This is a genomic window from Variovorax brevis (assembly GCF_030317105.1).
GTDB lineage: Bacteria > Pseudomonadota > Gammaproteobacteria > Burkholderiales > Burkholderiaceae_C > Variovorax > Variovorax brevis.
Window position 1 is genome coordinate 54848 of record NZ_JASZYG010000009.1, and the last position, 57671, is coordinate 112518.

A 57671-nucleotide genomic window follows, 5' to 3' on the forward strand; every position below is an offset into this window, starting at 1 on the left:
CATCGCGCGCTCGGAGCCGAAGAGCTGCGCCTGGCCGATGCCGGGCACGCGCTGCAGTTCAGGCACCACGTTGCGCGCGGCGTAGTCGCCCAGCGCGATGGTGTCGATGGCCGGGTTGTCCGAAGACAGCATCGTGAACAGCAGGAAGTTGCTGCGCGACTTGTCCACGCGCACGCCCTGCTGCGTCACCGCCGCGGGCAGGCGCGGCGAGGCGCGCGACAGGCGGTTCTGCACGTCCACCTGCGCCAGGTCGGGGTTGGTGCCGGTCTGGAAGGTGATCGTGATGGTGCCGGTGCCGTCAGCTTGCGCGACCGATTCCATGTAGATCAGGCCCGGCGAGCCGTTCATTTCCCGCTCGATGACGGACAGCACGCTGTCCTCCAGCGTCTGGGCGGAAGCACCAGGGTAGGCGGCGGTAACGACGATGGCGGGCGGCGCCACCGGCGGGTATTGCGAGATCGGCAACTGGGTGATCGCCACGCTGCCCATCACGATGATGAACAGCGCGATCACCCACGCAAAGATCGGGCGCTCGATAAAAAACTTGGCCATGCGGGCTCGCTCCTTACTTCGCGGCCGAGGCGGAGTTCGCCGGCGCGGAAGCAGCGGGAGCGGGGGCCTTGGCGTCGGCGCCAGCGGCCGGTGCGGCGTCCTTGGCCGGAGCCGCGGCACCACCAGCGGCTGGAGACGCAGCGGCACCAGCGGCAGGCGCAGCGGCAACCGGCGCCGGCTTCCACGGCACCGCCTTCACCGGTGTGCCGGGCGGCATCATCTGCAGCTTCTGGAAGCCGTCGACCATCACCTGTTCGCCGGCCTTCAGGCCGTCGAGCACCACCCACTGGTTGTTCTGCGCGGCGCTGATCTTCACGTTGCGCTGGGTGATCTTGCCTTCGGCATCGACCACCGACACGGTGTCGCCCTGCTGCGTGCGCGTGACGGCCTGCTGCGGAACGGTGATGGCGTTCTGGACCTGCGCCTGCTCCACCTTCACCCGCACATACAAGCCGGGCAACAGGTCACCCTTGGGGTTGGGAATTTCGGCGCGCAGCATCACCTGGCCGCTGGTCGGATCGACGCTCAGGTCGGTGAACAGCAGCTTGCCGGGCAGCGGATATTCCGAGCCGTCTTCGAGCTGCAGGCGAACGCTGGCGGCGCCCGAGCCGTCGGCCTGCTTGAACTGGCCGCCCTGCATGGCGCGGCGCAGCTTGAGCACGTCGGTGGCCGACTGCGTGAAGTTCACATACAGCGGGTTGATCTGCTGGATGACGGCCAATTCCGTGGCGTCGTTGCCTTGGCCGACCAGCGCGCCTTCGGTGACCAGCGCGCGGCCGATGCGGCCCGAGATGGGCGCCGTCACGTTGGCGTAGCCGAGGTTGATCTTCGCGGTGGCCACGGCCGCGCGACCCACGGCCACGTCGGCTTCGCCCGCCTTGGCGGAAGCGACAGCCGTCACGTATTCCTGCTTGCTCACGGCGTTGGCTTCGACCAACGGCTTGTAGCGATCGGCCAACGCCTTGGCCTGCGCCGCATTGGCTTCGGCTCGCGCCAGGCTGGCGGCAGCGCTTTGCGCGGCGGCAGCGTAGGGGGCCGAATCGATCTTGAACAGCGGCTGCCCGGCCTTCACGTCACTGCCTTCGCGGAACAGCCGCTCTTGCAGGATGCCGGCCACGCGGGCGCGCACTTGCGAAACGCGCGATGCCTCCAGCCGGCCCGGCAACTCGACCAGCAGGCCGACGTTGGTCGGCGTGGCCACCACCACACCCACTTCAGGGGCCGGCGGCTTGCCGCCGCCACCGCCGCCAGCCGGGGCGCCACCGGGCGCCTCACTCTTGCCGCACGCGGCGATGGTCAGAAGGGCGACGACAGCTGCCGCAAGGCGCGGCGAAAACAATGGCGAACGAGAGACATGCAGGAAGGGCATGCGATTCCTTTTCTGGGAAAGAGGGGGTGCAAGCGCAAGGCTCGCCGTGCACGAAGGCACGCCGTTGACAAGGTCAGCGGCAAGGCGGATAGTTTACATACATTCATGCATGTATAGTCGCGGCTTTGCAATAAGGCAACGGAAAGCGCACAGGAGACAAACGGATGGTTCGTCGGACGAAGGAAGAGGCTCACGCCACGCGCGAGCGCCTGCTGGACGCGGCCGAATTGCTGTTTCAGGCGCAGGGTGTTTCGCAGACCTCGCTGCAACAGATTGCCCAGGCGGCAGACGCCACGCGCGGCGCGGTGTACTGGCATTTCAAGGACAAGGCCGACTTGTTCAACGCGATGATGGATCGCGTCACGCTGCCGATGGAAACGGCCAATCGCGCCGCGACCGATGCCGGCGAGGCGCCGCTGGCGGCCATCGAGCGCTCCATGACGAAGGCGCTTCAGCTGGTCGCCACCGATCCGCAGGTGAAGCGGGTGTTCGAGATCGCGACGCATAAGGTGGAGTACACGAACGACCTGGCGTCGGTGCGCCAGCGGCACCTGAATTCGCGCAATGAGTGCTTGATCGATTTCGAGAAGGCGCTGCGCGAGGCGGCGCATGAATGCGGCATCAAGCTTCCGATCCCGGCGACCACGGCGGCCAAGGGCATGCATGCGCTCATTGCCGGGCTGATCCAGGACTGGCTGCTGGACCCCACGGCGTTTGACCTGGTGACAGCGGGTCAGAGGGTGTTTCAGGTCTATCTGGCGGGGCTTGGATTCGACCGGCACGGTGCGCCTTTGGCGGCAGCAAGTCGCACGGATGGCGCGGTCGTTGTCTGATGGGCGATAATCGCAGGCTGACGCTGCATGGCGTCAGCCCCATCTCGCTGTATTTCAACGGATAGAATTCGGCCCTCCGAAGGCTGAGATCCAGGTTCGATTCCTGGCGGCGGGACCAATTCAAAGGCCGGAAGCTTCCACAAGCTTCCGGCCTTTTTCATTTTCCCTCTGTGAATGCCTAGCCGGTCGTGCGAGTGCGTGCGGGGAAGTGTGCATCAATCCGGGGGGCATGCGGGGGATTTCTGGGGCATGGTGCTCGGATTTGGGGGCACTTTTGGTGGACTATCGAGACGCCGCGCATCTCCATGCAGGAGTAGGCGCGATGCACAATGGCCGTCTCGACTTCCCGCGTGTCCGCGCTTGTATCTGTCGGCATAGCGCTCTTCCGGCGCCATCGCTGTGATCTGTCCCGGGCAACCGCGCAAGCACCTTTAGTGCCACCTTGGCTTGAGTACAGCGCACTGAAGCCAAATTCGGCTCGGTAGTCAACTTGATGTCCATCCCCTGGTTAGTCGAATCGGCTACACCCTGCACTGCCATGAGACGGCAGGGGGCCAAGAAGCGTGCCCCGATATCGGCTCGCAGCAAACTTGCCCATCCCAGCATGGTGCTCAAGAGCACGTTGAATGGGGCCCTGTCCTAGGGGTTTCATTTCTCGGCATGTTTGCGCGGGAGTGCCGCAGTTCTCTCGCTCAATCAAGGGTAGCTTGAGTTCCCAGGAGGCATTTCAAAAGGAATGTAAATCCGCCTGACAATCCTTGTCATGGAGTTTCATCCCGAGCACCTCTTCGACACCAATCAAGGCGAGAACGTTGTCTGGGACGCGCTGAAGAAGGCATTCCGCGACGCGCCAGGCAGCGCCTTCTACCGGTACGCCATCGTGGACGCCAACCGGTTCGCGCGCTATGAACCGGATGTGCTCCTCGCGCTGCACCTGCGATCACCTGCCATCCTTGAATGCAAGGGATGCCGGATCGAGCACATCGAGAGCATTGCGGGATCCGACTGGTCGATGCGCGAGGAATGGCACCGCCGCTCGGAGCATCCTGCGGTGCAAGCCCGTGACCAGTCCATCGAACTACGTCGGATGTTTCAGTCACGCGGCATCCAGGATGTGACGGTCCAATCGCTGGTGGCTCTTCCGTTTGTCTCAAAGAACGACTGGTCCGCCAGGGGATTCGATGTGCAGGCCAGCACTGCCGGCATTCTTTTTGCCGAGGATTTTGAAGACCCGCTTCGCCTGCGGAAGTTGATCGAGCAGTGGTTGGCAAAGCGTGCCATCGATGCCACGACCCACCGCCAGATGATGGAGGTTCTTGGGGGTCATCCCGTCGAAGTCGAAGTTGTTGTCCCGCTTCCGGTCCCCGAATCAGCAAGAGGTGAGATCAAAATCCTTCGCTACCGCGGCAGGCCACCGTCGGGCGAGGACATTCTGAAACTGGTGGGTGTCAATGCCGGGACCCCGTACACCTACCTTGTGGCCACGGCCGCGCTGGAGCGCGACCGCAGGCGTGAGGGGATCGGTGGCCAGCACCAACTCATGAAGGACCTGCGCAAGGACGCGCCCCATCCGGAAGAGATGCAACTTCTCTTCTGGAAATCCCTTCGCTACTTCATCGGGAGACCTGTCCTCCGGCGGTCTGAACAATTGCTGATGTTGCAGCGCGCCATTCGCGCGGTCGCCGGCCAGGACAAGCGCATGGCAGATCAACTGCACCACGACGTTTTTGCCTGGCGCGATGTTTTCGTGGAACTGGAAGAGGCGGGAGAAGCCGAAGCTGCGGAGATCATCAAGGACGAAACCAACTGGAGTCATCCATCCCTTCGAAAGGTCGCCGGTGCACTGCGGGCAGCCTACCAAAAAGAAAGTCAGGTCTCGGCCCCAGGGACATCTTCTTTTGAAGACGTGGCTGGTCGCTACCTCGAGAGCGGATATTTGCCAACGCCGGTTGTGATACTCGAGGGCTTCACTCGCCTGACGACACTGCAGCGCCGCTTCATTCAACACTGTGCGGGCAGGGCAGGGTGCCAACTGTGGGTGATTCAGCCATTTGATGAAGCGCAGGCGCGAGGATTTGCGGCGATCCACCGCACCTACGTGACCTTGGCATTGCAAACGACCATCGTTGACTGCGATTCCGACCCCGTATCGATCGAGCCCGCGTTGAATCATGTGCAACGTGGATTGTTCGCGTCCGAGGCTGAGCCCGCAGGCTTCGTCGGCGATGACTCTGTGCAACTGCGCGTCTTTCCGCATTCCAACGACGAGGTGTCCGCGTGTGTCGATGCGGTCCTGCGTGCTCTGGATGATCCGGTGGACCGACGTGCCGTTCATGAACTCGCGGTCGTTTGCGCCGATGCACCCGCGATGACGGACCTGTTGCGCGAGGAAGCCAGTCGCAGGGGCCGGGAAGAACTCTTCGCGTTGCCGCCCCGGCAACTCCTGTTGACGCCAGTGGGCCGGTTCGCCCTGACGCTGTATGAGGCCTGGGCCAATGCGGATCTGCACCTGGATCCCGAGCAGTTTGCAACCCTGCTTGCTTCGGGTTGGTTGGGCGGCCAGGCGCAACGCAGTGTGGAGCAATTCGAAGCGGTCGCGGCCCAGCAGTTCACGCATTGCCGCAGTCGCAGCGACTGGCTGGAGGCCTTCTCCCGCATTCGCGCGCAGCGCGCCACGGAAGAGCAGATCGGACAGGCCGCCACACGCTTGCCTGCTTCACGCCTCGACGAAAAGCAGTTGAAGCAATGGCAAGAGGTCATCCAGACAGTGCACCAACTGTGCAGTCGCCTCTTCAAGCCGGGAGAGCGACCGCTCGGCGCACACATCACCCAACTGCTGGACGAAATTGAACAACTCGACCCTCACAGTATCCTGGTCACCGAGCGCGAGGTGCTGGCCCGGATCCGAGAGGCGCTCGCCGAGTTGGTGGAGGCCCGCTCGGTCGGTGTGGATGCGCATGAGTTTGGCCAACTCCTGAGCGGAATGATCCATGAACGGCAGGAGGACGAAGATGGCGAGTTGGGAGGAGCGACGGGTCCGATGAACCAGGGCCGAGTCTGGGTGGTGGGACCTGAAGGTATTGACAACGTCACCCGTCACACGGTGTTCTTCCTGGGTGTCGACGATCGCCGGATGCCGGCACCCGGCGTACCGCCTTGGCCCCGCGTGCAGTGGTCCGCCGGGGAACACATCGAGCGTCAACGATACCGGTTCCTGGCAGTGGTCCGCGCAGCCCGTCACCGCCTCTGGCTGAGTTGTTCGAGGCACGACTGGGAGCGCGACTATCGACCTTCCCCCTATCTGGAGGAAGTCGCACGCTTGCTGGAAGGATCCGCGCATCTTGAGCAGGACGGGGCCGGCTCGCGGTCGTCGCCAGCCAACGCTCCAGAAGCGGCTTGCGCACCAAGGCCACCCGCAGTCGGCATTGTCCGAAGTGAGTACGAACTAGATGAATTGGCGGTCTACCGTCTCTGCCCGCATCGCTTCAAACTGGAGTCGCTGAATGACTGGGCACGTTGTTACGAGAGCGACTGGCAGCTGCAATGGAGTGCTCGAGGCGTCTGGCTGTCCATGATCCTCCATCAGGTCAGCGTCGATCCGACCGACCAGGAGGAATCGGACGTCGGGGAGAGACTTGAGTCTGCGCTGGCGCTGGTCAAGCCTATGGTTCAGGCGCGGTTTGCAGGCCTCTCCACGCTCGCCTGGATCACGATAGAGAACGATGTACGCAACAGTGTCCAGTACCTGCTGCAACCCGCCGGCCGTGATCAGTTGCCGTTGGGAAGTATTCTTCCGGGACTGGAAGGCTCCAAAGAGATTGCGATCGATGATCGGCGAAGTGTCACCGTCAGGACGCGGCCAGACTACAGACAGATGCGGGGGCGGTATTTGTGGTTGTTGGCCCAAACCAATCAATCCAGTTTGTGGCTCCAGCATGGCAAGAAAGACGTCGAACCCAGTGAAGGCACCGACGACGGAACTGAAGTATTCCGGCGCCTCTATGAGGCAGTGGACTGGTGGCGCACGTTGACCAACAAGGTGGCCAGTTCCCACATGCTCTCTGCCGTCGACAAGAACGAGTTGCTCGACACCATCTTGCGTGTTGAGGCCGGGCACTTTCCAAAGAACCCCGGAGAGCATTGCGAATACTGTCCCGTTCAGCGCGGGTGCATGGGCATGAAGTCATGAGTGCACAAGGCAGCACCCCTGACGTCTTGCCGTGGAGCGGAATTGGAGTCACCAGTGAGCAGCACGCCATCCTTGACCACCTGACCCATGAGCCTGTTACGGTGGTCAGTGCCGGTGCGGGTGCGGGCAAAACCTACACCACCGTCGCGGCGGTGACGGAACTCGTGGCAAGCGGCAAAGCCAATGCCGACGAGTTTGTCTTGATCACCTTCACCAACCAGGCTGCCAGCGAGATGCGTGAACGCCTGCAGAAGGAATGGCTGCGCCAGCGCGCCCGGTCGGGCGACCTGGCCACGCGTGAGAAGTGGATTGAACAGCGCGAGCGACTCAGCGCTTCCTTCGCAGGAACCATTCACGGCTTCTGCAAGCAACTGCTGGATCTCTACGGCTACGAAGGAGGGATCGCACGGGAGGCAACGGTCAGCGTTTCCAGTCGGCGCTTGGCGGACGCAGTCCGTGACGTGGCACTTCAGTACATCGAGTCGGGTGATCAAGACCCCGTGGGCGCACTGGTGAAGCAACGTGTCCTTGCAGAGTATGAATTGCGCAATCGCTTGACGACCATGGTGCAGGAGGCACGCAATCTCGGCATCCGGACGGGTGACTTGCTTGTTGCGACGCGTCGACAGGCCGACGACGACGGAAAGGCGCTGAGGGTGCGCTTCGCGCAATGCATGAACGACATCGAGTCGCGCTACGAGCATGCGTGCGAGGTCGACCAGAAACTCGACCCCGCGGCGCTACTGCTCAAGACTTCCGCGTTGCTGCACTCCGAAGACGGGCCTGCGGTCCTCGAGCGCATCGGGCGACGATTCCGCTATCTGTTCATTGACGAGTTCCAGGATACGAGCGCCACCCAGGTCGAGATTGCGTCGGCATTGGCGCGTGTGCTCAAGGTCGTGGTTGTGGGCGACCGCAAACAGGCCATCTATGCATTCACTGGTGCGAACCAAACGTTGCTGATGAAGTTTGCAAAGCAGCATGCCACGCACCCACTGCCGCTGCGACTGTCAGGGCGACCGAGCAAACCGCTGTTGGATGTACAGAACGCCTTGTTTCGCTCGATGAAGAGCAGGTTTCCGGATCTGGATGATCCGCTCCAGGCCAGTGACCGGAACGTCGTACCCGGCGACAAGTTGCCGCCGTGCGTGGTGCTCTACGCAGATCAGGGCGATGACCACGAAAAGTTAAATGCTGCCGCCCGGATACGAGGCCTCTTCAATGTCCCGGTGGACCGGAGTGACGGAGGAAGGAGCCCGGTAGAGCCTGGCGATATCGCCGTACTGGTTCGGAGCAACTACGAAGTCGGGGAATGGGTGGACGCGCTCCAAGCGCAAGGCGTCCTGGCGCGTGCAGACAGCGGCACGCCGATCCTGCGGCGGCCCGAAGTTGTGGCGACGTACCGCCTCCTACAGTTGCTCGTTCGCTATCCCGATGACGTGGCCTTGGTGGAAGCCCTCAACACACCCTATCTGCGCGAGGTCGACCTTTCACCTGAGATAGCCAGCCTGATGAGTTATGGCCGCCAACGAGGCAGACCGCTGACGGATGCATTCGAACGGAGATTCGGGGCGATTGCTACCAAGCTGATTGATATCCGCAACGCGTCGCTGACGGCAACGGTGCCCCAATTGCTGGGCCATATCGATGAGACCTTTGGCTTGAAGCGTTGGTACCGCGAGGCCGGAGTCGAAGACGCAGCGCTGGCGCTTGATCGACTTCGCGACTACGCCCGTAACCAGTTTGCCAATGATCAGGCCCTGACACTCAGGACCTTCGTCGAAATTCTGGGCCGCGACATTTCGGCCGGCAAAGAACTGCGAGAAGCCGCTGAACACGAAGTTCGGCGTCCCCCTTACGTGCGGGTGATGACCATTCACCGCGCGAAGGGACTCGAATTTCCAATCGTTGTCATCCCGAACCTGCAGGCAACACGTTCAAAAACCAGGCCACCCAAGTTCATGCTCGATGCGGAGCATGGCTTGGAGATCAATCTGTGGCCCGACGTCAACTCCGCATCCAGACGCTTTTTTGACCTCACTGCGGATGCAAAAAGAGCTTCGTTGAGTGAAGAGATGCGATTGTTCTACGTGGCCGTGACCAGGGCTCAACGCATGGTCTTGCTGCTGGGGCAGGATGCCCCATCAAATGAAGCAGGCAACGAAGGCAACAGCAAAAACCACAGTTGGCAAGACGAAGTCTCGGATGCGGAAGCGGCCATGAAGAGAAATGGGGCCAGGTTCGGGCGATTGCTTCCCTGAACCCGCTCACTCGTGGCTCGGGCCAATGCTGAAGTGTTCGCTCAGCGATCTCAGGATGCTGGCGGAACCGGTTCCCGAAGGCAGCAGCAAAGGCTTGCCGGCAGGGCGCTGCGCCTGAATGCAGTAGGTCGCCTGATGCTTGGCGCGACGCCACGCGAGCACCATGACGCTGCACTGCTTCGCCATGTGCTCGAGTGCCTCGGTTGCGACATGATCGTGGTTGAAGTTGATCACCACGCCCGGGAGCATTGCCGTGATGGCGCTGCGCAGTCGCGGGACGATGGAGACTTGCAAGGTATAGACGCCGACTGAGAGGCCTGCAAAGGAGCGGGGCGCCTGGCCACTGACTGACGTGACGGCGGCCAGTGGGACCAGTGGCACCCAGTCGAAGCCGAAGTCCTTTGACAGCAGTTCAAGGACCCGGTCCTGCACAGCCGACAGTCGGTGCTTGTGTCCAGTCGCGAATCCCAGCGTCGCAAAGTACAGTTTTTGCAGGGGGCCGTTCGGCGTGGCGGGTGCAGTGGCCAGTGTTTCGATGACGTCACAGACCCAGTCGAGAGCCGCCATCGAATTTACTTCACTCCAGACGGCGTGGACTGCTTCCGCTGCTTCATCGCAGGAAGCGCGGCCGGCCCCCAGGCGAACCAACACGCTGACCCATTCGGCAATCGCCGGGAGTTGGGAGACTTCAGGCGAGTCGAGTGCGACCAGCGTCAGCAATTGCAGTACGAGTCTGGACAATGCCGTCGGTTGCCCTTGCAGGTCGCACACGCTGTTGTAGATGGTCAGTAGGTGAGGCCGAAACCGCGCTGGTTCCTTTTGCAGTTGATCGACGAATACAGTGACCTGCGCGTCACTGGCCAACCAGGCTGCATGGTCCCATTCCTCTGCACCCTGCTGCGCAAGCGCTGCGGCACGTTCCTCCTCCGGGGCCTCGCTGCCAAGCAGCCAAGTCGCCCATCGCGTCCAGTTGACTGGCAATGACGCGCTGTCCGGGACCAAGTGCTTCAGAACCGAAAAGATGCGCTGATGCGCGGCGGTCATTCCGCTGACGAGTTCTGCGGGGTATGTTCGCAGTGCGCCGATGGCCAGACTCGCTGCTTCAATTGTGCCGATTTCAAATCCGCACCGCAGCAGACCCACCATGACCTCGGCTGAGGGCGCAAGGCCCGTTAGGCGCAGCAATTCGGCTTCGGGGGACTCCGCTGTGGCGGCAATCTCCGGAACAACTGCTGCTGCGGGCGGCAAGGATGGCGGCGCAGCGATCGCAGCGGGCTTCCTTCCGGTTGCCCACTGCCACAGCGCTTCGGCCCATTCCCGGTCGTCCGGTTGGCCCCTCAACGAATCGTAGAGGGGTTGGGCTACCGACTGGTCAAATCGGTCGGCGTCGTTGGCGCATTCGCGCAGCAGGAAGACCCGCAACGCGACGGACGACCGGAGGCCGCGACGGAATCGCAAGAGTCGCTCGTGGCGATGAAGGTGGCCACGATAAGCCTCAACCCAGTCCGATGGTGGCGCGTGAACCGGCAGGGGTGCCAGGTACACCGCGTAGAGTGACTCCACGACATCGCGCAACACCGGCGTGGGCAGTGGCGACTCCGCCAGCAGTGACATCAGCGAGACGTCATGGACGAGTGCCGATGGTTGACCCAGTGCCGCCCTCAGACGCACTTCAAGGAATCGTTCATTGGTCGTATTCAGCCGACCCGTGCAGCGCATTTCTTCCATGAACCGCCGGGCGCGGACTTCGTCGGAAGTCAGCAAAGCCTGCTCGAAATCCGAGCGCACCTTGCCGAAGGGGCGCACAGCAACGAACGAGCGTCCGGGGCGCCGACCCAGCAGGTCGGCGAGCAGGTCCAGGCTCTTCTGCACGATGTTGAGATTGGCATCTGCACGCTGCCAGAACCTGAAAATCCAGGGGCCAAAGGTGTCTACAAGAATCTGCTCGTGCGCGGCCCGGGGTTCGAAGTGCACGGTGGGGTCGAACTCGATCGCACCAGGACCCACGAAGCTTAAAATCTGCTCTGCCAGCGCTGCGCTGTCCTGGGGCGTGGATGCGCACCCATACCAGGTCAGTTGCCCCTCCGGATCCATTGCGGGCATCAGGATGCCCTTGCCCTGCCGTCCTTCAAGGATGAGGGCGAACCACGACTTGAGCGCCTGGGCCAGGGGAGAGCTTCCGCTGGCGATTTCATCCCACGCCAGTCCGTTGCTGGCGCTGAAGAATGCGGGCAACCAGGGCGCCTTGGCGACAAGGCCGTCTGAATTCATCCGTGACCTTCTTCCATTGGCAAATTGGCGTCGAATTGGGATCGAAGCCGATCCAGATCATCCGGTCGGGTCTCAAAGGTCACGACATCATCGATTTGTCGAACGCCCTGCATTCCCAACTCAAGTGCGCCCCGCACCAGACCGTGACGGGTGAGGATCCCGCTGCTGCTGATATAGGGTCTGGTCCCAACCAGGAGGTTTTCTTCGAGGCCGCTGTCGGCCGCGGCGGCCCGCAACTCCTTGAAGAACGCAGCATTGCTCTCGGTGTACGGCGCTGCAACGACGACCTGCGTCCCTTCCGCGGCCATGCGGGTGGCCAAGTCCATCAGGCGCACCTGACGTCGACCCCAGCCCGGATCGAACGCGTCAAAGGTGCCCGTCTGATTGTCCAGCAGGGGGACGTTGTCAACGGTTGGAGCGATGATCCATACCCTGTCGCTGCGCACCAGAAGTTCGGACACCATCATCCATTGCAGCAGTTCCGCCAGGTCCGAAGGACTGGTCCCGCTGTTGCTGAACAGCCGTCGCGAATGTGCCGGCCCAAGTTGTGTCATAGCGTGCTCTCCGCGATCTCGGCGTCGATCTCGATTCGATCGGCTTCCATCCGGATGGACCGCACCCGCGCATAGAGCATCAAGTAGTCCGACTCAATCGCCCGGGTGGCCAGAAAGGTACAAAACTCCGCAAGGACGGCGCGTTCGGACTGCGGTACTACTGCGGTGACCTGGCCGGTTTTCCCGAGCGCCTGTACGACGTCATCGCGCCACTGCGCGTGGGTGAGGGAAACGGTGTGCCTGGCTTCGGAGACTTGACTGGAAACAAGCCAGCGCTCAAGCACCGGCGGGCGGCGGAAGGGATTCCAGGCCTCAAGGTTGCTTGATCGTATGGAACTTCCCCGCGGCCACAGCAAGCTGGAGACAACGCTGTTGCGCCATGTCTGTGGATCGGCCGTCGCATCGCCGGGCATTTCGTTGAGGATCTGTTCCACTTCGGGTGACTCGGCCAGCATTGGCGCCACCACCCCCAGATCCAGTTCGATGCCGAGCGATTCCTCGAGGCGGTCCCACGCCGCCATGGCACCGGCGACAAAGGTGTCGGAGGTGGGCGTACTGCCTGGCCGCAGCAGTCGGTTTGCAATGGACGCCACAAAGGAGTGGCTGACGCCATACCCGTGTCGTGCGAGTTCATGGCGCACCCGTGCAAAGGCGGTGGTTGCCTCCTCGACGCCGTATGTGTCTCGGTACGTCGAGACGGCGTCTGCAAGTTCGGGCTCCGAGTAGTTTGCCAGCGCTGTTGAGACACGCCGCATGCGCGCATCAATCTGTTCCCATTCGCTGGTCTCCAGCGCCCGGTCCAGCAGGGCCGCGAAGCGGCGCGGATCGGCAGAAAAGCGGCCAATGAACTGTTCAACCACACCGGCGCCCCCCACAGTGGTTTCGGATATCCAGATTTCGTCGTCCGGTGTCGAGCCATGCTCAGGGGTACGTGGCCCGGGATCCGTGTCCATTACCAACTGCGATTCGTCAACCCCGGGGCACGAATCAACCACCGCCCGCGCAATCGCAGCGGCAAGCGTATCGCGGTAGACCTGCCGCAGCCATGGTGTCCATGCGTCATCGATCGGCTCCCAGAGCATCTGGGCATTCCTTTCCAGTTCCCGCCGCACGGCCAGGTCGGACATGGACCGAAGCAACTCATGACGAAGGCGCTCCTGCCGGCCAGATGGGTTCCCGTTCTGGGGAACGGTGTCTTGGAAGGTCCAGTCAAGCACCGCACGGATTTCACCGAGTTGCCCATCGTTCACCAGTCGCCCGGCGGCCTCGCGCAAACCAAACTGCTCGCGCTTTGCCACTGCGCACGCAGCGGTCAGAAAAACCTCACCAAGTCGAGTGCGCAAGAAACTGTTGTGCACATCGGAAAGCGCTTCACCTGTCGCCAGATTCGAGCGGTAGCGCTGCGTTCGAAGGGTTCGCCACAGCGATGTCGCAGCAGGGAGCCCGTCTTGCGGCAAGTAGCGCTCCGGGTACTGGATCCGAAAGCGGATGCCATCGACAAGCAAGCTGTAGCCCATCGCTGTAGGCGTTCCATTGCGAGCAAACTTGACCCGTAGGGTCGGTTCCCGGCCATCGCGAAACTGCAGACTGGCGACCGAGTCCAGCGCAAAGCGCCGCACTTCCAGCGGATTCAGGTTCTGGTGAGTGAACGCATCGATGGATGACACAAGGGCGCTTGCACCGCCGGCGCGTGGCAACGACAAAGGCAGGGCCGTCATCGGAGGGACGATCTGGGTATGCCAGTGCAGGTCGCCATTGGATGAATCGCTCAGCTGAACAGGGCGTTGCCGTGCAGCAAATGCGCGGGGAAGTTCGATCGGCACCGGGGTAACCCGGCCGTCGGCATCCTGCACCTCGAACTGCCCCAGCGGAGCAAACTGCCCGATGTCCGCCAGATCCAGGGTGGTCTCGTCCGTCACGTCCAGCGGGACGGGGATCCAGTGGGCCACGAATCGATGCACTGTTCCGAATCGCCGCGAGACCCGGCCCGGCGCGAACTGGCGCATGGCCTGCAGCATCGGCATCGGGTGGCGCTCGGGTTCGCCGTTGCGCGTTTGCGCCGGGGCCTCAATGGTGACCTCAGGCAGGCTCAACTCGTTAAAGAGGCTGGAAGGCACAAAATCAGGCAACGGGTTGTCCCTGACGATGTAGTCGGATTGAGGCCCGCGCAGCCCCGCCCATTGGGACGTTAGTCGGCGAAGTGCGGTGGGCAGCGCGGCAAGCAACAGGGGCCGCGGGTATCCCCACAACAGGGCCTGCAGATCGTCAGTGCCCACGTGAAGCGTGCTCACGATGTGCTGCTCCAGCGCGTCCGTCTGGGCAGGATCACGAAGCACACTGCCGATGGCCTCCACCAACTCGCTCTGAAGCTTTTGAAGTGGCGCAAAGGTCATCGGTCCACTGAGCGCTGTCCACACGCTGCCCGGGGTCTGCGTTCGCTGCCTCAGAAAATCGATGCTCGCGTAGACCGCTTGCATTCGCAGGACATTGCGATTGCGGACAGGCAACTGCCGGGCAGGTAGTTGTGGATCGAACAGTGCCTGGTAGTTTTGGTAGGCGATCCGGTCGCGGCCGTAGTCCGAAAGCACCACCACCGTCCATGGCCGGGTCGACCGCAGTCGTCCGGCACGCCCTTTTCGCTGAAGGTACTGTGCCGCGTCGCGAGGCGCTTTGTGCTGAAGCACAGCGCCCACACCCGGATCATTGAAGCCAACTTCCAGCGCGGCTGTCGCCACGATGACGTCGGCGCCGCGGTCCACACCTGCATCCTGCGAACTGGTTCGCCCAACGGCAAGTCGGTCCTTGAGCAGGTGCCCGATGTTGTGGGGCAGTTGCCAGTCCTGTCCGTAGTCGTACCGGCGCTGATTGGCCGGTTCGGGATTCCGGAGCACGGCCAACCCGCCTTCAGTCTTGGTGGTGTCCACATTCCCGAAGCTGTCGCGCCCTTCGGCGTCCAGCAGGTCGAAGTACAGACGGTTGGTCACGTCAATGTCATCGGTGAACAGGAAGGTGCGGCTTGCATAGACACCCTCGCTGCAGGCGCTCCCCCGTCGGTCCTGGAGTCTTGCCAGCAGCATTGCTGTCTGGATGGTGGTCGACAAGAGCGAGGTCCTGGAGGCCGGATCGCCCCGCAGTGCGATCATGTACTCCGCGCCTTCCTCCTCATATTCATCTTCGAAGGGGGAGACCTCGGCCACTTGGTGGTCTTGCAGGCCGATGAGTTCCTGAAAGAAGCGTGACGCATCCCGCAACGTGGCGGAAAGGCCCACCCAGGTCATCCGTGCTCCGGTGAGCGCATGCCAGCGCCGCAGGAGGTACGCGACTTGGGCGCCATGCGTTCCCGAGTACGTGTGCGCCTCATCCAGCAGCACGGCCCGGGGCGCGCGGCCCGGCATCACGCCCACGCCGAACAAATGGCGCGACCGTGAGTCGGACAACCGCCGGTTCAGCATCTCGGTCGTCGTAAAGAGGACATCCGGGGGTTCGCGCTCAATGCGCCGCCGGGTCAACCGGATCTCGTCTTCACGTACCACTGCATTGCATGTCGCGCACACCAGTCGCTCGCGCTTGGCCGATCGGTCCACATCGGTCCACGCCATGGCGGAATCGCAACCTTTCGGGCAGCGAACGTAGTCGCACAGATAACTTTCGCCGGATCGTTTCCACTTGGCCTGTTCCAGCGCTTCTCTGCTGCCGTCACGGGGTGCAGGCCCGAAATAGGCACCCACTGTCAACCTGCGGGCACTCCGCTTGCGTTGCACGGCATCGAGTCGACGGGCCTGCGCATAGACCTCGCCGAGTTGATCTTTGAGCAACTCGTTGCGCGGGTAGATCGCCACCGTCTTGACCCAGTGCGCGCCGTCGTTTGCTGCGACGAGCGAGCCGACGAACGAGAGCACGGGCAGGTAAAACGCAATCGTCTTGCCGCTGCCGGTCCCGGCGCACACCATCGTGGCGCGCTGGTCTGCCCGGCGCAGGCCATCCAGGATGCGCTGGGTCGCCCGAACCTGAAACCCCGCCAGTTGGATCGCCTCACCATCCCGGTCGGTCAGGGCCTCGATGCAGTTGCGGATCGCCTCCTGACCCGTGGCGAGCGCTGCGCTCCCTGTCAACTCCGACACTTCGCGGTTGCGTCGGGGGTAACGGCGCGGCCTGCGCGCAATTCGGAAATCGGCAACGAGTGTGGGTGCACCCTCCCAGTCGCCGCGCCCGGGCCGTCCTTTCTCCGGAAACACTTGGCGCAATCGCTGCAAGAGACGCACGCCCTCGGCCAGGCGTGAGCGATAGCTCCCCTGCGGTGTCTGATGAATGACGCGGGCATCGATCAGTGCCCGCACCACTTGCTCGGGCGAAGAAAACGCCGTGCCACCACTGTCCAGATAGGCGTCCAGACGTGGGTCGATCTGCGCGATGAGTTCATCCGGCGACAGCGCGCCGTCCACGAGTCCCCAGGACAGGAGACGAATCTCTGACGACTCGATCGCATCGAGTACCTTGAGCAGCAAGGGGTGCATCAACCGGGCCTTCTTCGCACAACGAACTCGTTGGTTCGATTCTCAGTCACCAGCCATTTCAAGACGTCGACGGAAACTATATCCAGCGAGGCGGGACCCTTTTCCATTTGCTCCAGGAATGCAGTGACGGCCGGAGGCGTGTTGCGCTTGAGACTGTCCAGCAGTTCGACGGCACGAGCGGCGTCGTCGTCGAACTTCTCGATAACCCCGGTCGTTGTCGGCACTTGGGTCTTGGCGCGGACGAGGTCCCTGCGCAACTTCTCGTAGTCATTGAGTACCGAAAGGTTGCGGGGATCGAACTTGAGTTCCGGATCCTCCTTCAGCGCCGCGGGTTCCTCGGTTGGCACTTTGGGCTCGCAGTACGCTGACCACGACGTCTGCGCGGACTTCTGGGTGGCTTGCAGATACTGCTCAACCAACTTTTGCAGTGCGGGCCAAGCTTTTTCTCGCGTCAGGGTGGTTTTGGTGGGCGTCTCCCTGAACTGCGTGATCAAGTCATCGGTCTTGCTGATCAGCGTCGGCGACGGCGGATCGATTGCGACCGCGATGCCGTGGTCAGACAACGCGCGACGTGTGGCAACCAGATCGCCAATACCCGCGACTCGCTTCGTGATCTGCCCGTCCCGCAAGTCGTCCAGTTGTTTGGACTCGTCGTAAGTCGACTGGGCTGCACCCAGCAAACCGAGGCGCCTCTGTAGTTCCCGGGTCTCCTGCAAGAGCGTCATGGCGCCTCTTTCAACACTGCAAGTCCCTGGGCCAGCGAGTCCAGTTCTTGCGCGATTGCTTCTATGGCCGTGGTCGTGTCGCTCGTACCGAACACCGTCTCCTGGGCACGCAATGCCTTGTCCAGGCCCTTAGTGAAAGCGTCGTAGTCCTTAGCGAATGCGACGACGGCTTTGAGATCGGACCAATTGATCCTTGCCAAAAGCTCAATGCTTCGAGTCGTGTCGGCTTCGACCTTCTGATCTGCCAGCGCCTTGCAGAGGCTCGTCAAGTCTTCCCAGTTGACGGCTCGCATCGCCGTGATTAGCGCAGTGAGCGAATGGAAATCGGGCACGGTGGACTTGCCGGGAACATCCACCGGCCACAAACGCTTGTGCGCATCATTGATTAGCGTTTGCGCCTCGTCGCACAGATTGACCGCACCCTTGCCTGACAATCCTGCGTTGGTCATCAGCGCGCGGCACTCCACCGGAAGTTTGACCGCCTCCTTGACGGGGATGGAAAGTCTGGTCCGCGTCAACTTCGGGAGCAGTTTGCGCAGCGGTTCCAGGATCTCGCTATCCCCTTCCAGCCGGGCAGTTATTGCGACTGCATCGTGTGATGGGCCTTGTATCGCCCGTTCAAAGCGGGATGCATCAACGCCGAAGGGCGTCTGGCCGGTTTCACCCTGGAAGATTCCGCAGGTGCGCAAGAACGCCTTCCGCAGTTCTTCGCGCTGGGTCCAGCAGTCGAGCCGCAATTCATCCCAGGGAGCCGAACCGGACACCACAGGTTGAACATCGGAGGTCGACAAGGCAGCAACCATCTTTTCTTGGAGTGAGGCCGTCGCCGGAACCACCATTCGCAAAGAAGCGCTCTTGACCGCCGCTTGCGCCAACACTTCCAGTTTCAGTTCCGCGGCCTTCAAGATCGCCGTTTCCAGCGCCTGTCCGTTGCGTTCCAGAAAACCCGCAACATGAACAAGATCGACAGCGGCGTCGGGGTAGTCGAGGCTGCCCTTCATATGGTGGAGTCGGATCAGTCCAAGCAACTCCCGGGCGAATTCACCATCCGGCATGGTGCCATTGGGACCAGCCACGCGAATCACGGGTCGTTCGATGCGGTGTTTACGATCGTGTCCGAGAGCCCGGACCACATCGATGCTCTGGACATCCACCATCTTCGCACTCAACGCCAACGCGTTGAAGTCGACATAAGCAACGAGATGGTCGCGGATGATCTTGCGCAAGTTGTTGGCATCCGGCTGGACGATGTTCCTATCTCCCACCCAGTTATCAAGCAACGGGCGCCACTTGTCCGTGATCGCCGCTGTCGGATTCACCTGTACAGGCGCTGGCACCGGCAATGGTGCCGGGGCAACGGGAGGTGTCAGGACCCCGGGGTGCTCGCCTGAGGCAGGTTCCCGCTTGTTGGAGGGAGGCGGAATTGGCGGCAATGCGCCGGCCCCCGGCATTCCTGCGTCGGGCAGCAACGGCAGGCCGAATGCGTTGTAGACGCCTTCGGGAATCCGACGCAACTCCGTCATGTCAGCGGGACTATTGCCCCAACACACGATCAGTCGCCTGTACTGTTCCTTCTGCGTGGTCGAAGTCACGCGCCTCAGTACGGTAGCGAGTTCGACGGACAGGGCGTCCTCGATGGCGACGCCCGCGGGAAACGTTCCCTTTTCGAAAAACTCGCGTGCAAGCAGCACATCGCGAACGATGCGCTGCAGCGCCCGCCGCGGATTGAAGCGCATGCGACCACTGTCCACGAGATGCTTCCTTGCAAGGAAGTGGATCGCACTGCGGGAGAGCGGGAACAAGGGGACCCCCTGCTTGGAGGCACCAAACTGGGTACGCCACTTGCTGCTCTCGTCGTCATCGGCATCCGGCTCGAAGTCGGTCCTGACGGACCCTTGCGCGGGCTCGTAGTTGTCCATCAATCGGACGCGACCGATGCGTGCCGCATTCAGGTAACGGCCGGTCAACTCAACAACGTTGTCGACAACCTTTTCTTCGTCCGGATCTTCTGTGACCACCACCCACTCAAACTCGCTTCGGGTGGCAATCGTGTCCCGCCCCACGAGGGTACCGTCGGTCATTGCCAGGATAGTGCGCATGGGGCACAGGGGCTTCGCCGCGTCGTTCACGCCCTGGATGGATAGTGCCAGCAGGCTCTCCTGAATGCCGGTCAACGCATAGAAGTCCTCGACGAGCAAGACGAGTTCGCGCTTCTTGCGGTAGAGGGCCTCTCGGATCTCACGCATGATGTCCTGCAGCGTCTTGCCGTGGGTCTGCTGCCCCAGTTTGAAAACCCCCGCCACGGCCGAATCGAGGACAGCGTTGAGCGTCGCCAGCGCGGCGCTGCGGCCGTCGCTTCGCTCCAATCGCGTCCGGTAGTAAGTTTGCGCGCCACGTGACGCCTCGGACAGTTGGACGGTGGTCGGCAGGATGAGGTCATCGATCTCGAACTGAGGAGCCCGGTCCGCGTCTTGTGCATCGTGTACACGCCCTCGCAGGGCGCGCTTGAGCAGGCGCGGATAAACAGTCTCCAGATAGTGTGGCGCAATCACCGGGTCCTGCAGGAAGTCGGCCAGTTGCTTGGCGTGGCCGACCAGCGACTGGCTCCCGAATCCCTCGATGCGAACATCGGTCTGAGCACTCCAGTGCTGTGCTTTGGCCCGCAGACTGAGTTGCAGCATTGTGCCGAAGAGCGCTGCCGCAGCTTCCGCGGGCAATGCGCTCTCCGCATTCGCCACTTCGGACAACAGGTCTGCATATTCCTTCTCATGAGCGACAGGTTGCAAGATGGCTTCCATCACCGTCCTTAGGCTTGCGCTCTTTGGAATCCGGATGACGTGAAATGCCTCTGCACGGGGGTGGTTCTTCAGCCGGATTTCCAGCCATCGAACCACGTGCGATTTGCCCGCCCCCGAAGGCCCAGTGATGGGCGCGAGGAGGTAGCCCTCCGGTTTCAACTGGTCGAGCACAAACGCCAGCAAGTCCGCCTCGGTGCATTCGACGCCCGTGTCGGTTCCGCCAAACGGACGTTTGAGCAGGCGGGTCGGTTGATGAACCGCGACAAGCACAGCATCGGGCAACGCTTCGGCTTCAGTTCCGATGCAGTTGCTGACCTCCTCCATCGTCGGCCAGTACTGGTTGAGCCCGGGGTATTTCATCACCGCCGCGATGGTGTTCATTGCTTCACCTCTTCGCGGATCACGTGCGTGAACTGCACCATCGACCGCTGGGATGTGCCATCGGGCCCTGGAATCTGAACGCCATCGCCTGCGTCGGCGCGCTGAACAAAGCTGATGCGATTGAGGTTTTCCAGTCTTCGCAACGCAATTCCCAAGGCTTGGGATACCCATCCATTTGGTGTGCCTGCCCAAACCTCGGGGCGCAATTCTTCCTCCACGGCGCGTCGATAGATGCCGCCATCGAGCACCGGGAGCACGTTCGCAAGATCTCGCAGAAAGTCGGCAGCAACGACCTCCTGGTTCAGTGGTAGAACCGAGTCAAGCACTCGGTTGATGGCCTGCGTTGGATCGAGCACGATTCCATGCGGCAGTGACCATGCAAAGCCCAGGAACTGGGCCCACGGCCCGAGTTGGTTCATCCGCACGTCGTTCTGAACAATCAGTCGAGCCGCGTCCTTAACCTGTTGGCTTTGCAGGGCAATCAGCGAGAGGGTCCTCATATCGGTGCGGTAAGGATCCAGTGCAAGCCACCAGGCCAGTCCCCTCACCAGATCCGAGGCGCCTCCTGTGCCCCAGAGATCTTCATTGTTCGTCGCACTAAACAAGATGCTAAGTACCGCACGACGTGCGGCTTCAGTGAGTGCCACATCGTCCTTTGCGCCTGCTGGGAGGAGCCCCGGCGCAATCGCAACGGTGCCGTCAACCTCTTCAAAGAGCCCGAGTTGGACCCATCGCGTCAGAGCGTCCGGAATCTTGGGATTCCCGCCGTCGCGACCCAGGCCCGCCGAGCAAAGATCAACAAGCACCTGCCGTTCGGTTGGGCCCAAGCGCGCAAGGGTCCGATACAGCACGGGCACCATGCTGTAGAGACCATCGGATGGATGATTCAAAATTCCCATGATGTCAACAGTTCAAGCAAGGCCTGAAGGGAAATGGTGGATCGACTGTCGGCGATCAACCGCTGTGGATTGAAAGGTTCGGTCGCGTTCATCGGCAGCACAATCCAGTCATACGGACGTGTGTCAGCCTGTGTGACGCGCAAGAAGGCCGCAGGATCCCAAGCACCTAGGACGGTCAGCCTGGGCGATTGGGCCAGCTCATCGTCAGAATCGTCAAGGTCACTCAGTACGAAGAAGCGATCGACGCTGCAGTTCTTTACCGCGTTCCAGGCACGAACACCCGGCCATTCCTCTTGACTAAGGTGGAGCTCCCTCATGCCAAAGTCAAACAAGCTGGCCGTCAGCTTGTCCAGGCGCACTTGGAGGGCGGAATCCTGTGGGTCACAGGTAATCAAGGCAGGGCCCGCAAAGCGCTCTCCGATGCGCGCCTTCCACAGATCCAGACCCGCAAAACCCGCTTCGACAAGTTGCATGACCAGAGGCCGGGAAAATGCCACACCGATGCCGGGACCTGCAAGTCCATCGGCGCGGCAGATGGGACAACCCGCACACGCAGCGGTCACAGCCACATGTTGGCCAGGGCGCGAGATGTCGTACATCTCCTGCAGTTCATGAGAAATCTCGGATTTGCCGCGCAGGACACGCTCAATCCGGGCCAACCCTGATTTTGCGGCGCCCATCGACTCGTCGCGCTTGGACTCTAAGTAGCCCGACCAGTACTCGGGATCCATATGGTGGCTCCGGATGATGCGGACAAGCACCGTGTCAAAGATCTTCTGGAGCGCCTCCTCGTCCAATTCAATCTTCTCATCCTCAGGCGAGGAGCGGGGCTTGTCGCTCGCAAGTGCAATGACCCCCGCCCGGGCCAGCAAGAGCAGCGTCCTCAGGTTCCATGCGCGGTTGTAGTCGCTGCGCTGGTGCAGGTTCGGCGCCACGGTGGAGAGATCGACTTGGTAGACGTCGTTGAACCCAGGTACAGCGGTTGCCTGGTTCAGCATTTGTCTCCAGCGGGGCAAGCCAAGTTCGGCCGATATCAACGTCGGAACTGCAATGCCCGACGCTGTGTTCAGGTCTTCCGTGGTGAATACGGCGATGGCCGCACTCGCATTGCCATCACGACCGCCACGCCCGACTTCCTGGTAGTAGCGGTCGAGTGATTCCGGAACACAGGCATGTATCACGCAGCGTACGTCGCGCTTGTCGATGCCCACGCCAAAGGCGGCCGTGGCCACCATGATGTCGAGATGTCCGTCGGCCCACTGGGTGATCAAGCGCTTGCGCAAGCGATTGCTGGTGTTTCCGTGAAAACTCGCGACGCGTTTGTACCGCTCGAGTTTCAACACCTTCTCCCACTCGATGGCTTCCTTCACCTCCGTGACGTAGAGGATCGCGGGGCGTGGTGCGTTGCGAAGTACCTGGAGCACTTTCTGCTTCTGGTCCCAAGGGGTCTCGGCATGGTGATACCAGTAGCGAGGTTCAGTACGCAGGTGCACCGAGGAAATGAGGTCGACCGGTTGCCCGTCCGTGAAGAGAGTCTCGATGGTGGTGAGGGCTTCGCCGGTAAGCGTCGCTGTCATCAACACCGTCTTGAAGCCATTCCCCGGGGCAGCTTCCAGGAGGGCCTTCCTGAAGGCTCCCAGTGACTGAAACTCCGGCCGGAAAGAGTCTCCCCACTGCGCCACAAGATGGGCCTCGTCGACCACCAGATACTTGAAGTAGCCCTTGCGGGCGGCGTCGTAGAGCGCGAAGCGCAACGTGCCGACGATCGATTCGGGTGAAGTGAAAAGAATGGGTTGCCTGCCCGAGCGCAGCGCCTGCTTGATCTGTTGCTTTGTCGCCTTGTCGGTGTCAGCGTGCCAAGCAAATTCCTGTGCAGATGACGCGGGATGTCGTCGTCGCCAGAGGATTTCGAACTGGCGTGCCTGGTCCATCGCCAGCGAAATCGTCGGTACGACCACGATGGTGCATGCACCTTCCCCCGCGATGAGTGGCGGCAGTTGAGCGACAAGGCTCTTGCCTGAACCGGTCGGCAGCGTGATGACCAGCGTGGACCGGGGGCGCGCAAGCAGCACCGCGTGCACCGCGGCGCGTTGACCTGCCGTGGTGTAGGCGTCGAAGCCCGACGCGAACTCCACCACTGGATCAATTCTTCGTGTGCTGGTGTACCGACTGGGCAGTTCGGCAAACACCTCACTGAAGAGGTCCTTGCTGGTGGTGTGTCCCAGCCATTCCGGACGCCATTCCAGCCCTTCAATGATCAAATGCCCCGGTTCTTGCCGCACCACACGCATGCCGTAGCGAGCGTAAGCGTCCGCGCGCGGCCATGCGGCGTCAAGTGGAACCCGCAGCACGGCCAAGCGGCCAATTCGCTCGGATTCGCGCATCAACGCATGGCGTAGCAGTGGCAGCAGGTCAGTGTCGAATGAGCGGGATTGCAGTATCTGGCCGATGCGGGCATACAGATCGAGCGATTGAGGGTCATGCTCGAACGTGTGTCCAGGCCATTCGGCCAGCGCGATCTGAAGTGACTCGAAGCTCATGCATTTAGCCCAATGGCTTCATGGCAAGAAAGACTGCGCTGATCGCGTCCAGCGTCAGTTTGGGCTGCTGCACACCTTCTAGCAATTGGGCATTCAGCAATTTCTCGAATGCAACGCGCCCGGTCTCCAGTTCCTTCTCATGGCCGCGCAGTGTGGCGAGTCGGCTCTCCAGTCGCACCAAGGTGGTCTCGTCCCGCAATTTCATCTGTGCGACGCACTCCTCGACGTGGTCCCGATGGAGGGCTCCTTGGAGCACTTGGTCGCGCGCGACGCCACCGGCCTTCGCTACGAGGTCGGGCCAGTCGCGCAGGATGTCCGTTGCCTGCCCTTCGCGCAATCGACGCCAAGCCGTCGCACCGATGTCTACATCCCGCGGGTATTCGCCCTGTGCAATTCGAAGATCCAGCCACTTGTCGATGAAGTCCTGTTCAACCGGTTGCAATGAACGGTCGAGCCAGACGCTGTGGTGACGTGGCGCGAGTGCAAGGTCCATGCGCCGGCGCAGTGTGTTGCGTCGGCCGTCATGGGAAGAGTCACGGGGAAACAGTTCTAGCGCGGGGGCCAGGTCGGCCTCTACGACGAAATCCAACCGGAAAAAAACATCGAGCGCACCGGAGATCGGCCTGTAACGTGGGTGCGAACGCCAGATGGCCGCGACCCGCCCCCGGTCTTCCGTCATCGCCGCGTGCAGCAGCCCCTCGAACAGTGAATCCCCAACGCGCATCAGGTGTGTCGATCGATTGACACTGGTCTGGCGTCGGTAGGCGAAACGTTGGGTGGTGAGTCGACCTTGATTGCGACGTCCCATCTCCGTGTCGAGCGCGCCCGTGAAATCTGCCTGGAGGCGACTGCGGGTGATCAGTGTGGAATGGGTCTGCCAGTAGCGGACGACTTCATCGATGGTTGGCCGCCCGTCTTTCTCTACCAGTCGGTTGAACTGCAAGCCGTGCTGAAGCCAGGGTTCGACACAGCCACGGATCCGCTCCCAATCGGCATCCATGTCGAAGAGGTCGTCAAAGCCGTGCTCCTCCTCGTTGGTTTGCAGGGCTTCCAACTCGTCTTGCTCATCAATACGCTTCAATTCGCGGCGGATCTCACCGCTATCGCTCCCGAGGCGATCCTTGAGCGCAACGATAGCCTGAGCCCCGTCGGTAAAGAGGACCTGCTGAAGTCCATCCATCTGGGCATCGACCAGATACTGGAGCGAAGCGATCGACTGATCGCCGATACCGAAACCATCTGTGACGCAGTGGGCCCACGCCAATTCGGCTTTATTGTCGGCGCAGGCAAGCACCACGGTCTCGATGGGGTCGCCTGAGCCGAATCGATCGACACGGCCAATGCGCTGTTCGATGCGATTCGGGGAGAAGGGCAGGTCGAAATGCAGCACGACCTTCTTGCCCCCCTGAAGGTTGAGTCCTTCCTCAGCGCGCGCGTCACACACGAGGTATCTACAGTCAGGCTTACTCAGAAAGCGCGTCCATTCCGCAGGCGCGTCGTCGAACTCTTCATCATCCGCGGCGATGTTATGTCGCACCACGCGGCCACTATGGCGAAACTTCAAATGTTCAAAGCAGGCGTCAGCGGTTTCTTGCGAAGTACAGAAAATAACGACTTTGGATTCGACGTCCGTTCGCGCGAGCGCATCATCGAGCGCAAGTAGGCGTGCGGCTTGCGGGTTCCAGTGTTCCAACTGGGCTTGCAGTTGTCGAAGGCTGTCGGATTCAAGTTGTCTCTGGCGACTTGAATCACTGGTGTACGAGTCGACGAGGCTTCGGAGGGTTGCAGGCGTTTCCAACAGGGCCCGCATCCAGGCCAGGTAGACAGCGGCTTGATCCGGTGTTTCTGTCCCCGCAAATACCAGGCGCCATTGATCGATCAACTGGGCAACGACACCTGCGGTCGCGTCGTGGTACTCCACCGTCGTCGCCCCATTGCGTATGGGAGTGACGACGCCTTGGACGTTTTTTCGACGATTGCGAAGAATGCGTCGATGGAGTCGGTAGGTCTCGCTAAGATGTTCACGGATGGCTTGGACGGCTGCGACCAGATCGGGTTGTGCGGGATCGCTTGCCGCTCGCGCGATCGGAGTCAGATTTCCTACCAAGCGAGCCAGGTGCTCATCTTGCGGGAACAACTCGCAAAGGCGCTGACCGTCATCGGCCAGGAAGTCCATTGCATCCGGTTCGAAGCCCGCGATCAACTGGCCAAGTTCGTGGCGGTGCTGAATGCGCTGGCGAAACGCTTCCCGCTCCTCGGGCGGGTAGACATCGGGATCAATCAACTGCATCAATTCGAAGAAACTGTCCTCGTCAGCGATGGCGGGAGTCGCCGACAGCAAGAGCAATGCCTCCGCCCTGTGGCAGGCCACCCGGACCGCTTCGCGTTGATCGGCGTACTGTTCGCCCGGATCCGAATGGCGTCCGACGATGTGGTGCGCTTCGTCGACCACAATTAGGCGCGCACCCGACAATGCGGAATCCAGATCGTCAGTGCCGAGATGCACGACCTGGATGGAATCATCCAGATAGGGCGGTCCAACGTGAAATCGATGCGTCAACTCGTGCCGCCACTGGGAAACCAGGCCCTCTGGTACGACGACAGTGATTCGGTGACCCTGTGGGTCATCAATGACGTGCTGCCTGATGATGGCCCCGGCTTCGACCGTCTTTCCGAGTCCTACCTCGTCAGCCAGCAGGTAGCGCTGAACAGGGTCGGTCAGCACACGACGGACCACTGCCATCTGGTACGGTTCCAACTCCACTGCGCTCGACAGTAGTCCGTCGATGCCAGCGCCAAGCGCTCGTTGGTGAATCGCTTCCTGCAGGAACTGGCGGCGCGAATTCGAAGCCACGACCGGTTCGGTCGTTAGTTGCGCCAGGAAGGGGACGGGATCGGCGATGGGCTTACCCCACCGAATCATGATTTCGGTGACCGGGACCTCAACACTCTGTTTGGGGCCGATCCTAACTTCGACGCGATTGTCCAGGATTTCAACGATTCTTCCCGCCAGCCAGCGACCCTCATCGTCGCAGACGTACACACGTGCCTGGAGTTCGAGTCGTCGTGGTTGAAGCCCCCGAGTTGGCAGTTTGTGAAGGAGGCGACCACCTTCACCCGGGTGATCAAAAAACTCTACCGTTGATATCTGATTGCCCTGCTCTATCAGTCTGCCAAGTCCCAATTCCAGAGCGTCATTCGAGACAACAAAGGTCACAATTCGATCCCCGCGAGAACGATGGCGATCTCTCAGGGTTCACAGAGCAGGCGCCGTGCGAACCCTTGTCTCGTCGCCTAATCAGTTGACAATCAGAACAATTATGTGCGAACTGAGCACTGGTTTTTCAGCTGGTGAAAGTGTGGTTAGACGATTGTGTGACAACGTGCACACCGCCAGTGTCAATAAGGTCGATGGCGCGTCTTTTTTATGATGCCTCCGACTTCTTCAGCAGGTCTTGCGAGAGCGTCTGATGTCGCGTCGAATGCGCCTCGAGATGGCGCCCCGGCTCCTTCGTTCAGGGCCTGCCGAAAGATCGAATGGGCGCTTTGGATGCTGATACCCTCGCGACCGAGTAGTTCGTCCTCCAGTTGCATAGCGTCGGCCTTCGCAATTTCCTGAGCTAAGGCGCCTCTTCCTCTGCGGGTGCACATCGCTATGGCGTTCCTAGGTCCATGCGGTCTAACGCCCGGCCTAACTATCTCGGCTCCAAGTTAGGCATGCATGGCCAGCGGCCCATGCGTCTCGACGATTGTGGCGCTTGCTGGAGGCTCCGCCTTTCGCTCCTTGCGCAATACGCACTTGTCGCCGCTGGCCGGTCGCTCCACGGCGACCGCAACCAAATGCGGACAACTCGAGACCAAATGGGTGAAGATGAACTTGGAGAGGTTCTCCAGCGTCGCTGGTCCCAGGCCTTCGACATCGTCCAGAAACTGGTGATCCAGCATTTCGCGCACGGTTTCAATGTGGCGACGCACAATGCCCAAATCTTGGAGCATTCCTGACTTGGCATCCGGTACACCTATCAGGGTCACTTCGGCGTGGTAGGTATGGCCATGAATGCGTCTGCTACCTGCCGCGTCAATGTTTCGATTCAGCGTGTGGGCAGCTTCGAAGAAGAATTTCTGGCTCAGTTCGTAGATCATCGGATGCCAATCATCTTGTGGGTCTGAACGCTCAAGTTCCACTGAGGATTCTCCTGGCAGTAGGCAACCGCCGCGGCGGTGTTTGCCAATCGGTCAGGGCCATCCAAGGGCTGCAGGTACAGGTTGTCGAACTTGAGGCTCGCGAATCGAGCAGGATCAACCCCGGACTGGGGGTACACCAGTTTGAGCTCTTGCCCGCCGCTCACGGCGAGCGGGGCGTCCGCCTTGGGGCTGACGCAGAGCCAGTCGATGCCTTCAGGGGGAGTAAGCGTTCCATTGGTTTCGATGGCGATCGTGAATCCTCTGTCGTGCAAGGCTGAGACCAACTTGGCATCCACTTGCAGGAGGGGTTCGCCCCCAGTGAGTACGACGAAACGTCGCTCCCGCTTTGCGGAGGGCCATTGCGTCTCGATGGCGGCGGCTAGGCTCTCCGGCGAGCGGAACTTGCCGCCGCCGGTGCCGTTGGTGCCGACGAAGTCTGTGTCGCAGAAAGTGCAGACGGCGGTCGCGCGATCTTCCTCTCTTCCACTCCATAGATTGCACCCGGCGAAGCGACAGAATACGGCTGGGCGACCGGCATTGGCGCCTTCGCCTTGCAGTGTGTAGAAGATTTCCTTGACGCTGTAGGTCATGCGGCGGCCTTGTAGGCGGCAAAGCCCTTGCTGCGTAGTTCGCAGGCTGGGCAATCGCCGCAGCCGTAGCCCCAGTCGTACTGCTTGGAGCGATCGCCCTTGTAGCAGGTGTGGGTGTCCTGCTGAATCAGTTCCACCAGTGCTTCGCCGCCGAGATCTCTCGCCATCTCCCAAGTGGCGGCCTTGTCCAGCCACATGAGGGGGGTCTCGACGACCATGGGCGAATCCAGGCCGAGGCTCATGGCCACTTGAAGCGACTTCAGGGTGTTGTCGCGGCAGTCGGGGTAGCCGGAGTAGTCGGTCTCGCACATGCCACCGACCAACACCTCGAGACCGCGGCGGTAGGCAACGGTCGCGCCAAAGGTGAAAAAGAGAATGTTTCTTCCGGGCACGAACGTGTTGGGTAGACCACTCTTACTGAAAGCGATGGCCTTGTCTTGCGTCAGGGCAGTATCGCTGATCTGTCCGAGCACGGACAGGTCCAGCATGTGGTCATCACCGAGTTTGGGAGCCCAATGCGGGAAGCGCGAGCGCAGGCGCTCCAGAACCTTCTTGCGACACTCCAGCTCGACGACGTGGCGCTGCCCGTAGTCAAAACCGATGGTTTCAACGTGGTCGTAGCGCTCCAGCGCCCAGGCCAGGCAGGTGGTGGAGTCCTGGCCACCGGAGAAGAGGACAAGTGCTTTGGAGTTCATGGCTTTATCCGTTTGCAACAAGGCGGTTCTTGCGGAGGGCACGCTTGGTCAACCGCACGAGATGGTTGGACAAGACGTCGATATCCGCCGGGGTGTTCTGAATGCCGTTCCAGGGGCAGATGTCTTCACTGCTGAAGTTCCACTGCCCGCTGGTCCAGGCTGTATAGGGCTTAATGAGTTCCAGCGCCGCGGCGAACTGGTCGCGCCTGGTTGCACCTTCTGCGGAGTACAGCAACTCCATGACGAAGCCCATGGCGACGATGCCTGCGCCGTGCTTAAGGCGAGAGGTGCGCGGCGTCATGCCCGTCCATTCAGGGCCGAAGACCATGCGAATGGCTTCGAAGTACTCGTTTACGAGTTCGAAGGCCCGGTCTTCGTAGTCATCCAGGCGAATGAAGTCTCGAACGGCCCCGTCCGAGACCGAGTTCATGATCAACTTCTGCATGGCGGTGTCGCTGATTACGCCCCTGGGATTGGTGTGCTGCCGAATCTCGCCGTACAGGGCCGAACCCCGCGTGAAGTTCAAGCGATCCACGATTCGGGCCGAGAACTTGCGCGCGGTGAACCGCTCGGGAAGGCCCTCCACGTTCGGCAGCAGTTCGTAGATCAGGGTCTTGGGAAGTGGCCGGGTGTTGTTGATCAGGACAAACTGCTGACGCAGTTCGTTGTAGTCCTTGCAGACCAGGACGGAGACGAATACTTGGAAACCCGGCTTATCGAGGCCGGAAAGGGCACTCAGTCGCTGCTGGCCGTCAACGACAAAGCCAGGCTTGGTCTTGGTGGCATCGATTTCAATATCGACGACACCGTTGCCGCGGTCTTTGGCCTTGATGCCATCGATGAACGCGATGATGACCGCATTGGGCAACAGGGCGTCTTCACGGGTGAAGTAGTCACGGATCTCCTTAATGTGAGAGGCAATTTGGTGCCGCTGGAAGCCTTTGAGTTGGCCATCATCCTGGCGGCCGACGCGTTCGATCTCAGAAAAGGCCAGGACTTCCTTTGGCGTGGCCGCGAAGGAAAACACGTCATGGCCGTCGGCTTGACGAGCGCGGATGGCGGTGAACTTGAATTTGCTCACTGGGCGTTCTCCATGGTGGCTTTGAGGTGCTTGTGATAGACGCCGAGGTTGTGAAAGCCACGGCGCTTGTTACGGTTGCTTGAGCGGAAAATGATGACTTCGACACCAACGTTGCGGCAGACGTCGCAACTGCAACGCTTCCATGGGGCGTCTTGCAGGGTGCGACCGACGAGTTCCCTCATCTTGGCGAGTTCGCGCTCGTGCTTGGCGGTGTCTTCGGACTCGCCTTCGACTAGGAAGCGGTGGTAGTCCATCACGGCGGTGAGGGTCTTGGCGGCGGTTTCTTCGCCTTTGTCGAAACTGCGCAGCGCCTTGAGTGCCTTTTGCTCGCGTCGCTGCAGATCTTCGGCGCTGAAGATGCCTCGCTTGATGCCTTGCACTAGGCGGAAGTTCTCAATGGCTTGCGGGATTCGGATGGCGGTGTAGTAGTCCAGGCCGGTTCCCGTAGGGGACCCCATGTAGTAGTTGGACTTGTTGTCCTTGAATGCGCGAATGAGCGGCGAGGTGGAATCGAAACTGGTGATGCCGTAGCCAGTGAACTCGTGGATCTGGTCGGCTTTGGCGAAGCCCAAAAGGTGGATCTTGGTTTCCGGCTTGATGGCATTACGCAAGGCGCGCAAGACCACGTGAATGGCGTCCACGCGAAGCGGGACCAGACCTCCAATGGCCAGATACTTGTAGCCCATCTCCTCCAGTTCCACGGCCGCCTCAGCCATGCTGGCGGGAGACCAACCCTGGACAGCGCCCATGGGTTCAAAGGGGTAGCCTTCTTCCTTGACGAGCTTTAAAAAGGCCTTGGCGTTGTCCAGGGTGATGCGGAAGCGCTTCTGTGTCGCATCGGGCATCATGGATTTCGGCGGGTTGCTGAGGTCACAGTCAAAGATGATGTGGTCTGGCGAGACGCCGTGGGTGAACCCTGCTTCGATGTAGAACTCCACCACTTCTTCTGGGGAGTAGGCGGGCTTTTCGTGTTCCACGTATGCGAAGGCGCCGCAATCGCCCATCAGCATGCAGTCCTTGAACTTGGGACCGTCATAGCGCAGGAACTTGCGCGCGCCGTCGCGCAACATGCGTTGCTCTTCCTTGGTGGAATAGCGCACCTTGGAGGAGGACACACCTTCGGCTTGGCGAATGGCGCTCATCGAGACCAGGAGCCCATCGTAGGGGGCCGGATTCATCATTTCATGGGCATAGACATCGCCCCAATACCGCTCGCGCTTCGGCGCGTTACGGTCATTGATAAAGTCGTACGCAGGGTCGACGTAGTCCTGCGTGTCGGAATACAAAAACTTCATTTCGTGGGGCTTGTGGTGTAGGCGCGCACCAGTGCGTCTTGCAACTTCTTGATATCGCGCGGGGTGCTCTGGATTTCATTCCAAGCAACGCCCAGGGTTTCCCAATGGCCTTTGGTCCAGCGGCAGGCCGGAGCGACGCGCTCCAACTCCTTCTTGACGGCCTCGTACGTGCCATCGGTGTCGGAGAAGCGAGCGTAGATGCGGTCCATGAGGACGCCCATGGCTTCGATGCCAGCCGAGTGCATGAGTCGGCTGTGGCGAGGGTCCTTGCCCCAGGCCTCCGGAAACGTGTTCTTGACCGCCATCCAGAAGTTCAAGAGCAGGCGGTACATCGAGCTTACGTCAGCTCCCTCGCGCGCGCTGGCCTTGTAGGGCGCCAGTGCACCTAGCGGGTTGTTCATGCTGTTGCGGATCATGGTGATGACTGCGGTATCGGTGACGATGGCCGCGACGTCGCTCCGATCCGAGGGGCGCTTGATCAGCTTGAAGAACGGTGACTCGGGGTCGCGGTTGAGGAGGTTGCAAATCTCCGACGGGACCTTGCGGGCGCTCAAATCCTTGGGCAGTTGGATGCCGCTAGTTTCGGGCAGCAGTTCATTGATCAGGCGCGAGGGCAGTGGACGTGCCTTGTTGACTAGGATGAACTGCTGTCGCTGCAAGTCCAGGCTGTCGGACACGAAGCCCACCACCGGAACGGCGACATTGCGGTTCGTGACCTGTGCTAGGGCCAGCGATCTTTGTTGGCCATCGACGATCCAGGCCACACGTTGGCCGGCTTCATTGATGGGGATGGTCAGCGTACCGGCCTGTGCCAAGCCCTCGTCGCCGGTAGGGCGCGTACCGCGTGATGCGGTGAAGCGGACCTGCGGCGACATAGCCAGAATGATGGCGTTCGGAAAGAGGACGTCGCCCTGGTTCAGGTAGTCGACGATGCCTCTCACATGGCTGCGGATCTCGGGACGCTGGAAGCCCTTCAAGACCTCGGATTCGTCTCGGTCCACGCGAGAGATGTCTGCCACGCGCACGATGTCAGCGCCTTTGATGAAGAAAGCGTAGACATCCAGCCCTTGCCCCTGTGTGGTGTGCAGTGCGCGGATGACGATCTCTTTTATAGCGGGAAGCTTGTTGGCTTTCATGACATCTCGGCTTTGACTTGGCGCCAGAGAACTCCGAAGCGCGCCTGTTCACAGGCGACCAAGGCGGTGTCTCGGAGATGTCGGTGCAGGCGCGACGAACTGCCGGCGTGGTGGCACCACTGGGCGCGGATGAGGTCCAGGATCTCTGCGTCCGTCTTACGGACGCGCTGGGGGATAGTGGGCTTTTGTAGGAGGTCCAGTGCTTGGCGTACCGCGGCCTGGGCGGGCGCACTGTCCAGGTAGTGGCCTTGGAGCTTTTCCACGAAGTGGCGCATGGCCCGCTGGGGGAAGTCGGAGCGAGTGCCGGCGTAGCCTTGCTGGCCTTCCAGGCGTTCGTCGTAGGGCAGGACGCAAGCTTGCAGGCGAGGCGGTACCGACTTGGCCCCGCTGGTAGACGTGAAGATGCACAGGCGAGAGAGCGCTTTGTCCGCAATCTGGGCCAGATCGCATTCCAGCATTTCGACGTAGGCCGATGGCAGAGCGATCAGGAAACGGGTCGCACTGGAGCGATTGACCAGTTGGCTCACGGGCGAGGGCGTGCCCTTGCGTGCGTTCAATTCTTGCCACCAGTCCGCCGTGCTGGAACCGGCCGCGGCGAGTGCAGGCGCGAGAGAGCCCGCTCCGCTAGCCACTGTCATGTCGTAGTTTGGGACAGGATCGTCCTTCGCGGCTAGGCCCAAGCCTGCAGAGATCATGTGCAGGGAGCCGCGAAGTTGGGCGGCGACGGCCTTGCTCTCTGCCATCGCGCGGCCCAAGTACAACTCTCCTGCCGTGGTCGTGGCTTGCGTGTTGGCGGTGGCAGACCACCAACGGTCGGCCACCTTGGCCGCGTCACCTTTCAGTTGCGCGGGTCGCAGGCGGGCGACCGGTTCGAGTGCTCGTTTGCGCGCAGTGCAGTTCGTGATGATTCCGAACTGTTCGATCATTTGTCGTGTGCCGAAAGTATTGAGATTCAGCAGTTATTGTAGATCCTAGATAGGGGTGTCTGCAGTTATTTCTGAAATCACACTGAAGCAAAAATGCAGTTATGTTTCGTCTGCCGGGGGTGCAAGTGTGCAATTGTGTCGTGGGATGCGCGCCTTCGGTGGGCAAATTGCGACGCCGATACGCTTTGGGCCGTCAGAATGCCTGCGCGCGCAACGCCGAATCTCACGGCGGCGCGTCGAGCAAGCGCCACAACTAGGCCGGAACGAACCCGTTCATGACGACTTTCGTTGAGGTCCGCCTCAAGCGAGCCTTGTTGTGGCTTAGCGCGGGCACGGTAGGGCTTGGCCAGGCCCTGCTCAGTTGTGAAAAGCGGGCCAAATCTTCGATCCCTTGTGGTTCGGACGCCGCGCCAGCGCGATCTGCACCCAAACCGGGTGCGCCCCTAATTTGGCGATAGTCGCGCTGATACCCACCCCCTACGCCGCGCCCAAGAGCTTCCGGCCTTTTTCGTTTCTCTTCCGAATATCCCAACAGCCGCGCGAGCGCGGACGCAGAGGCGTGCATCAAGTCGCGGCATGGGGCATCAACCCCGCGTCATCGCCATCTGAGCGCGGACGAACTCAATCGACGGCGGGCCATCTTCACTACGACCGGATGGACGTTTTTCGAATCGGCAAAGTGACTCTTTTGGTCAACTCGACGCAGGCCACTGCCGCGCGAAATCAAACGAGAGTTGGCGGTGATGCCGAATGGACAGCAGATAAACCGTCGCGCTGTCGTCCACGGCGGCGTACAGCAACAAATAGTCCCCGTGCAAGTACTCACGAAGAGCATCGAAAGCGCCAGTCGGCAGCGTGGCAAGTTGAGCCAAGGCCTCGGTTGATTGCGGTGGGTTGTCCAGGTAGCGCCGCCCGATTCGGGGAAAGCGTGCCAGGTTGGGGATGACCGTGGTGCGTAGTCCCGCCAGCAGGTCGTCAAAGGCGAAGGCAGCGTCTGCTTCGGTCAGGAACGCCTCGATGGAGTCGAGCCGCTGCAGGAAACTCGAGGTCAGCTCGACCCGGTAGACATCCTCAGCCACGCTTCTTGGTGGCCTTGGCGACCGTGGCCGCGGCGCCGCGACGTGCACTCGCGCTCGAGGCGCCGGCTCGGCGCTGTTGGAGCTGCGCGATGGCGGCGTCCGCTCCATAGGTGCGACCGGCAGCGATGTCCGCCAACCCGCGCTTCGCGTCATCGATCAGCAGCAAGTGAATACGTTCACGTTCCAGCCGGTGGTAGTAGTCGAGCCGATCGGCATCAATCAAAGCGACGAAGCTCTCGCCATTCTTGGTGATGATCTTTTCTGAGCCGGCCTTGGCCTGGTCAGCTAACTCGGAGAGATTGGCGCGCGCTTGCGTGAATGGCACGACGTCACTTGCAGAAAAGCCCATGGATGCTCCTTGGGGGAAAGATTACAGAATTCTGTGCAGTCTACCTCGCGAACACGAGATCGGCTAGAGCGGCCAGTGGAGAACGCCTGCGGTCGGCACTTGAAGCAGCAACTCGCCTTATCCGGGCCATGAGGCGCCCTGTCTTATGCCTTACGGACCACGCCCCTCGCCCCGCCCAGCGGGTCATTTCATGGCGGCCTATACCGGAAAGCCAATCGCATCGCGACACACTTAGGTTAACAATGTCACCGCATCCGGCTTACAACCAGATGCAATGCTGACTGTTGCCTACGGAGTGACGTCGTGCGACTCACCAAATTTTCGTTCCCGTTCGGCCTCCTCTGCGTCGCGAGCCTGCTCGCAGCGCCGTCGCTCACCTGCGCGCAAACAACGCCAACACCAGCAAACTCCACCAGCATCGTCGGCATCGTCGAAGGCAATGCCACCCTGATCCGCCAGACCACCCGCTACACCCTCGCCGAAGGCGTGGCGCTGAACGACCAGGACATCATCGAGACGGCTGCCGGCGCCTTCGCCCAGATCGAACTCCCCGGCGGCGTCCTTGTCGCCATCGGTGAATCCACACGCCTGATGTTGCGGCCCCGCATCGGCGCCAAGGGCCTGACGGCCCCGCCGCTCTACCTGCTCCAGGGCTGGCTCAAGACCAGCACCGCCGGCTCCTTCGGCTACGCCAGCCCCGGCTTCGAGATCGTCTCGCAAGCCGCCACCACCGTCGTCTCCACCCCCGGCGCCCCCTACGAGGTGTTCCTCGAAAGCGGCGCCGCCAAGCTCACCCAACGCGATGGCACCCCCGCGACCGCCGAACTGGCCAGCGGCGAATTCGCCCAGCGGCGCGAAGGCAGCCCGCAAACCGTCACGCGCCGCGCCCCGCCCGAGTTCCTGGCCAAGGTGCCACGCCAGTTCCGCGACCGCTTGCCCCCACGCGGCGAGCAGTTCGCCAAGCGAACCGTCCAGCCCAAAGCGATAGGCGAGATCGCCTACGCCGACGTCGCACCCTGGCTGCGCACCGAACCGGCGGTGCGTCTGCCGCTGCTGCCCCTGTGGCGAGCCCGCGCCGCAGCGGACCCCGCCTTCCGCGCAGGCGCCAAGGCCGATCTGGCCCAGCACCCCGAATGGGAACAAGACGCCGACCCCGAAGGCTACGCGCGTCGCCTCGCCGAAGAAGCCGAACGCCGCCGCGCACGCGAAGCCGCGCGCCAGGCCGCCATCCGGGCCAAGGCCGCTGCTGCTGCCGCGGCGGCCGCCGCAGCCGCGGAAGCCAAAGCCAACGCAGGCTCCACCGCTCCGCCGGAAAAACCATAGTGAACCCCCATCCGTCTTGCCGCAACCCAGTGATCTACGAACCCGCAGGACAGGAGACCCCACATGCGCCTACTTCTCAAGTTCAACCTGATCTTCCTGGTCATCTTCATCGCAGGTTTGCTCGGCGCCGGAAAGATCTCCTATGACCTGCTGCAAAGCAACGCCAAGCAGGAAATCCTCAACCACGCGCGCCTGACCATGGAAAAAGCCGTGGCCATTCGCGCCTACACCAACGACCAGATCCGCCCGCTGCTCGAAACGCAGATGAAGTACACCTTCCTGCCCCAGACGGTGCCGGCCTATTCCGCCACCGAAGTGTTGGCGACGCTGTCCAAGAGCTTCCCCGACTACACCTACAAGGAAGCGACCCTGAACCCGACCAACCCGCGCGATCGGGCGGTCGACTGGGAAGCCGACATCGTCAACCGCTTTCGCTCCCAGGCCGACCAGAAGGAGTTCATCGGCGAGCGCGAGTCCGGCACCGGGCGCGCCCTCTACATCGCGCGGCCGCTGCGCATCACCAACGCCGCCTGCCTGGCCTGCCACAGCACGGTGGAAGCCGCGCCGCGCACGCTCATCGACAAGTACGGCCCCGCCAACGGTTTCGGCTGGCAATTGAACGAGGTGATCGGCGCGCAGGTGGTGTCGGTGCCCATGTCGGTGCCGCTGGCGCGCGCCGACCAGGCGTTCAAGGTCTTCATGGCCTCGCTCATCGGCATCTTCGTGGCGATCGGCATCGTGCTGAACCTCATGCTCTACCTGCTGGTGATCCGGCCGGTGACGGCGTTGTCGAAGCTCGCCAACCGCGTCAGCCTGGGCGAATCCGATGCGCCGGAATTCAAGTCGCATGGACGTGATGAAATCGGGACGCTCGCGCAGTCGTTCACGCGCATGCGCCACAGCCTCGATCAGGCCATCAAACTGATCGACACCTGAGGATCACCAACCGTATGCCGGTGTCCACGCCCCAATATGTTGGTCCGTACCCCATCCGCGGCGTGGTCGGTTCGGGCGCGATGGGCATGGTGTACCTGGCGCATGACCTGGCCATCGACCGTCCGGTGGCCATCAAGACGATCCACCGCCGACTGCTCGAATCGGGCGACGACGAACCGGGCGTGACGGCGCGCTTCCGGGTAGAGGCCAAAGCGGCAGGGCGGCTGACGCATCGCAACATCGTCCCCGTCTACCAGTTCGGCGAAGACAACGACAGCGCCTACATCGTCATGGAGTACGTCGCCGGACGAAACCTGCGCGACTACATCCAGGCACCGCGCAAGCTCACGGTGCCGCAGGTGCTGTGTGTCATGGCGCAACTATTGGATGGCCTGCACTATGCGCACGAGCGCGGCATCGTGCACCGCGACATCAAGCCTGCAAACCTGCTGATTGCCGACGATGGTCGCCTGAAGATCACCGACTTCGGCATCGCACGAACCGAGTCGTCGAACCTGACGCGCGGCAGCTCCGTCATCGGATCGCCCGGTTACATCGCCCCCGAGCAGTACACCGACCGCGAGGTCGACCGGCGCGTCGACGTGTTCTCCTCGGGCGTACTGCTCTACCAGATGCTGAGCGGCACCACGCCTTTCGCCGGCACGGACGAAGCGATCATGTACAAGATCGTCTACGAGCCGCACAAGCCGCTGAGCGAGGTGACGAACGATCCCGCGCACGAGAGCTTCAACGCGGTGCTCGACCTGGCGCTGGCAAAGGACCCGGACAAGCGCTTTGCCAACGCCCTGGCGATGCGAACAGCCTTGCTGTCGCTCGCCAAGGAGGCGGTGCCGGAGGTGCTCCCCGCCGACATCCTGCTGCCTGCGCAATTGGTCGGCGCCGAGGCGAAGCCCGCCGCGGCGGCAAAGGACGCGTCCGGCCCCTCCAGGCCGTCGTCCACGCGATTGGCAACCACCGTCCCCGGCCCGGTGTCGATTCCCGCAGCGGCCCCGAAGTCGCAGCCCGGCACCGGTCCGCCTTCGGTCCCCGTGCCCACCGGATGGGACGCCGCAGCGCTGGCGGAAATCGAACGCGAACTGGCCCAGCACATCGGCGCAGTGGCCCGCGTGCTGGTGCGACGCGCCGCACGCGGGCTGACGTCGCCGGGGGAGGTTCGCCACGCCGTCGCCAGCTCGATCGTCGACTTCGAAGCACGCGAGCGCTTCTTGGCCAAGGCCGGTGCGCCGCCCACGGGTACCACTGCGCCCGCCACTTCGGCAACGGCCACCACGCTGGCGACCACGCAGGTCGATGCCGACGCGTTGCGCGGCGGCGTACCGCTGCGTGAGGGTGACGTTGAAAAGGCCACCACCGCGCTCCTTCCGTCCCTGGGCCCGATCGCACGTGTCGTCGCCAAGCGCTGCGCCGCCAAGTCGCAGACCCGCGAGCAATTCGTCGCCGGCGTGATCGCACAGCTCACGCCAACGGTCGATGCGCGCCAGGTGCAGGCCGACTTGTGGCGTGCGCTCGGCTGAACCCGAACGCCCGAAGCTGCCGTGATCGCGCTACGAGTCACACGCCGCCCCGGCGCCACCGAACCCGATGCGGAGGCACTGGTCTTGCCGCCCGAGGGCATCACCATCGGCCGCGCCGAAGAATGCGGCCTGGTGCTGGCGGACCCCCTTCGCATGGTGTCGCGCCAGCACGCGCAGGTGTTCGCGGTCGGCGAGATCATGCGCATACGCTGTGTCAGCAGCCGCACGCCCTTGTGGGTGAATGGTGCGCAGATCGATCCGGGGAATGAACTGACCTTGCTGGTGGGAGACCGCTTGCGCATCTGCGGCTTTGAGCTGGCCGTCGAGACGGTCGCGGCGGCAGTGCAACGCTCGCGAGTCGATCGCTGGTTCGACCTGGACGGGGCGCTCGATCCGCTCGCCGCCGAATCGCCGCTGCCCGCGCTGGCGCCTTCAGCATCTTCCCCGTCGCCGGAAAGCACTGCGGTCGTGTCTTGGCAGACCAGTCGGCATGTGGTGCGCACCGGCGCACCGACGCCCCGCCCGGTGCGCGCCGAGTCGGCCAGGACGACAGGGCCGGCGCCGCTTGCGCCGGCTGCCGCACCGCTCGCGGCGACGGCTGTTGCATCGTCTGGCGCGACGCGTGCCGCATCGCCTGCGGCATCGCCCGACGCAACGCCCGGCGCAACGCCTGCCGCAACGCCTCCCGCATCGGCCGGCACGCGCGCAGCGTCGGCCTCCGCCAACGCTGCTCCGGTCCCTGCCAACGCTGCGCCCGCGCGCAGAGTCGCGCGGCATGCCGCAGACCTGTCACCCGAACTGCAAGAGCTTGCCGCGGCGTTCGCCCGCGGCGCCGGCCTCGGCCCCGAGGTCGCGCCACTCACACCGGAATGGATGGAACATCTCGGCGCACTGTTGCGCGAAACAGCCGAAGGCACGCTGGCGCTGCTCAAGAGCCGCGCGGTCGCCAAGCGCCACATGCGGGCCGAAGGCACGCAGATCGCGCCGCGCGAGAACAACCCCCTGAAGTTCTCGCCCGACGCCACCGAAGCCCTGACCCGCATGCTGCAGCGCGACCCGAGCCACGGCTTCCTCGACCCCGTCGCGGCCCTGCGCGACGCGCATCGCGACCTGCTGGTGCACCAGGTGGCCATGGTGGCGGGCATGCGCGCCGCGGTGTTCGAACTCTTCTCCAGGCTCAGCCCCGAGGCCGCCGAGACCATCGAAGGCCCGGCGCACGGCATGTCGCGACTTCCGTCGGTGCGCGCTGCCGCCCTCTGGCATCGCCACTGCATGCAGCACGCCCATTTGCTCGAGCACCTGGACGACGACTTCCAGACCATCTTCGGGCGCGAGTTCCTGCGCGCCTACGAAGCGCAGTCGCGCACCCACGACGAAACCAACCCCTCACCACTGGAGCCCCCATGGCCGGCCGCGCGTTGAGTGTCTCGCTGGCCGCGCTGTCGCAAATCGGGCAGCGCGAGCGCAACGAGGACGCCTTCGGCTACTGGGAAGGCGCCGGCACCCTGGTCGCCGCCCTGTGCGATGGCGCGGGCGGGCATGGCGGCGGCCAGTCGGCATCGCGCGCCGCGGTGACGCACGTGCTGGAAGCCTTCGCGTCGCATCCCGAGGTCAGCCCCGGCGTGCTGCAGGGGCTGGTCGAAGGCGCGAACAACGCCGTCGTCGCGCAACAGGTGGCCGGCACGCACACGGCCGACATGCGCACCACCATCGTGGTGCTGCTGCTCGACCTCTACAGCGGCGCGGCGCTGTGGGCCCATGCCGGCGACTCGCGCCTGTACCACTGGCACGACGCGCGGCTGCTCGGGCGTACGCGCGACCAAACCCTTCAAGAGCGCCTGCGTGACGCCGGACTGAGCGCGACCGCCGTCGCCCCCGGCCAGTTGGCATCGGCATTGGGCTCGCCCGAAGGCTTCGACTTCGAAGTCCTGGAATCGCCGCAGATGCTCGCGGCCGGCGACGCGCTGCTGCTGTGCAGCGACGGCCTGTGGTCGGCGTTCGACGATGAGGCGATGGCGCGTAGCTTGGTGGGCTGCAGCGGCGTGCAAGCCTGGCTCGATCGCCTCGAAGCGGGCGTGCAGCGGGCCGACCGCAGCGACCAGGACAACTATTCCGCGCTCGCGATCTGGTGCTCTGACGGTTGAATGTCGAGCAGTTCGAGGAGCAGCGCCGGCTCCGGTGGCCAAGCTGCGGCGCGGGGAGCCGCGTCGGGTGCGGCTGTGAGCGGCCACCAGAGGCTGGCCGGCTGCGGCGGCCAGGCTTCGGCGGGTTTGAACTCCTGGCCGCCGCACGGCGGCAAGGCGGCAATTGCCGATTCGATCGCATCGGGTCCTTGCGCGACCGCATCGAGCAGCGACGCGAGCCGTGCAGCGCCTTCTTGCGGTGAGGCCGGCGCGCTCCATCGCTCGACCAGTGTCAGTGGAAAAGCGCGCCCCACACGGTCGTGCGACGCCACGATGATTCCGCACCAGATGTCATGCGGCGCCGGCAGCGCCACATAGCGCCACGGCGCGAAGGCGTCCAGGCGCTCGCGCAGCGTTTCGGCGTCCAGCATCGTGGCGGCGAGGGCAAGGCCACGTTGCAGCCAGCCATCCCAATCGCTGCGCCAGCGCGGCGGCAAACCGCGACCGACGAAGTCGCCCCGCGCCGGCAACTTGCCGTACCAGCACACGCGACGCGGCGGTGACTTCACCATGGCGCTTGCGGACAACGAAAACGTGCCAGCTCCCGCAGGGTCCAGATATCGGCGTCGGGCGCGCCGCTTGCGCTCGCCTCCACGTCGAGCGTGCGCTTGTCCACCACAAAGGCCAGCTGCGCCGGGGAACCGCGCTCGCCTTTCCAGTCGCCGCGCAGCAGCACGCGAAGCCAGGCGAACGGACCTTCATGGATTTCAGCGCCGACGCCGGTGGAGCCGGGCGGCAGCACGCGCATCAGCACCTTCTGCGTGGACGCCGGTCCGGGCCACACCAGTTCCCGCGAGCGTTTGGGGCCGTTCTCGAAGCGCAGCAACTGGCCATCGACATCGACGCTGAACTGCAGCAACTCCGGATCCATGCCCAAGGGCGTGAGGCGCAATCGGAGTTCGGGCAGCGGCGCACCGCCGGGGAAGAACAAGGCGCCGATGGCCGCCGCCTGCTCGAAGGCGCCGGGCGTGCCTGCGTCCGCGGGTGCCTTGCGAGCCTTCCAAGGTCGGCTCGACGTGTCGACGCGTTCGGCCAGCTGGTTGCGCCGGAAGTCGTCGAACAGGCCGCCGGGTCCGAACAGGCGCGCGAAGTCGGACGGTGCCATGTCGCGCGACGCCGTGGCGCCGAAGGGGAAGCGGTCGCGCGTCAAGGCCGTGCAGGTCTGCGCGAGTTCGGCCAGCGCGGCGTCGAAGCCCGGCTTGGCGCCGCCGCGCGCGCGAATCAAGGTGGAGAGGTCAATGTAGACCTTGCGCAGCGCGGGCGGGGCGCGGGCGGCCTCGGCGCGCAAGTTGGCGTCGAGTTCGGCATTCGCAGCCGGGTCGCGCGGGCCGCTGGCCAGGGCGTGAAGGCGGTCGAGCGCCTGCGGTCCCGGACCTGCCGCGTAGTCGCCGAGGGCACCGAAGCGTGCGCGCAAGGCGCTGTCGAATGCAGCATCGGCCGGGCTGTCGCCTTGCGAGGTGGCGCTGAATTCGTCGGCCAAGCGAGTCAACAGGCGGCGCAGCGGCGAATCGGGCGCGGTGAGCTGCGTGGCCTGACGCGCGGCGCCGTCCGCATCGCTGCCGGTCGCCAGCGCAAGGGCATCGAGCTGTCGAGTCCAGGCGGCGATCACGCGTTCGGCATGGCGCTTGCCGACCTGCGTGGCGATCTCATCGCGCCAAGCGCGGTCGTTCTGCAAACGGCGGACGTCGCCGCCGCTGTCGCCGAGCACCCAGTCTGCCTCGTTCGCCAGTTCATTGAAGGTCGCATCGAGCGCCGGCATGAGCTTGCGCCGCCAGTCGCCAGCGCTGGAATGCACCGGCATCGGCCCGGCGCTCGACGCTGCAAAGCTCAGGGCGCTGGTTGTGCCGAGGCGTGTCGGCAGATCCTGCGGTGGCTCGGGGTCGGACACGCGTCGCAACAGTTGCTCGTGCACGCGCTGCGCCAGCGGCACGGCGGCGAGCGCGCTGCGCGCTGCGCGCACGCCGGCTTCGTCGGGGCGCATCGCCTCGGGCAGGCCGCTGCGTTCCAGCAGCGTATCGACGTGGCGTGCCCATTCGGCGCGTTCGCCGGCGCCGCCTGCCTGTCCCAGCGCCTGCTCGCCCCAGCGCCGCAGTGCGCCGCGGTCCAGTCGGGAAGGGCTGGCGAGCATCAACGAAGCGCGCAAGGCGTCGTAGCGTGTCGCGCTGTCCCCGGCCTCGCGCAGGTCGCGGCGCAAGCGCTCGACGAGCAGCGGCGCCAAGCTGCGATCGAGCATCTCGCGGTAGGCCTGCTCCGCCGAGCGCGCCAGCCGCGGACCCTGGAACAGTCCAAAGCCAAAGCCGGCCGGTGGCTCATTCGGATCGATGCCATCGTTGGCCGCCAGTCGCTCCAGCAGCGAATAGAGCGGCAACACCTGCTCCAGGCTGGCCGATTCCAGCGAGCCGATGCGCTGCGTCAACTGTTCGATGCGCGTGCGCACGGCATCGACATAGGCGAGGTTGCGCTGGTAGCTCTGCCACCACAGGGCCGTCGCCGCCAGCAGCGTGACACCGACAACGCCCGCGCCGACCATCGCGGCACGCCGGCGCCAACGCATGCGCTGCAGTCGCTGGCCTGCCAGCGGCGCCTCGGCGATCACCAGTCGCTTGAGCAGCGCGGTGAGGAAGAAGGACTTGCCGCCCGCATCGGGTCGTGGCAGCGGCTTCAGCGCCAGGCCATGGCTGCGCGCGAGTTCGCCGATGACCCGGTCGATGGGGTTGCCCTCCTGCGTGCCGCTCGTCATCGCGATGGCGCGCAGGCGCTGCGCCGGTTCGGCGGCAATGCCGGCGAAGGCCTTGCGCACGAAGCTGTCGAGCGGCCTGAGCAGGGATGCGAACTGCGCGGCAAAGGCGTAGATCGGCAGGCGCCGCTGCGGCGTCGCTTCATGCTGCAGGGTATCGGTGCCGCGCCGCGCCAGGCGGTGTGCAAGATCGATCAGTCGCGGCCCGAGATCGGCCGGGATGCCGTCCAGGTCGGCATCGAACACCAGGCCCCAGAGTTGCTCGCGTTGCGTGGCGTCGAGGTCGCCGAAGGTCTCGACAAAACCGGCGAGCAGGTCGGCCTTGGTCACCAGCAGGTAGATCGGAAAGGCCAGGTCCAGTTCGCGGCGCAGTTCGTCCAGCCGCGCCGCGGCCGCCGCTGCCTGGCGCGCGATTTCCGCGCCGCCTTGCAACAGGTCGGGCACGCTGACGCTCACGATCACGCCGTTGATCGGTTGCACCGGCCGGTGCCGGCGCAGCAGCGCGAGAAACTGTTGCCACTCCCGCGCGTCGGCCTCGGGGTCGCTGTCGTGCGTCATGTAGCGGCCGGCCGTGTCGATGAACACGGCGTCCTGGCTGAACCACCAGTCGCAATGGCGCGTGCCGCCAATGCCCGCGAGCGGGTCGCGCCCGAGCTTCTCGGCGAGCGGAAAGCGCAGGCCCGAATGCAAGAGCGCCGTGGTCTTGCCGGCGCCGGGCGCACCCATGATCAGGTACCAGGGCAGTTGCAGCACCTGTCGCCGGCGCTGCCACCAGCGGCGGGTGCCTTGCGCCTCGACGCCGTGGCGCAGCATCGCGAGCGCCTGGCGGAATCGCTGGCTCAGTTCGGGGCCGGCGTCGCCGGCTTCCAGGCTTTGCAACAGTTGCTCGTTGCGCCGCCTTGCCAGCAGCAGCCGCAGCCAGCGCAGGCCCAGCAGCGCAAGCGCGACCACCACCAGCAGCGCGATGCGCGCGCGCACGTCGTTGAAGGGGTGCCAGGTGCCCACGGCGATCAACGGCGCGGCGAACCACAGCAGCGCGCCTGCAGCGCCGAAGTTGACGGCGCGTTGCACGAAGCGGAAGGGCGGCTTCATTCCGGGAACAGCACGATCTCGACGCGCCTTGGCGGCTCGCCGGAGGAGGACTCCACGCGCGCCTCGACCGCCAGCCGTGCATCGCCCACTTGGGGCCGCATGGTGGCGGCGGCGCCGCGCGCCCATTCCATCGCCTGGTGCCAAGCCGAGGGCGTGCCGGCCGTCGGCCGGTCGCTGCCATCGGTGTAGCCGACGACCAGCACCTTGCCTGGCCGCTTCGCCAGCACCGCGCCGACGCGCGCCAGGGGGGCGTTGGCCTCGCGCAGCGCATCGGCACGCAGCACGACCACGCTGCGCAGCGCTTCGTCGCGAACGGACAGGCGGCCCGCGTCGATGTCCGCGCGCAGGTCCGCAGCCAGGCGTGGCGGCACGGTCGCCGCGGCCGCGACGGGCGGGCCCGAGGGGGCGCGTGCCGGCACGAGTCGCTGCAAGGACGCCAGCACGCCATCGACGCGCTTCGCAAGCTGCAACTGGCTGGCGCTGTAGACGCCCAGGGCCAGCACGCCCAGCAAGAGCACCGCCGGCAACGCGCCGCGCGGCACGCGCGGGGGCTTGGCGGCAGCCTCCGCGCAATGCCAGGGCCCCACCAGCGCCGGCACCGGCGCCACCTGCTGCAACGCGAGATGCACGCGCGATCGCAGCTTGTCATGGTCGCGGTTGTCCATGCCCGGACGCGCACGCAGCCCCAGGCTCAGGCAGGTGTGGAACAGCTCCAGCAGCGCGCGGTGCTCGCGCGGCTTTTCCGCGAGTCGCGTCAGCAGGCGAAGCAGCTTGTCGCCGCTGTGGGCCTCGCCATGAAAGCGCTGCAGCAGGCCGGCGCCGCCCGCACCCCAGGGTGCTGCGCTGAACTGCTCGTCGCCCCAGGCACACAGCACGTAGCTCGCGCCGGCGATGCTGGCTTCGTCGACGCCTGCACTGCGCGCATCGGCTTCGAAACGGTTCACCGCCGCAGCCAGCATGCCGCGCAGGCCAGCAGGGTCGGCGGGCGTCGCATCCCGCAGGCGGGCCATCAATGCGACGAGGGGAAGCGCCTGCACACGCAGCGCACGCGCGGCGGCCGGCTCGTCGACGCAGTCCGGCTCCCCAACGTTCTCCGGCTCGCCGACAGCCGGCGATGCGGGCGCGTCGCCGGGCTGCTTCATTTGGACCACCCGATCTGCAACTGCCGCGCCTGCGCGTCCACGCGCGCACGCGTGGCCAGCGCGCCCGCGGGCAAGGGCAGCACGGCGCGCCAGTTCGAATGCTCGATTTCCCGAAAGGCACCGAACACCGCGACCACGCGCGCGTCGCCGGCCACTTCGAGCGCCAGCTCGCGCGCTTCGCCGGGGCGCAGGTGCAGGCTCTCGCGCACGAGCACGTTCGAGCCGAGGGTGGCCTCGTCATCGTCGTAGAGGCTGTCGAAGCTGGCCTTCTCGAATCCGCTTGCATCGCGCAGCACATAGACCCGCAGCGCGAGTGAAGCAGACGCGTTGCGTGCATCAGTGTTCAGGCTGCGTTGCGCCTGCACCAGCAACTGCAGGTTGCGCTTGGCGCCGGCCAGTGCCGGCGCGGCACCGGGGTTGAACATGAAGTTCACGACCATCGAGGTGTTGACCCACGGAATCTGTCGCTCGGCGGTGTCGCGCAGCACCTTGATGCGCACCGCCTTCATCATGTCCTCGACTTCGACGCCGGGTGTGCGCAGCTCGGTCGCGAGGTGACGCGTGTAGATGCTGTTGCCGCCCACTGGCCCGTCCTCGGCCACACGGCCAGGCGCTGCGGAGAACGCAATGAGCGCACCTGGCGCCGCCATCTCGGCCAGGCCGTTGGCGTTGCGCGAAGCGCCCCTGCGCGCCGCGAAGGGGTCGTTGCGGCAGGCGTCGATGATGAAGATGCGCGCCCGTGGGCGCACCCGGTCGACATGCGCGAGCAGCGCTTCCTGCATGTCGATGGCTTCGTCGCGCACTTCGCCCTCGTCGCGCAGCGCGATGTCCACCGGCAGCAAATAGTTGCGCCCGCCGATCTGCACGCCATGGCCCGCGTAATAGAAGACCGACGCGACCTGGTCGTCATCCATGCGGCGCGCGAACTCGCGCAGCACGCGCTTGAAGTCGCGGGCGTTGAGGTTGAGGTGTTCACCCACTTCGAAGTCGAGCCCGCGCAAGGTCTGCGCGACGAGGCGTGCATCGTGCTCGGGGTTGTTCAGTGGAATCTCGGGGTAGCGGCCGTTGCCGATCACGAGTGCAACGCGGCGTTGCCGTGAGGCTTCGATCTTGGCCTGCGTCGGCTGTTGCTGCTGCTGCTGCGCTTGCGCATGGCACGCGCCGCTCCACATCACAGGCGCTAGGCCGAGGCAGGCGAGCAGGCGACGGCGACTCATGCAAGCAAGAACGTTGCGGCGGGAGGCATCGGCGCTGCAGACCGGCGTGGCGAGAGATGCAGTGTTCTTCCACACGGTGCGAACCTCCACAGGCGATCGCGTCCCATTCTGCGTGCTGCGCCACGGCGGCACAAGAGGAGTGCGCGGCACCGGTTGGGGTGCCCGCGCGATCGGGTTCAGGAGCCGCGGAACTGCACGCGCCGGTTCACGGCGGCGTACGGGTCGGCGCCGTCGAGCGGCCGGCTCTTGCCGTAGCCGACGGCCTTCAGGCGTGCGGCGTCGATGCCGTGTTGCTTCACCAGGTAGTCACGCACGGCGTTGGCACGCACGCGTGACAGTTCGAGGTTGTAGGCATCGGAGCCGGCGGCATCCGTGTGGCCTTCCACCGTGACGATGCTGTCCGGGGACAGCAGCTTGATGCCCTTGGCCAGCGCGTCGAGCTGGGCGCGTGCGGCCGGAAGAATGTCCGCCGAGTCGAATGCAAAGCGCACCGGCAGGGAAAGCGCCGCGGCGTCAGCGGGCGAGTCGTCCGGGGCAGCGGGCGCAGCGGCGGCAGGGGCCTTGGACGCCTTGTGGGCCGCGGGACGCACCGGCGTGGTCGGCAGGGAGAGTTCCGCCACCTTGGTGGTGGCCTTCGCCGGGGCTGCTGCGGCTGCCGCGGCGGGCGCTGCAGGCCCATCGTCGAGCAGGCGGATCCCACGGGTCCTGACCTTGCCGAGCACGTCCGCCACATCTTGCGGATCCACGACCTGGCCTTCACGGTAGATGATGACCTTCTCGGCCTTCACCGGCGTGGCGACCAGGATGGAGGCTGCCGCGAGTGCGAGGGCGAGGGTGGTGAGGTAGCGGGTCATTTCGGCTCCTTGGGCGTTGGATTCGTCGATGCCCATGGGTTGCGCGTGCCGCCGGTCTGGTTCAATCTTTATTGATCGAACCGATGCCGCGGATGGACCGCGTCACCGCCGGGTCGCCGTGGTAGCGCACGTTGCCGATGCCGTCCACGCGCACCGCCAGCGTCGCGCTGGCGGCGAGCTGCACTTCGCCGCTGCCGTCGATGGCGACCTCGGCGCGCTCGCTGGCGAGCTTCGGCGCGGAGTAGGTGCCCGTGCCGGTGATGGCCAATTGTTGCGCGGTCACTTTGCCGCCCCCCACCGAGATGTCGCCCGCGCCGGTGATCTGCACCTTGAGGTTGGCCGCGTTGTCCAGCCGATCGACGCGTATCGAGCCGCCGCCCGCCAGCACCAGCGCGAGCGTGTCGCTGCGCAGCGGCCCGATGCTGATGGCGCCGGAGGTGCGCGACTCGAAGGCGCGCAACTGTCGCACGCCGATCTTCATGCGGATCGGCTGGTTGGTTTCGATGCGGCTGCTGGGCGACACGCCGATGATGAGGCGCCGGTCGCGAATCTCGGTCGTGATCTTGCGCAGCACCGCGGGTTCGGCGTCCAGGCTCAGCGACTCGCGCGAACCCTGTTCGACGCTGACTTCGCCGGCGACGGAGAACACGATTTCGTCGAAGTCGGCAACGCTGCGGGTTTCGATGGTGGCGTGTGCCGGCATGCAAAGTGTCGCGGCGAGTGCCGCGGTGCAGCCGGCGGTCAAAGCCGCCGCCCGGCGTGAGGCCCGGACCGGGAAGGCACGTGTCAACCAGTTCATGGAGAGGCTCCCTTTGGCCGCGGGCCCTGGCCTCAGCGCGGCAGCGCGAGGCTGCGTTCGGGCGCCGAGGGCCGTGCCAGGCAGGTGGTGCCGCCGATGTCGGCCGTGATCATCAGCGGCGCACCGTTGCGATCGATCGCCACCATCTTGGCCTGCTGCCGCGCCTCGGCGCCCAGCGTGACCGGACCTTCGTCGAACAGCAGGCGCCCGTACTGCCAGCAGCGCAGTTGGTAGGTGCCCGCCTTCCGGTTCGATGCCGAAGGCGCGGGGGAAGGCGCGGGCGGCAGCGGGGCCCGGGACACGACGGCATCGTCGCCGCCGGTTGCGACGCCTGCCGTGGCGCCAAGGGGCAGTTGCAGCAGCATTGCGGCGGCTGCGGTGGCCAGGGCCACCCCGGCCATGGCGGCGATGCGGGCGCCGCGGTGCTTCGCACTGCGTTCGGGACGGGCGTCACTTGGCTTGTACATGGAAGTTCTCCTGGGCGAGCTTGCCGCCGCTGGCTTTGTCGAAGGCGACACGGATCTGGTCGAGCGTGGCGCCGGGCAGGGGTTCGAAGTCGGTGCCCACCAACGCCTGGGGCAGCGAGGCCATCACGTCGCCCTGTGTGGCGAAGCACGAGACGGTCTCGGGCACGCCCTTGGTGTTCATCGTGAGCTGGAAGCGCATGGCGCCGGGCAGCGTGAGCGGCTTGGCCGCAGCGATGCGCGAGTCGCGGGCAAAGCGGTTGGGGAAGAAGCGGATGACCTTCGAATCCTCATCCTGCAGGTAGCAGTAGACGTGCGCGTCCTGCGACGGCGCAAGGGCCAGGCTGATCGACTCGCCGCGGGCAAAGCGCGTCTGCTGCTTCGGGGCCGTGACGGACAGCTTCAGTGGTGCCGCAGTGGGCGCGGGGGCCGGTGCCGAGGGCGCTGCGGGGCCTCCCGCCACGGCGGTTGGCGCCACGTAGCGTGCAGGTTGCGCCGGTCGTTTGATTTTTGTGTGGTCGGCGGCCAGGAAGGCGTAGAAGAACTCTTCGTTCAGCACGGCCTCGCGGCTCATGCCGAGTTCGGCGCGATAGTTTGCGATCGCCTCGTCGATGGCCGGATTGAATTCGCCGTCGATCGGGCCGTCGTAGAAGCCGCGGCGGCGCAACTGGTTCTGGAAGTAGGCAATCAGCTCGATGCGCGTGGCGGCCATCGAGTGGTACCAGTCGAACATCTCGAGCTTCGTTTCGTCGTTGGCCTTCGGGTCGGTCACGCCCAGGCAGGTCCAGTAGGGGGTCTTGGTCAGCTTGCCGATGAGCTCGACGGCCGCCAGTTCGACCAGCCCGCGCAGCGCTTGCGATTGGCCTTCGGCACGCGCCAGGGCCATGCTGTAGTTGATGCCGAACTTGTGATACGCGGCGTCGCCGTCGAAGCCGCTGCCCTGCTTCAGGATGATCACCGAGTTGCGTGAGGTCACGCCCGGCAGCACACCCATGTCGCTGGTCGTCAGCACGCTCAGGTCCAGGGCCAGCATGCTGGAGGCCGCGTCTTTCGCAATGCCCAGGTTGAGGTAGGGGAAGATGCCGAAGCCCGCGTCCTTCTGGTTCTTGATGAGGTTCTCGTCGAACTGCGACACCGAACCCTTGATGTCATACAGCGGGATGGCCTGGTAGGCCCCCTGGCTCTGCGCCGATGCCAGGAAGGTGACGACGTTGAGCGTGTCCTTGCCGAACGCGACCAGGCGCACCGCACGGCTGCGGCGCGACATGTCCGACACCGACGTGATCAGCATGTCGCGTGTTCCGGCGTTGAGCTTTTTCGTCTCGTCGGTGATCTCTTCGGTGAGCATGGTCACATCGCGCACGCCGTAGTCCAGCAGCAGCGTGTCCATGCAACGCAGGGCATTGGAGAAGCCCGTGATCGAGCGCTGGGGCCGGCTTTCCGGGCCCTTGCGGATCTCCTGGGTCTGCTCGACCGTCGGCTTCTTGACTTCGAGCGTCTGGCAGCCTGCAAGTGTCGCAACAGCGGCGGCAAGGGCGAGGCAGCGCACGATGGGGGTCGGTTTCATGACATCTCCGTTCTGCAAGAACTTGCGTCTCAACGGCAGCTACCGCGGCCGACGATGTTGATGGCATTGGGCGCGAACACGAACACTTCGCGTGGAGCAGCTCCGATGCGCCCGCCGGTGTCGACGTTGCCGATGTTCTGGCTTCCGCAGCTGTTGTTCTGGTTCTGGTCGAAAGACTTGCCCTGTTCCTCGGCCTTGCGTTCCTGCGCGGCGATACGGATCTTTTCCTTCGCAATTTTTGCGCGGAATTGCGAATCCACGCCAAGCAATTCTTGCCCCGCGAATGCGTGGGTACCGCAGCCCATGGAGGTGACGGCGAAGGCGATGCGGGCGGCGACGAAGCTGATTCGGGTGGCGCGGACGAGGGTGGCGTTCATGGCGGGTCTCCTGGCTGGAAATGGTTGCCAGCTCCGGGGATGCGCGCTGGCGGTAGGGCGTCAATGACTTGCCTTCCGCTCCTTGGGTTGCCGCGTGTGGCCAAACGGTTCAAGGGAAATTTTGTGGAAGGGAAATGAAAAAACCCGCCGGCGCGGGTGCGCGGGCGGGTTCGGGGTGAGGCCTGAACGAAGCAGGCGGCAACTTACTTGGCAACGCCCACGGCTTGGTCGGCCGAGGACAGGAAGCCGCTGGCCGAATTGTTCGAGCCGGTCGCGATGACGGTCGAGTTCTTCAGCTTGCCATTGCCTTGTGCGCCACCGAGCTGTTGGTTCGCCGAGGACAGGAAGCCACTGGCCGTGTTGTTGGCACCATTGGCGATCACCGTCGAGTTTTCCACCTTGCCGTTGTTCTTGGCAAAGCCCACTTCCTGGTTGGCCGAGCTGAGGAAGCCCGAAGCCCTGTTGTTCAGGTTCGTGCCGATGACCGTGCTGTTCTTGATCTCGCCGTTTTGCGTGGCGCGACCGACGCTCTGGTTGGCCGACGACAGGAAGCCCGAGGCGCTGTTGTTGGCGTTCGTGGAGATCACGGTGCTGTTGGTGATCTTGGCGTTTTGCTCGGCCACGCCGATGTTCTGTTTCGAGCTGGACAGGAAGCCCGAGGCGCTGTTGCTTGCGCCATTGGACAGCACGGTGCTGCCCGTGATTTCGCCGGCCATGCAGGCACCGAAGGCGAGACCGAGAGCGACGAGGACGGATGCTTTGCGAACGACTTGCATGATGAACTCCTTGATGTGGTGACAGGATTGAGGTGGGGCTTGCGGAATTGCTTGCCTTCCCGCTCATTGGGTTGCGGCGACTTCGGATCCGGTTCAAACGATTTTTCGGTTGCGGTGAAAAAAACTTGTGGTGAATCGCAGTGCCGGAACAGGGCTCGCAGCGCAAAAGAAAAACCCGCCGGCGCGGGTCGCGCGGGCGGGTCGGGTGCAGCCCTGGAACGGGGCAGAACAAGACTTACTTGGCAACGCCGATGCTTTGCTCGGCGGTGGAGAGGAAGCCGCTCGCGGTGTTGGACGAGTTCGTCGCGATGACCGTCGAGTTCCTCAACACACCATTGCCTTGCGCCCCGCCGATTTGTTGGTTGGCGGTGGACAGGAAGCCGGAGGCCCGGTTGGTGGCGCCGTTGGCGATCACCGTCGAGTTCTCCACCTTGCCGTTGCCCTTGGCAAAGCCAACTTCCTGGTTGGCCGTGCTGAGGAAGCCCGAAGCAGCGTTGGTCAGGTTGGTGCCGATGACCGTGCTGTTCTTGATCTCGCCATTTTGCGTGGCGCGGCCGACGCTCTGGTTGGCCGTCGACAGGAAGCCGGAGGCGCTGTTGTTGGCGTTGGTGGCGATCACGGTGCTGTTGGTGATCTTGCCGTTTTGCTCAGCCACGCCGATGTTCTGGCGTGCGGTGGACAGGAAGCCGGAGGCGCTGTTGGTTGACCCGTTGGACAGCACGGTGGAGCCCACGATTTCGCCGGCCATGGAGGCAGCGCAGGCGAGACCGAGAGCGATGACGACGGAAGCCTTGCGAACAACTTGCATGATGAACTCCTTGATGGGATGACAGGGTTTTGGTGAGGCTTGCGGAATTGCTTGCCTTCCGCCCCATGGGTTGCGGCGCGTTCGAATCCGGTTCAAAGTGATTTCGTGCAGACGGCATGCGGGCGTAGGATCGATTGCGATGGCTGAACCTTCACCCCATCCACCACGCCTGACCGGCCTGCGCGGCGCCTGGAGCGCGCTGCGCAATTTCGGGTTGGTGAACCTGGGCGCATCGGGCACGGCCGAACACGACAGCTTCACGGCCAGCGATGGTCAGGTGGTGCCCGTGTATGTGCTCGGCAAGGGACCGCCATTGGTGCTGGTGCATGGCGTCGGTTGCTCGCATCGCGACTGGATGCCGGTGGCGCGGCGGCTGGCGCAGCGCCACTGCGTGCTCGCATGGGACGCACGCGGCCACGGCAGTTGCCGTCCGGTGCGCGGCAGCATCACGCTGGCGCGGCTGGCGACCGACCTCGCCGAGATGCTCGACCACTTCGGGCTGCAGCGCTCCGTACTGGTCGGACACTCCATGGGTGCCCTCGCGCTGATGCAATATTTGCAGGTCTATGGCACGCAACGGGTTGCGGCGGTCACCCTGGTCGACCAGTCGCCGCGCATCGTGACGGACGACGACTGGCGCCTGGGCCTCTTCGGCGGCTGCAGCGCGGCAATGCTGTCGGGATTGATCGCAGGCGCGCGCCGCGACTTGGCCGAGACGCTGCTCAACGAAGTCGGCGCGCTGGGAGGCGACTGGCTGCGGCGGCAGCTCGGTGACCAGGCGCCGCTCGGCCGTTTGCTGCGCCGCCGCCTGGGACGCATCGACTTGCAGCCACTGCTGGACCTCGCCGAGTCGATGGCACAGGCCGACTTCCGTGCTTCGCTGTCGCGCATGGACGCACCCTTGCTGGTCGTGCTCGGGGCGCGCAGCCCGCACTACGCCGGTCTGCCGCTCGATGCCTGGTATCGCGACACGGTAAAGCATGCGCAAATCCTGATCTACCCGCATGCCGGCCATTCGCCGCATGTGAGCGAGCCCTTGCGTTTCGCGCGCGAACTCGAACGATTCCTGCTCGACCACGCTTGAGGTCCCTCCGCATCGGAAAATTCCGGAAACCCGTCAACCCTCAAGAATGAGGATGAAGGCGCGCCGCGTTTCCGCCCCAATGGAGATGGACCAACCAAGAGGAATTCACATGAAGCTGCACGAACATTTGATTGCCGTTGCATTGGCCCTCGGCGCCGGCCATGCCTGGGCCAACGATGTGCCGCTCAGCAACGACCAGATCCAGTCCGACATCATTGGCAAGACCATCGTGTGGAAGCTGGACGATGGCAAGAACTATGAGCTCCAACTTGCGCCAGGCGGCAAGGCCACGGTTTCGGGGCCGTACAACGATGTTGGTACATGGCGCATGAATGGCGAAGGCAGCTACTGCACGAGATGGAACAAGCAGACGCTGGCCGAGAATTGCGTCCAGATCGTCCGGCGTGATGGCGCGCTGACCTCCTTGCGCATGGATGGCAGTTTTCGCGGAACGGTCGTGAGCGTGAAATAGTCTGGAAGCGGCGTCCAACCGGGCGTCTCCCCCAGCAGCCTTTTTAGCCGCAGCGCCCCTTGTCGTCCGACTTGAAGCAGAAGTCGGCCGTCAGGCTCGACGACTCCCAGGGCACCTGCACGCGGCCGGTGTCTTCGGCCACCGCAATGCGCACCCGCTTGAAGAGCTGTTCGATCTGCAGTCCCGGCGTCGACATGTTGGCCAGCAGGTGGCGCGCATAGACGCTGTGCTCGCTGTTGGCGCCATCGAGTGCCACGCCGTTCGGCGCGGTCGAGAAGGCGACCAGCGTGCCCACGGGCGCATCGAGCGTCGCCAAGCCACCGGGCGTCGCACCACGGAATTTCAGGCGCCTTCCATCGGGGCCCACGATGACGCCACCGGCGAAGGGGTTCACCCGGCAGGCGTCGAGCACCACGATGTTGGCGCCGGTGCGGATGGCGCTGAGCCGGTCGACGAACTCGCCGACGTCCGCGCTCTGCTGCTGGATTTCCTCTTCCGATTTCGGGTCGGCGTCGATGGGCACGAGGTAGTTTCGGCCCTTCACCTGGACGCCGTGGCCGGCATAGAACAGCATGCGCACCGCCGCCTTGGGGGCACGCATCGAAAACTCGCGCAGCGACTCGATCAGGTCCGCCAGTTTCGTGTTCTGGCGCAGCGTGACGTCGTAGCCCAGGCCACGCAGCGCCGAAGCGACGGCGCTGGCGTCGCCGGGAGGATTCTTCAGCGGTGCGGCGCGATAGGCGCCGTTGCCGATCACCAGCGCGATGCGCGGGGTGTCGACGGCGTTGGCGGTACCGAAGGGCAGTGCTGCGGCGCCCAACGCGCAGCGCAGCAGCACACGGCGGGTCAACAGCGGGGTCATGGCCGCTTACTCCTTGGGCGGGACACCGGGCGCCAGCGAGGCGGCCTGGACGATCGGCGCGGTCTTCACGCGGGCGAGTGCCGCGGCTTCGCTGCCCGCCGGCACGCGCAGGTAGTAGTCGCCGAGCTGGCCCGGGCCGCCGGCCAGTTCGCCCTGCACCTGCACCAGCAGCATGCGGATGTCGGTCTCCTTGGCGTCCGGCGCGAAGCTGACTTTCAGCATCGGGCCCTCTTCGACGCGAACCGCGTGCAGTGCGCGGATCTCGGACTCGTTGTCGCGAACGCTGCCCAGCAGGTTCATGATCACGCCGCCCTGCACCGCGACGACCGCCAGCGCGGCCAAGGCGTAGCTCGGGCGCATGCCGAAGTTGCCGAAGAAGGCGCCGATGCGCTCGGCAAAGGTCGGGCGGTCGCCCTGGATCAGGCGCATGGCGCGGGCCAGGCCGATGGTGGCCGGCACGGCCGGGGCGTTTTCCTGCACGCGTGCCTGCAGCGAGCGATACCAGTCCAGCTCGCGCTGGGCCTCGGGATGCTGTTGGAGGTAGGTTTCGACCCAGGCGCGGTCTTCGGCGCCCAGCGAGCCGTTGGCGTACCAGGGGAGCAGTTCTTCAAAACGTTCGTTCATGATGCGTGTGCTCCCGTGGTAACGGTCGCACACGGGCGGTGCGGCGACGGTGAAAAGTTCTCGACCATGGTGATCACCAGAAATCCTTGGCTCCTGCGAGCCCCTTGACTGACCCGATCGTTGTCCGTCAGACCCCGATCAACCTGCACGGGGCATGCCCGTGTCGCCTCTGGGTTGCGCGGGGTTTGCGGATGGTTCAAATTATTTTTCTGCGCGCTTGTCAATTCGGCCAAAAGTTCAGGATGCAAGCGCGCCACGGGCGTTTGGACTACCACCTTCGCTGCGCAACAGGGACTGCAGGCAATTCTTGATCTTCTGGCGGGCGTGGAACAGCCGGGTCTTGACGGTGCCCTCGGGGCAGTTCTGCACCTCCGCCACTTCCGACACGCTCATGCCCTCGTAGAACACCAGGTGCAGGCATTCGCGATGCTCGTCCGACAGCTTGCCCATGCAGTGCTGCACGCCTTCGCGCCGTTGCTTGTCCGCCAGTTCCGCGTAGCCGTCGGGCGTGTCCGAGGCGGCAGTGTCGGCAATGTCGTCGAGGTCGCCGTGCACCTCGTCGGGCCGGCGGGCGCGGTAGACCATCAGCGCCTTGCGGCGTGCGATGCCGATGAGCCAGGTGGAAAACTGGGAGTCGCCCCGAAAGCGGTCGGGGTGGCGCCAGACCTCGTAGAGCGTGTCCACCAACACCTCTTCGGCCCGCGCGTGGTCATTCAGCATGTTGAGCACATAGGCGAACACCTTGCGGCTGAACGCCTTGTACAGCTGGCGAAACGCGGCCTGGTCTTCGCGGCCGATGCGTACGAGCAACTGTTTGACCTCGTCGTTGTCCATGCGGGCGGTGGCGTGAGGTGACGATGAACGCAATATAGCGTTTCTGGTTGATGCATAGCGGTCCTCATGGCAGGGACGCACGCACGTATCTGGTCCGGCCAGATGCCTGTCGCGGTGTAACGAAATATCACGCGCCTTAAGCCGATCTTAAGAACTCGCGCTGAGACTGATTGCAGCAAAAGTAACCCTTTTGCACTACCCACATATTCAAACCAGAGGAGACCGCGACATGTCAGTTACCGTCAATCAGGCAGACCTCGAATTCATCCTTGCGCAGATCAAGATTGCTGAAGCGCATGCCGCGGGGCAGCCTCTTTTTGGGCCCGGTGGACTGGTGCCCGCGTACAACGTGAGCTTTGGTCTGCGGACGGTGGACGGCACGTACAACAACCTGCTGCATGAAACCTGGGGCGCGGCCGACCAGCAGTTTCCAACGCTCATGGACCCGGTGTACCGGCCCGCCGACGGCACCCCGTTCGACCCGGACGGCGCCGGCCCCGCACCCGCCATGCCGACGCAGGCCACCTACCTGCCGAGCAACAACCCGAACTCGCTCGTTTTCGACTCGAGCCTGCGCACCACCTCCAACCTGATCGTTGACCAGACGCTGGGCAACCCGGCCGCGATCCTGACGGCACTGGACCGCGCCGGTTCGGCCAACCCGATGGATGACCTTCAAGCGGTCACCGCGATCTACCAGACCTTCAAGCCTGCGTCCGATGCCGAATACCTGGCGCGCGTGGCCGCGGACAACGCCCGCGCC

The 57671-nt window shown here is 63.8% G+C and carries 44 protein-coding genes and 1 tRNA gene (2 of these 45 running past the window's edge); 12 read left to right on the forward strand and 33 right to left on the reverse strand.

Features of this window, described 5'->3' with window-relative positions; genetic code table 11:
• Both QTI66_RS26115 and QTI66_RS26120 read right to left on the reverse strand, forming a co-directional pair.
• Positions 1-552, reverse strand: the 5' end (the start) of a protein-coding gene (locus tag QTI66_RS26115; protein ID WP_286563025.1) for an efflux RND transporter permease subunit. 2613 nt of this gene lie to the left of the window's left edge; the window shows 552 of its 3165 coding nt (coding positions 1-552); the start codon lies at positions 550-552; its stop codon lies beyond the left edge, outside the window.
• Positions 553-565: 13 nt separating this feature from the next.
• A complete protein-coding gene (locus QTI66_RS26120) occupies positions 566-1921 on the reverse strand; it encodes an efflux RND transporter periplasmic adaptor subunit (protein ID WP_286563026.1) in 1356 nt (451 codons plus the stop codon).
• Positions 1922-2085: 164 nt separating this feature from the next.
• Between QTI66_RS26120 and QTI66_RS26125 the strand changes: the two genes are divergently transcribed.
• The 4 genes from QTI66_RS26125 to QTI66_RS26140 all read left to right on the forward strand — a co-directional run bounded on the left by QTI66_RS26125 (position 2086) and on the right by QTI66_RS26140 (position 9204).
• A complete protein-coding gene (locus QTI66_RS26125) occupies positions 2086-2754 on the forward strand; it encodes a TetR family transcriptional regulator (protein ID WP_286563027.1) in 669 nt (222 codons plus the stop codon).
• A gap of 43 nt (positions 2755-2797) precedes the next feature.
• A tRNA-Arg gene (locus QTI66_RS26130) sits at positions 2798-2872 on the forward strand.
• Between the two features lie 645 nt (positions 2873-3517).
• Positions 3518-6943 (forward strand): PD-(D/E)XK nuclease family protein, encoded by a 3426-nt coding sequence (locus tag QTI66_RS26135; protein ID WP_286563028.1) that lies wholly within the window; start codon positions 3518-3520, stop codon positions 6941-6943.
• Positions 6940-9204, forward strand: a complete 2265-nt coding sequence (locus QTI66_RS26140; RefSeq protein ID WP_286563030.1) for a UvrD-helicase domain-containing protein — start codon at positions 6940-6942, stop codon at positions 9202-9204. The genes QTI66_RS26135 and QTI66_RS26140 overlap by 4 nt, the downstream gene beginning before the upstream one ends.
• Before the next feature lie 6 nt (positions 9205-9210).
• Here QTI66_RS26140 and dpdD read toward each other — a convergent pair whose 3' ends face one another.
• From dpdD to QTI66_RS26225, 17 genes are all read right to left on the reverse strand, one after another.
• Positions 9211-11439, reverse strand: coding sequence for a protein DpdD (gene dpdD, locus QTI66_RS26145; protein WP_286563031.1), 2229 nt, complete (start codon positions 11437-11439; stop codon positions 9211-9213).
• A gap of 32 nt (positions 11440-11471) precedes the next feature.
• On the reverse strand, positions 11472-12029 hold the full coding sequence (gene dpdK / locus QTI66_RS26150) for a phospholipase D-like domain-containing protein DpdK (protein WP_286563032.1): 558 nt from the start codon (positions 12027-12029) through the stop codon (positions 11472-11474).
• Positions 12026-16543 (reverse strand): protein DpdJ, encoded by a 4518-nt coding sequence (gene dpdJ, locus QTI66_RS26155; protein WP_286563033.1) that lies wholly within the window; start codon positions 16541-16543, stop codon positions 12026-12028. The genes dpdK and dpdJ overlap by 4 nt, the downstream gene beginning before the upstream one ends.
• Positions 16543-17268: a hypothetical protein gene (locus QTI66_RS26160; protein WP_286563034.1), complete on the reverse strand. Its 726-nt coding sequence runs from the start codon at positions 17266-17268 to the stop codon at positions 16543-16545. The genes dpdJ and QTI66_RS26160 overlap by 1 nt, the downstream gene beginning before the upstream one ends.
• Positions 17265-20447, reverse strand: coding sequence for a protein DpdH (dpdH, locus tag QTI66_RS26165; RefSeq protein WP_286563035.1), 3183 nt, complete (start codon positions 20445-20447; stop codon positions 17265-17267). Before dpdH ends, QTI66_RS26160 begins: the two co-directional genes overlap by 4 nt.
• Positions 20444-21346, reverse strand: a complete 903-nt coding sequence (gene dpdG / locus QTI66_RS26170; protein ID WP_286563036.1) for a protein DpdG — start codon at positions 21344-21346, stop codon at positions 20444-20446. Before dpdG ends, dpdH begins: the two co-directional genes overlap by 4 nt.
• Positions 21334-23886, reverse strand: a complete 2553-nt coding sequence (gene dpdF / locus QTI66_RS26175; RefSeq protein WP_286563037.1) for a protein DpdF — start codon at positions 23884-23886, stop codon at positions 21334-21336. The genes dpdG and dpdF overlap by 13 nt, the downstream gene beginning before the upstream one ends.
• Positions 23887-23890: 4 nt before the next feature.
• Complete coding sequence (gene dpdE, locus QTI66_RS26180; RefSeq protein WP_286563038.1) at positions 23891-27103, reverse strand: protein DpdE; 3213 nt, start codon at positions 27101-27103, stop codon at positions 23891-23893.
• A 494-nt stretch (positions 27104-27597) separates the two neighbouring features.
• Positions 27598-28029: a 6-carboxytetrahydropterin synthase gene (locus tag QTI66_RS26185; RefSeq protein WP_286563039.1), complete on the reverse strand. Its 432-nt coding sequence runs from the start codon at positions 28027-28029 to the stop codon at positions 27598-27600.
• Positions 28026-28661 (reverse strand): 7-carboxy-7-deazaguanine synthase, encoded by a 636-nt coding sequence (gene queE, locus QTI66_RS26190; protein WP_286563041.1) that lies wholly within the window; start codon positions 28659-28661, stop codon positions 28026-28028. The genes QTI66_RS26185 and queE overlap by 4 nt, the downstream gene beginning before the upstream one ends.
• Positions 28658-29356, reverse strand: a complete 699-nt coding sequence (queC, locus tag QTI66_RS26195) for a 7-cyano-7-deazaguanine synthase QueC (protein ID WP_286563042.1) — start codon at positions 29354-29356, stop codon at positions 28658-28660. Before queC ends, queE begins: the two co-directional genes overlap by 4 nt.
• A gap of 4 nt (positions 29357-29360) precedes the next feature.
• Positions 29361-30437 carry a DGQHR domain-containing protein DpdB gene (gene dbpB, locus QTI66_RS26200; protein WP_286563043.1) on the reverse strand — a complete coding sequence of 359 codons (1077 nt, stop codon included), beginning with the start codon at positions 30435-30437 and terminating at the stop codon, positions 29361-29363.
• Entirely contained in the window at positions 30434-31732 is a 1299-nt protein-coding gene (gene dpdA / locus QTI66_RS26205) for a tRNA-guanine transglycosylase DpdA (protein ID WP_286563044.1), read from the reverse strand. Before dpdA ends, dbpB (QTI66_RS26200) begins: the two co-directional genes overlap by 4 nt.
• Entirely contained in the window at positions 31729-32868 is a 1140-nt protein-coding gene (gene dbpB / locus QTI66_RS26210) for a DGQHR domain-containing protein DpdB (RefSeq protein ID WP_286563045.1), read from the reverse strand. The genes dpdA and dbpB (QTI66_RS26210) overlap by 4 nt, the downstream gene beginning before the upstream one ends.
• Positions 32865-33623 carry a hypothetical protein gene (locus QTI66_RS26215; RefSeq protein WP_286563047.1) on the reverse strand — a complete coding sequence of 253 codons (759 nt, stop codon included), beginning with the start codon at positions 33621-33623 and terminating at the stop codon, positions 32865-32867. The genes dbpB (QTI66_RS26210) and QTI66_RS26215 overlap by 4 nt, the downstream gene beginning before the upstream one ends.
• 863 nt (positions 33624-34486) lie before the next feature.
• Complete coding sequence (locus QTI66_RS26220) at positions 34487-34873, reverse strand: type II toxin-antitoxin system RelE/ParE family toxin (RefSeq protein ID WP_286563048.1); 387 nt, start codon at positions 34871-34873, stop codon at positions 34487-34489.
• Entirely contained in the window at positions 34866-35222 is a 357-nt protein-coding gene (locus QTI66_RS26225) for a type II toxin-antitoxin system Phd/YefM family antitoxin (protein WP_286563050.1), read from the reverse strand. The genes QTI66_RS26220 and QTI66_RS26225 overlap by 8 nt, the downstream gene beginning before the upstream one ends.
• A gap of 303 nt (positions 35223-35525) precedes the next feature.
• On the opposite strand from QTI66_RS26225, the gene QTI66_RS26230 reads away from it, so the two are divergent.
• The 5 genes from QTI66_RS26230 (at position 35526) to QTI66_RS26250 (ending at position 41160) form a co-directional block, all read left to right on the forward strand.
• The gene (locus QTI66_RS26230; RefSeq protein ID WP_286563052.1) at positions 35526-36545 is read left to right on the forward strand and encodes a FecR family protein; all 1020 of its coding nucleotides are present in this window, start codon (positions 35526-35528) and stop codon (positions 36543-36545) included.
• Positions 36546-36608: 63 nt separating this feature from the next.
• Positions 36609-37481, forward strand: a complete 873-nt coding sequence (locus QTI66_RS26235; protein WP_286563053.1) for a Tll0287-like domain-containing protein — start codon at positions 36609-36611, stop codon at positions 37479-37481.
• A 14-nt stretch (positions 37482-37495) separates the two neighbouring features.
• Positions 37496-39016 carry a serine/threonine-protein kinase gene (locus QTI66_RS26240; RefSeq protein WP_286563055.1) on the forward strand — a complete coding sequence of 507 codons (1521 nt, stop codon included), beginning with the start codon at positions 37496-37498 and terminating at the stop codon, positions 39014-39016.
• 21 nt (positions 39017-39037) lie between these two features.
• Positions 39038-40438: a type VI secretion system-associated FHA domain protein TagH gene (gene tagH, locus QTI66_RS26245; protein ID WP_286563056.1), complete on the forward strand. Its 1401-nt coding sequence runs from the start codon at positions 39038-39040 to the stop codon at positions 40436-40438.
• Entirely contained in the window at positions 40420-41160 is a 741-nt protein-coding gene (locus tag QTI66_RS26250) for a PP2C family protein-serine/threonine phosphatase (protein WP_286563057.1), read from the forward strand. The genes tagH and QTI66_RS26250 overlap by 19 nt, the downstream gene beginning before the upstream one ends.
• On the opposite strand, the gene tagF is transcribed toward QTI66_RS26250, so the two are convergent.
• From tagF to QTI66_RS26305, 11 genes are all read right to left on the reverse strand, one after another.
• Positions 41124-41711 (reverse strand): type VI secretion system-associated protein TagF, encoded by a 588-nt coding sequence (tagF, locus tag QTI66_RS26255; protein ID WP_286563058.1) that lies wholly within the window; start codon positions 41709-41711, stop codon positions 41124-41126. The two genes, QTI66_RS26250 and tagF, sit on opposite strands and share 37 nt — an antisense overlap.
• Positions 41705-45028 carry a type VI secretion system membrane subunit TssM gene (gene tssM / locus QTI66_RS26260; RefSeq protein ID WP_286563059.1) on the reverse strand — a complete coding sequence of 1108 codons (3324 nt, stop codon included), beginning with the start codon at positions 45026-45028 and terminating at the stop codon, positions 41705-41707. The genes tagF and tssM overlap by 7 nt, the downstream gene beginning before the upstream one ends.
• Positions 45025-46170: a DotU/TssL family secretion system protein gene (locus QTI66_RS26265; protein WP_286563060.1), complete on the reverse strand. Its 1146-nt coding sequence runs from the start codon at positions 46168-46170 to the stop codon at positions 45025-45027. Before QTI66_RS26265 ends, tssM begins: the two co-directional genes overlap by 4 nt.
• The gene (gene tssJ, locus QTI66_RS26270) at positions 46167-47387 is read right to left on the reverse strand and encodes a type VI secretion system lipoprotein TssJ (protein ID WP_286563061.1); all 1221 of its coding nucleotides are present in this window, start codon (positions 47385-47387) and stop codon (positions 46167-46169) included. Before tssJ ends, QTI66_RS26265 begins: the two co-directional genes overlap by 4 nt.
• Positions 47388-47563: 176 nt before the next feature.
• Positions 47564-48241: an OmpA family protein gene (locus QTI66_RS26275; RefSeq protein WP_286563062.1), complete on the reverse strand. Its 678-nt coding sequence runs from the start codon at positions 48239-48241 to the stop codon at positions 47564-47566.
• 61 nt (positions 48242-48302) lie between these two features.
• A complete protein-coding gene (locus tag QTI66_RS26280; RefSeq protein WP_286563064.1) occupies positions 48303-49040 on the reverse strand; it encodes a head GIN domain-containing protein in 738 nt (245 codons plus the stop codon).
• 32 nt (positions 49041-49072) lie between these two features.
• Positions 49073-49507 carry a hypothetical protein gene (locus tag QTI66_RS26285; RefSeq protein ID WP_286563066.1) on the reverse strand — a complete coding sequence of 145 codons (435 nt, stop codon included), beginning with the start codon at positions 49505-49507 and terminating at the stop codon, positions 49073-49075.
• Positions 49491-51071 carry a DUF4384 domain-containing protein gene (locus QTI66_RS26290; RefSeq protein WP_286563067.1) on the reverse strand — a complete coding sequence of 527 codons (1581 nt, stop codon included), beginning with the start codon at positions 51069-51071 and terminating at the stop codon, positions 49491-49493. The genes QTI66_RS26285 and QTI66_RS26290 overlap by 17 nt, the downstream gene beginning before the upstream one ends.
• 29 nt (positions 51072-51100) lie before the next feature.
• Complete coding sequence (locus tag QTI66_RS26295) at positions 51101-51448, reverse strand: hypothetical protein (RefSeq protein ID WP_286563068.1); 348 nt, start codon at positions 51446-51448, stop codon at positions 51101-51103.
• Positions 51449-51651: 203 nt separating this feature from the next.
• Positions 51652-52224, reverse strand: coding sequence for a hypothetical protein (locus QTI66_RS26300; protein ID WP_286563070.1), 573 nt, complete (start codon positions 52222-52224; stop codon positions 51652-51654).
• Between the two features lie 235 nt (positions 52225-52459).
• Positions 52460-53032: a hypothetical protein gene (locus QTI66_RS26305; protein WP_286563072.1), complete on the reverse strand. Its 573-nt coding sequence runs from the start codon at positions 53030-53032 to the stop codon at positions 52460-52462.
• A 139-nt stretch (positions 53033-53171) separates the two neighbouring features.
• Here QTI66_RS26305 and QTI66_RS26310 point away from each other — a divergent pair, with 139 nt between their 5' ends.
• Positions 53172-54116: an alpha/beta fold hydrolase gene (locus QTI66_RS26310; RefSeq protein WP_286563074.1), complete on the forward strand. Its 945-nt coding sequence runs from the start codon at positions 53172-53174 to the stop codon at positions 54114-54116.
• A gap of 109 nt (positions 54117-54225) precedes the next feature.
• Positions 54226-54588, forward strand: coding sequence for a hypothetical protein (locus tag QTI66_RS26315; protein ID WP_286563075.1), 363 nt, complete (start codon positions 54226-54228; stop codon positions 54586-54588).
• A gap of 43 nt (positions 54589-54631) precedes the next feature.
• Here the strand turns inward: QTI66_RS26315 and QTI66_RS26320 are convergent, their stop codons facing one another.
• The 3 genes from QTI66_RS26320 to QTI66_RS26330 all read right to left on the reverse strand — a co-directional run bounded on the left by QTI66_RS26320 (position 54632) and on the right by QTI66_RS26330 (position 56908).
• Entirely contained in the window at positions 54632-55450 is an 819-nt protein-coding gene (locus tag QTI66_RS26320; RefSeq protein ID WP_286563078.1) for a caspase family protein, read from the reverse strand.
• 6 nt (positions 55451-55456) lie between these two features.
• Positions 55457-56074 carry an anti-sigma factor family protein gene (locus QTI66_RS26325; protein ID WP_286563079.1) on the reverse strand — a complete coding sequence of 206 codons (618 nt, stop codon included), beginning with the start codon at positions 56072-56074 and terminating at the stop codon, positions 55457-55459.
• A 237-nt stretch (positions 56075-56311) separates the two neighbouring features.
• Complete coding sequence (locus QTI66_RS26330; RefSeq protein ID WP_286563080.1) at positions 56312-56908, reverse strand: RNA polymerase sigma factor; 597 nt, start codon at positions 56906-56908, stop codon at positions 56312-56314.
• A gap of 229 nt (positions 56909-57137) precedes the next feature.
• Here QTI66_RS26330 and QTI66_RS26335 point away from each other — a divergent pair, with 229 nt between their 5' ends.
• Positions 57138-57671 carry the start of a peroxidase family protein gene (locus QTI66_RS26335; protein ID WP_286563082.1) on the forward strand. It continues 6459 nt past the right edge of the window, so the window shows 534 of its 6993 coding nt (coding positions 1-534); the start codon lies at positions 57138-57140; its stop codon lies beyond the right edge, outside the window.

Excerpts from the sequence above, each read along its gene's own strand:
- dpdK (WP_286563032.1), bottom strand. The coding sequence starts at position 12,029 with ATGACACAACTTGGGCCGGCACATTCGCGACGGCTGTTCAGCAACAGC.
- QTI66_RS26125 (WP_286563027.1), top strand. The coding sequence starts at position 2,086 with ATGGTTCGTCGGACGAAGGAAGAGGCTCACGCCACGCGCGAGCGCCTG.
- QTI66_RS26300 (WP_286563070.1), bottom strand. The coding sequence starts at position 52,224 with ATGCAAGTCGTTCGCAAAGCATCCGTCCTCGTCGCTCTCGGTCTCGCC.
- QTI66_RS26320 (WP_286563078.1), bottom strand. The coding sequence starts at position 55,450 with ATGACCCCGCTGTTGACCCGCCGTGTGCTGCTGCGCTGCGCGTTGGGC.
- QTI66_RS26225 (WP_286563050.1), bottom strand. The coding sequence starts at position 35,222 with ATGGGCTTTTCTGCAAGTGACGTCGTGCCATTCACGCAAGCGCGCGCC.
- QTI66_RS26305 (WP_286563072.1), bottom strand. The coding sequence starts at position 53,032 with ATGCAAGTTGTTCGCAAGGCTTCCGTCGTCATCGCTCTCGGTCTCGCC.
- QTI66_RS26290 (WP_286563067.1), bottom strand. The coding sequence starts at position 51,071 with ATGAAACCGACCCCCATCGTGCGCTGCCTCGCCCTTGCCGCCGCTGTT.
- queE (WP_286563041.1), bottom strand. The coding sequence starts at position 28,661 with ATGACCTACAGCGTCAAGGAAATCTTCTACACACTGCAAGGCGAAGGC.
- QTI66_RS26315 (WP_286563075.1), top strand. The coding sequence starts at position 54,226 with ATGAAGCTGCACGAACATTTGATTGCCGTTGCATTGGCCCTCGGCGCC.
- dpdG (WP_286563036.1), bottom strand. The coding sequence starts at position 21,346 with ATGGGAATTTTGAATCATCCATCCGATGGTCTCTACAGCATGGTGCCC.
- QTI66_RS26265 (WP_286563060.1), bottom strand. The coding sequence starts at position 46,170 with ATGAAGCAGCCCGGCGACGCGCCCGCATCGCCGGCTGTCGGCGAGCCG.
- QTI66_RS26160 (WP_286563034.1), bottom strand. The coding sequence starts at position 17,268 with ATGACGCTCTTGCAGGAGACCCGGGAACTACAGAGGCGCCTCGGTTTG.
- QTI66_RS26240 (WP_286563055.1), top strand. The coding sequence starts at position 37,496 with ATGCCGGTGTCCACGCCCCAATATGTTGGTCCGTACCCCATCCGCGGC.
- QTI66_RS26310 (WP_286563074.1), top strand. The coding sequence starts at position 53,172 with ATGGCTGAACCTTCACCCCATCCACCACGCCTGACCGGCCTGCGCGGC.
- QTI66_RS26330 (WP_286563080.1), bottom strand. The coding sequence starts at position 56,908 with ATGGACAACGACGAGGTCAAACAGTTGCTCGTACGCATCGGCCGCGAA.
- dbpB (WP_286563045.1), bottom strand. The coding sequence starts at position 32,868 with ATGAAAGCCAACAAGCTTCCCGCTATAAAAGAGATCGTCATCCGCGCA.
- QTI66_RS26275 (WP_286563062.1), bottom strand. The coding sequence starts at position 48,241 with ATGACCCGCTACCTCACCACCCTCGCCCTCGCACTCGCGGCAGCCTCC.
- dpdF (WP_286563037.1), bottom strand. The coding sequence starts at position 23,886 with ATGAGCTTCGAGTCACTTCAGATCGCGCTGGCCGAATGGCCTGGACAC.
- QTI66_RS26120 (WP_286563026.1), bottom strand. The coding sequence starts at position 1,921 with ATGCCCTTCCTGCATGTCTCTCGTTCGCCATTGTTTTCGCCGCGCCTT.
- QTI66_RS26250 (WP_286563057.1), top strand. The coding sequence starts at position 40,420 with ATGGCCGGCCGCGCGTTGAGTGTCTCGCTGGCCGCGCTGTCGCAAATC.
- tagF (WP_286563058.1), bottom strand. The coding sequence starts at position 41,711 with ATGGTGAAGTCACCGCCGCGTCGCGTGTGCTGGTACGGCAAGTTGCCG.
- QTI66_RS26185 (WP_286563039.1), bottom strand. The coding sequence starts at position 28,029 with ATGATCTACGAACTGAGCCAGAAATTCTTCTTCGAAGCTGCCCACACG.
- QTI66_RS26325 (WP_286563079.1), bottom strand. The coding sequence starts at position 56,074 with ATGAACGAACGTTTTGAAGAACTGCTCCCCTGGTACGCCAACGGCTCG.
- dpdA (WP_286563044.1), bottom strand. The coding sequence starts at position 31,732 with ATGAAGTTTTTGTATTCCGACACGCAGGACTACGTCGACCCTGCGTAC.
- QTI66_RS26140 (WP_286563030.1), top strand. The coding sequence starts at position 6,940 with ATGAGTGCACAAGGCAGCACCCCTGACGTCTTGCCGTGGAGCGGAATT.
- QTI66_RS26235 (WP_286563053.1), top strand. The coding sequence starts at position 36,609 with ATGCGCCTACTTCTCAAGTTCAACCTGATCTTCCTGGTCATCTTCATC.
- tssM (WP_286563059.1), bottom strand. The coding sequence starts at position 45,028 with ATGAAGCCGCCCTTCCGCTTCGTGCAACGCGCCGTCAACTTCGGCGCT.
- queC (WP_286563042.1), bottom strand. The coding sequence starts at position 29,356 with ATGAACTCCAAAGCACTTGTCCTCTTCTCCGGTGGCCAGGACTCCACC.
- dpdJ (WP_286563033.1), bottom strand. The coding sequence starts at position 16,543 with ATGCACCCCTTGCTGCTCAAGGTACTCGATGCGATCGAGTCGTCAGAG.
- QTI66_RS26285 (WP_286563066.1), bottom strand. The coding sequence starts at position 49,507 with ATGTACAAGCCAAGTGACGCCCGTCCCGAACGCAGTGCGAAGCACCGC.
- tssJ (WP_286563061.1), bottom strand. The coding sequence starts at position 47,387 with ATGAGTCGCCGTCGCCTGCTCGCCTGCCTCGGCCTAGCGCCTGTGATG.
- dpdH (WP_286563035.1), bottom strand. The coding sequence starts at position 20,447 with ATGAACACCATCGCGGCGGTGATGAAATACCCCGGGCTCAACCAGTAC.
- QTI66_RS26280 (WP_286563064.1), bottom strand. The coding sequence starts at position 49,040 with ATGAACTGGTTGACACGTGCCTTCCCGGTCCGGGCCTCACGCCGGGCG.
- QTI66_RS26135 (WP_286563028.1), top strand. The coding sequence starts at position 3,518 with ATGGAGTTTCATCCCGAGCACCTCTTCGACACCAATCAAGGCGAGAAC.
- QTI66_RS26295 (WP_286563068.1), bottom strand. The coding sequence starts at position 51,448 with ATGAACGCCACCCTCGTCCGCGCCACCCGAATCAGCTTCGTCGCCGCC.